Source organism: Kribbella sp. NPDC050820 (genome assembly GCF_040653975.1).
In the GTDB taxonomy this organism is placed as follows: domain Bacteria; phylum Actinomycetota; class Actinomycetes; order Propionibacteriales; family Kribbellaceae; genus Kribbella.
Genome location: NZ_JBFAHB010000001.1, coordinates 1 through 57,174, shown reverse-complemented (window position 1 = coordinate 57,174; position 57,174 = coordinate 1). Strand labels below are relative to the sequence as shown.

51 protein-coding genes (1 of these 51 only partly in view) are annotated in these 57,174 nt (G+C 69.5%); 27 read left to right on the top strand and 24 right to left on the bottom strand.

Annotated elements, in window-relative coordinates:
- The 4 genes from AB0H36_RS00255 to AB0H36_RS00240 all read left to right on the top strand — a co-directional run.
- Window positions 1–188, top strand: the final stretch of a protein-coding gene (locus tag AB0H36_RS00255) for a PadR family transcriptional regulator (RefSeq protein ID WP_360513881.1). It extends 397 nt beyond the left edge of the window; the window shows 188 of its 585 coding nt (coding positions 398–585); the start codon falls outside the window, past its left edge; it ends in the stop codon at window positions 186–188.
- The gene (locus AB0H36_RS00250) at window positions 185–1,264 is read left to right on the top strand and encodes an inositol-3-phosphate synthase (protein WP_360513878.1); all 1,080 of its coding nucleotides are present in this window, start codon (window positions 185–187) and stop codon (window positions 1,262–1,264) included. The genes AB0H36_RS00255 and AB0H36_RS00250 overlap by 4 nt, the downstream gene beginning before the upstream one ends.
- A gap of 20 nt (window positions 1,265–1,284) precedes the next feature.
- Window positions 1,285–2,115, top strand: a complete 831-nt coding sequence (locus AB0H36_RS00245) for a DUF72 domain-containing protein (RefSeq protein ID WP_360513875.1) — start codon at window positions 1,285–1,287, stop codon at window positions 2,113–2,115.
- 274 nt (window positions 2,116–2,389) lie between these two features.
- A complete protein-coding gene (locus AB0H36_RS00240) occupies window positions 2,390–3,493 on the top strand; it encodes a hypothetical protein (protein ID WP_360513872.1) in 1,104 nt (367 codons plus the stop codon).
- A 51-nt stretch (window positions 3,494–3,544) separates the two neighbouring features.
- On the opposite strand, the gene AB0H36_RS00235 is transcribed toward AB0H36_RS00240, so the two are convergent.
- Together AB0H36_RS00235 and AB0H36_RS00230 are read right to left on the bottom strand one after the other, a co-directional pair.
- Entirely contained in the window at window positions 3,545–9,442 is a 5,898-nt protein-coding gene (locus AB0H36_RS00235; RefSeq protein ID WP_360513869.1) for an AAA domain-containing protein, read from the bottom strand.
- Complete coding sequence (locus tag AB0H36_RS00230) at window positions 9,439–10,611, bottom strand: M48 family metalloprotease (RefSeq protein WP_360513866.1); 1,173 nt, start codon at window positions 10,609–10,611, stop codon at window positions 9,439–9,441. The genes AB0H36_RS00235 and AB0H36_RS00230 overlap by 4 nt, the downstream gene beginning before the upstream one ends.
- 89 nt (window positions 10,612–10,700) lie before the next feature.
- Here AB0H36_RS00230 and AB0H36_RS00225 point away from each other — a divergent pair, with 89 nt between their 5' ends.
- A complete protein-coding gene (locus AB0H36_RS00225; RefSeq protein ID WP_360513863.1) occupies window positions 10,701–11,885 on the top strand; it encodes a M20 family metallopeptidase in 1,185 nt (394 codons plus the stop codon).
- Between the two features lie 49 nt (window positions 11,886–11,934).
- Here AB0H36_RS00225 and AB0H36_RS00220 read toward each other — a convergent pair whose 3' ends face one another.
- Window positions 11,935–12,078 carry a hypothetical protein gene (locus tag AB0H36_RS00220; RefSeq protein ID WP_360513860.1) on the bottom strand — a complete coding sequence of 48 codons (144 nt, stop codon included), beginning with the start codon at window positions 12,076–12,078 and terminating at the stop codon, window positions 11,935–11,937.
- Window positions 12,079–12,162: 84 nt separating this feature from the next.
- Window positions 12,163–13,593 carry a zinc-dependent metalloprotease family protein gene (locus AB0H36_RS00215; RefSeq protein WP_360513858.1) on the bottom strand — a complete coding sequence of 477 codons (1,431 nt, stop codon included), beginning with the start codon at window positions 13,591–13,593 and terminating at the stop codon, window positions 12,163–12,165.
- 199 nt (window positions 13,594–13,792) lie between these two features.
- On the opposite strand from AB0H36_RS00215, the gene AB0H36_RS00210 reads away from it, so the two are divergent.
- A complete protein-coding gene (locus tag AB0H36_RS00210) occupies window positions 13,793–14,236 on the top strand; it encodes a YciI family protein (RefSeq protein ID WP_360513855.1) in 444 nt (147 codons plus the stop codon).
- On the opposite strand, the gene AB0H36_RS00205 is transcribed toward AB0H36_RS00210, so the two are convergent.
- Complete coding sequence (locus AB0H36_RS00205; protein ID WP_360513852.1) at window positions 14,215–15,324, bottom strand: zinc-dependent alcohol dehydrogenase family protein; 1,110 nt, start codon at window positions 15,322–15,324, stop codon at window positions 14,215–14,217. The two genes, AB0H36_RS00210 and AB0H36_RS00205, sit on opposite strands and share 22 nt — an antisense overlap.
- Entirely contained in the window at window positions 15,321–15,737 is a 417-nt protein-coding gene (locus AB0H36_RS00200) for a thioesterase family protein (protein ID WP_360513849.1), read from the bottom strand. The genes AB0H36_RS00205 and AB0H36_RS00200 overlap by 4 nt, the downstream gene beginning before the upstream one ends.
- Before the next feature lie 167 nt (window positions 15,738–15,904).
- Here AB0H36_RS00200 and AB0H36_RS00195 point away from each other — a divergent pair, with 167 nt between their 5' ends.
- Window positions 15,905–17,263 (top strand): MFS transporter, encoded by a 1,359-nt coding sequence (locus AB0H36_RS00195; protein ID WP_360513846.1) that lies wholly within the window; start codon window positions 15,905–15,907, stop codon window positions 17,261–17,263.
- Here the strand turns inward: AB0H36_RS00195 and AB0H36_RS00190 are convergent.
- The 4 genes from AB0H36_RS00190 to AB0H36_RS00175 all read right to left on the bottom strand — a co-directional run bounded on the left by AB0H36_RS00190 (window position 17,165) and on the right by AB0H36_RS00175 (window position 21,592).
- On the bottom strand, window positions 17,165–18,355 hold the full coding sequence (locus AB0H36_RS00190) for an ABC transporter permease (protein WP_360513843.1): 1,191 nt from the start codon (window positions 18,353–18,355) through the stop codon (window positions 17,165–17,167). The genes AB0H36_RS00195 and AB0H36_RS00190 overlap by 99 nt on opposite strands.
- Before the next feature lie 191 nt (window positions 18,356–18,546).
- Complete coding sequence (locus AB0H36_RS00185; RefSeq protein WP_360513840.1) at window positions 18,547–19,239, bottom strand: ABC transporter ATP-binding protein; 693 nt, start codon at window positions 19,237–19,239, stop codon at window positions 18,547–18,549.
- The gene (locus tag AB0H36_RS00180) at window positions 19,236–20,531 is read right to left on the bottom strand and encodes a peptidoglycan-binding protein (protein WP_360513837.1); all 1,296 of its coding nucleotides are present in this window, start codon (window positions 20,529–20,531) and stop codon (window positions 19,236–19,238) included. Before AB0H36_RS00180 ends, AB0H36_RS00185 begins: the two co-directional genes overlap by 4 nt.
- A complete protein-coding gene (locus tag AB0H36_RS00175; RefSeq protein ID WP_360513834.1) occupies window positions 20,528–21,592 on the bottom strand; it encodes a hypothetical protein in 1,065 nt (354 codons plus the stop codon). Before AB0H36_RS00175 ends, AB0H36_RS00180 begins: the two co-directional genes overlap by 4 nt.
- A gap of 113 nt (window positions 21,593–21,705) precedes the next feature.
- Here AB0H36_RS00175 and AB0H36_RS00170 point away from each other — a divergent pair, with 113 nt between their 5' ends.
- From AB0H36_RS00170 to AB0H36_RS00155, 4 genes are read left to right on the top strand one after another with little or no spacing between them, the layout of a single operon-like run.
- Window positions 21,706–22,419, top strand: a complete 714-nt coding sequence (locus AB0H36_RS00170) for a response regulator transcription factor (RefSeq protein ID WP_360513831.1) — start codon at window positions 21,706–21,708, stop codon at window positions 22,417–22,419.
- Window positions 22,409–24,271, top strand: coding sequence for an ATP-binding protein (locus AB0H36_RS00165; RefSeq protein WP_360513828.1), 1,863 nt, complete (start codon window positions 22,409–22,411; stop codon window positions 24,269–24,271). The genes AB0H36_RS00170 and AB0H36_RS00165 overlap by 11 nt, the downstream gene beginning before the upstream one ends.
- A 9-nt stretch (window positions 24,272–24,280) precedes the next feature.
- On the top strand, window positions 24,281–24,688 hold the full coding sequence (locus AB0H36_RS00160; protein ID WP_360513825.1) for an MmcQ/YjbR family DNA-binding protein: 408 nt from the start codon (window positions 24,281–24,283) through the stop codon (window positions 24,686–24,688).
- 20 nt (window positions 24,689–24,708) lie between these two features.
- The gene (locus tag AB0H36_RS00155; RefSeq protein WP_360513822.1) at window positions 24,709–25,308 is read left to right on the top strand and encodes a hypothetical protein; all 600 of its coding nucleotides are present in this window, start codon (window positions 24,709–24,711) and stop codon (window positions 25,306–25,308) included.
- Between the two features lie 428 nt (window positions 25,309–25,736).
- On the opposite strand, the gene AB0H36_RS00150 is transcribed toward AB0H36_RS00155, so the two are convergent.
- The 6 genes from AB0H36_RS00150 to AB0H36_RS00125 are packed head-to-tail and all read right to left on the bottom strand — an operon-like array spanning window position 25,737 to window position 31,175.
- Entirely contained in the window at window positions 25,737–26,684 is a 948-nt protein-coding gene (locus AB0H36_RS00150) for an LLM class F420-dependent oxidoreductase (protein ID WP_360513819.1), read from the bottom strand.
- The gene (locus AB0H36_RS00145; RefSeq protein WP_360513816.1) at window positions 26,684–27,427 is read right to left on the bottom strand and encodes an SDR family oxidoreductase; all 744 of its coding nucleotides are present in this window, start codon (window positions 27,425–27,427) and stop codon (window positions 26,684–26,686) included. The genes AB0H36_RS00150 and AB0H36_RS00145 overlap by 1 nt, the downstream gene beginning before the upstream one ends.
- A 7-nt stretch (window positions 27,428–27,434) precedes the next feature.
- Window positions 27,435–28,097, bottom strand: a complete 663-nt coding sequence (locus tag AB0H36_RS00140; RefSeq protein ID WP_360513813.1) for a histidine phosphatase family protein — start codon at window positions 28,095–28,097, stop codon at window positions 27,435–27,437.
- Window positions 28,098–29,144 (bottom strand): phosphotransferase family protein, encoded by a 1,047-nt coding sequence (locus AB0H36_RS00135; protein WP_360513810.1) that lies wholly within the window; start codon window positions 29,142–29,144, stop codon window positions 28,098–28,100.
- The gene (locus AB0H36_RS00130) at window positions 29,137–29,922 is read right to left on the bottom strand and encodes an SDR family NAD(P)-dependent oxidoreductase (RefSeq protein ID WP_360513807.1); all 786 of its coding nucleotides are present in this window, start codon (window positions 29,920–29,922) and stop codon (window positions 29,137–29,139) included. Before AB0H36_RS00130 ends, AB0H36_RS00135 begins: the two co-directional genes overlap by 8 nt.
- A complete protein-coding gene (locus AB0H36_RS00125; protein WP_360513804.1) occupies window positions 29,919–31,175 on the bottom strand; it encodes an acyl-CoA dehydrogenase family protein in 1,257 nt (418 codons plus the stop codon). Before AB0H36_RS00125 ends, AB0H36_RS00130 begins: the two co-directional genes overlap by 4 nt.
- Window positions 31,176–31,231: 56 nt before the next feature.
- Between AB0H36_RS00125 and AB0H36_RS00120 the strand changes: the two genes are divergently transcribed.
- Window positions 31,232–31,819 carry a TetR/AcrR family transcriptional regulator gene (locus AB0H36_RS00120; protein ID WP_360513801.1) on the top strand — a complete coding sequence of 196 codons (588 nt, stop codon included), beginning with the start codon at window positions 31,232–31,234 and terminating at the stop codon, window positions 31,817–31,819.
- A gap of 419 nt (window positions 31,820–32,238) precedes the next feature.
- Here the strand turns inward: AB0H36_RS00120 and AB0H36_RS00115 are convergent, their stop codons facing one another.
- The gene (locus AB0H36_RS00115) at window positions 32,239–33,237 is read right to left on the bottom strand and encodes a LacI family DNA-binding transcriptional regulator (protein WP_360513798.1); all 999 of its coding nucleotides are present in this window, start codon (window positions 33,235–33,237) and stop codon (window positions 32,239–32,241) included.
- Window positions 33,238–33,430: 193 nt separating this feature from the next.
- On the opposite strand from AB0H36_RS00115, the gene AB0H36_RS00110 reads away from it, so the two are divergent.
- Window positions 33,431–33,889, top strand: a complete 459-nt coding sequence (locus AB0H36_RS00110) for a GNAT family N-acetyltransferase (RefSeq protein WP_360513795.1) — start codon at window positions 33,431–33,433, stop codon at window positions 33,887–33,889.
- On the opposite strand, the gene AB0H36_RS00105 is transcribed toward AB0H36_RS00110, so the two are convergent.
- Window positions 33,886–34,506, bottom strand: coding sequence for a hypothetical protein (locus AB0H36_RS00105; protein WP_360513792.1), 621 nt, complete (start codon window positions 34,504–34,506; stop codon window positions 33,886–33,888). The two genes, AB0H36_RS00110 and AB0H36_RS00105, sit on opposite strands and share 4 nt — an antisense overlap.
- A gap of 19 nt (window positions 34,507–34,525) precedes the next feature.
- On the opposite strand from AB0H36_RS00105, the gene AB0H36_RS00100 reads away from it, so the two are divergent.
- Window positions 34,526–35,299, top strand: a complete 774-nt coding sequence (locus AB0H36_RS00100; RefSeq protein WP_360513789.1) for an aminotransferase class IV — start codon at window positions 34,526–34,528, stop codon at window positions 35,297–35,299.
- Here AB0H36_RS00100 and AB0H36_RS00095 read toward each other — a convergent pair.
- Window positions 35,296–36,717: a CCA tRNA nucleotidyltransferase gene (locus tag AB0H36_RS00095; RefSeq protein WP_360515096.1), complete on the bottom strand. Its 1,422-nt coding sequence runs from the start codon at window positions 36,715–36,717 to the stop codon at window positions 35,296–35,298. The genes AB0H36_RS00100 and AB0H36_RS00095 overlap by 4 nt on opposite strands.
- A 63-nt stretch (window positions 36,718–36,780) precedes the next feature.
- On the opposite strand from AB0H36_RS00095, the gene AB0H36_RS00090 reads away from it, so the two are divergent.
- From AB0H36_RS00090 to AB0H36_RS00055, 8 genes are all read left to right on the top strand, one after another.
- Window positions 36,781–39,093 (top strand): hypothetical protein, encoded by a 2,313-nt coding sequence (locus tag AB0H36_RS00090; RefSeq protein WP_360513786.1) that lies wholly within the window; start codon window positions 36,781–36,783, stop codon window positions 39,091–39,093.
- The gene (murJ, locus tag AB0H36_RS00085; RefSeq protein ID WP_360513783.1) at window positions 39,086–40,732 is read left to right on the top strand and encodes a murein biosynthesis integral membrane protein MurJ; all 1,647 of its coding nucleotides are present in this window, start codon (window positions 39,086–39,088) and stop codon (window positions 40,730–40,732) included. The genes AB0H36_RS00090 and murJ overlap by 8 nt, the downstream gene beginning before the upstream one ends.
- A gap of 103 nt (window positions 40,733–40,835) precedes the next feature.
- The gene (locus tag AB0H36_RS00080) at window positions 40,836–42,473 is read left to right on the top strand and encodes a protein kinase family protein (RefSeq protein ID WP_360513780.1); all 1,638 of its coding nucleotides are present in this window, start codon (window positions 40,836–40,838) and stop codon (window positions 42,471–42,473) included.
- Window positions 42,470–43,168: an RNA polymerase sigma factor SigM gene (sigM, locus tag AB0H36_RS00075; protein ID WP_360513777.1), complete on the top strand. Its 699-nt coding sequence runs from the start codon at window positions 42,470–42,472 to the stop codon at window positions 43,166–43,168. Before AB0H36_RS00080 ends, sigM begins: the two co-directional genes overlap by 4 nt.
- A 288-nt stretch (window positions 43,169–43,456) precedes the next feature.
- Window positions 43,457–44,212, top strand: coding sequence for a hypothetical protein (locus AB0H36_RS00070; RefSeq protein ID WP_360513774.1), 756 nt, complete (start codon window positions 43,457–43,459; stop codon window positions 44,210–44,212).
- Window positions 44,213–44,319: 107 nt separating this feature from the next.
- Window positions 44,320–45,303: a thioredoxin-disulfide reductase gene (gene trxB, locus AB0H36_RS00065; protein ID WP_360513771.1), complete on the top strand. Its 984-nt coding sequence runs from the start codon at window positions 44,320–44,322 to the stop codon at window positions 45,301–45,303.
- A 29-nt stretch (window positions 45,304–45,332) separates the two neighbouring features.
- A complete protein-coding gene (trxA, locus tag AB0H36_RS00060; RefSeq protein ID WP_360513768.1) occupies window positions 45,333–45,662 on the top strand; it encodes a thioredoxin in 330 nt (109 codons plus the stop codon).
- 42 nt (window positions 45,663–45,704) lie between these two features.
- A complete protein-coding gene (locus AB0H36_RS00055; RefSeq protein ID WP_360513765.1) occupies window positions 45,705–46,829 on the top strand; it encodes an N-acetylmuramoyl-L-alanine amidase in 1,125 nt (374 codons plus the stop codon).
- 3 nt (window positions 46,830–46,832) lie between these two features.
- On the opposite strand, the gene AB0H36_RS00050 is transcribed toward AB0H36_RS00055, so the two are convergent.
- Window positions 46,833–48,983: an MMPL family transporter gene (locus AB0H36_RS00050; protein WP_360513762.1), complete on the bottom strand. Its 2,151-nt coding sequence runs from the start codon at window positions 48,981–48,983 to the stop codon at window positions 46,833–46,835.
- A 78-nt stretch (window positions 48,984–49,061) separates the two neighbouring features.
- Here AB0H36_RS00050 and AB0H36_RS00045 point away from each other — a divergent pair, with 78 nt between their 5' ends.
- Entirely contained in the window at window positions 49,062–49,388 is a 327-nt protein-coding gene (locus tag AB0H36_RS00045) for a helix-turn-helix transcriptional regulator (protein ID WP_360513759.1), read from the top strand.
- Here AB0H36_RS00045 and AB0H36_RS00040 read toward each other — a convergent pair.
- The 4 genes from AB0H36_RS00040 to AB0H36_RS00025 all read right to left on the bottom strand — a co-directional run bounded on the left by AB0H36_RS00040 (window position 49,368) and on the right by AB0H36_RS00025 (window position 51,358).
- Window positions 49,368–50,012, bottom strand: coding sequence for a permease prefix domain 1-containing protein (locus tag AB0H36_RS00040; protein WP_360513756.1), 645 nt, complete (start codon window positions 50,010–50,012; stop codon window positions 49,368–49,370). The genes AB0H36_RS00045 and AB0H36_RS00040 overlap by 21 nt on opposite strands.
- A gap of 29 nt (window positions 50,013–50,041) precedes the next feature.
- Entirely contained in the window at window positions 50,042–50,449 is a 408-nt protein-coding gene (locus AB0H36_RS00035) for a DUF2784 domain-containing protein (RefSeq protein WP_360513753.1), read from the bottom strand.
- Window positions 50,446–51,099: a GNAT family N-acetyltransferase gene (locus AB0H36_RS00030; protein ID WP_360513750.1), complete on the bottom strand. Its 654-nt coding sequence runs from the start codon at window positions 51,097–51,099 to the stop codon at window positions 50,446–50,448. Before AB0H36_RS00030 ends, AB0H36_RS00035 begins: the two co-directional genes overlap by 4 nt.
- A 70-nt stretch (window positions 51,100–51,169) precedes the next feature.
- Entirely contained in the window at window positions 51,170–51,358 is a 189-nt protein-coding gene (locus AB0H36_RS00025; RefSeq protein WP_337000627.1) for a hypothetical protein, read from the bottom strand.
- Window positions 51,359–51,552: 194 nt separating this feature from the next.
- Here AB0H36_RS00025 and AB0H36_RS00020 point away from each other — a divergent pair, with 194 nt between their 5' ends.
- The 4 genes from AB0H36_RS00020 (at window position 51,553) to AB0H36_RS00005 (ending at window position 55,404) form a co-directional block, all read left to right on the top strand.
- Entirely contained in the window at window positions 51,553–52,863 is a 1,311-nt protein-coding gene (locus tag AB0H36_RS00020; protein WP_360513745.1) for a PLP-dependent aminotransferase family protein, read from the top strand.
- Window positions 52,864–52,996: 133 nt separating this feature from the next.
- Entirely contained in the window at window positions 52,997–53,944 is a 948-nt protein-coding gene (locus AB0H36_RS00015; protein WP_360513742.1) for a D-alanine--D-alanine ligase, read from the top strand.
- A 7-nt stretch (window positions 53,945–53,951) separates the two neighbouring features.
- On the top strand, window positions 53,952–54,788 hold the full coding sequence (locus tag AB0H36_RS00010; protein WP_360513739.1) for an SURF1 family protein: 837 nt from the start codon (window positions 53,952–53,954) through the stop codon (window positions 54,786–54,788).
- Between the two features lie 265 nt (window positions 54,789–55,053).
- The gene (locus AB0H36_RS00005; protein WP_360513736.1) at window positions 55,054–55,404 is read left to right on the top strand and encodes a DUF3817 domain-containing protein; all 351 of its coding nucleotides are present in this window, start codon (window positions 55,054–55,056) and stop codon (window positions 55,402–55,404) included.
- Window positions 55,405–57,174 lie beyond the last annotated feature (1,770 nt).

Sequence of the window (57,174 nt, the reverse complement as noted above, 5' to 3'; positions counted from 1 at the left end):
CCAACTTCCGGGCAGCGATGAGCCGGACCGCGGAGCGGATGGACGCCTACACCCTCGAGCTGCAACGGCACGGCCTGGAGTCGGCCGAGCGCGAGGTCCGCTGGCTGAACGAACTGATCGACGGCGAGCGGCGGCAACAGCGGCCCCCTGACCAGCATCACCCGCCTACCCAAGGAGATCCCAGATGACCTCGATCCGCGTAGCGATCGTCGGCGTCGGCAACTGCGCCAGCTCGCTCGTCCAGGGCGTGCACTACTACCGGGACGCGAAGCCCGCAGAGCGCGTCCCCGGTCTGATGCACGTCGTGTTCGGCGACTACCACGTCAAGGACGTGCAGTTCGTCGCCGCTTTCGACGTCGACGGCAAGAAGGTCGGCCTGGACCTCGCCGACGCCATCGGCGCCAGCGAGAACAACACGATCAAGATCTGCGACGTGCCGCCGACCGGCGTCACCGTCCAGCGCGGTCACACCCTCGACGGCCTCGGCAAGTACTACCGCGAGACCATCACCGAGTCCGACGCCTCGCCTGTCGACGTCGTCGCGGCGTTGCGGGAGGCGCAGGTCGACGTACTGGTCTGCTACCTCCCGGTCGGCTCGGAGCAGGCGGCGAAGTTCTACGCCCAGTGCGCGATCGACGCGGGTGTCGCGTTCGTGAACGCGCTGCCGGTGTTCATCGCCGGCACCAAGGAGTGGGCGGACAAGTTCACCGCGGCCGGCGTGCCGATCGTCGGCGACGACATCAAGTCGCAGATCGGCGCGACCATCACGCACCGGGTGCTGACCAAGCTGTTCGAGGACCGCGGCGTCACCGTCGACCGCACCTACCAGCTGAACGTCGGCGGCAACATGGACTTCAAGAACATGCTCGAGCGGGAGCGGCTGGAGTCCAAGAAGATCAGCAAGACCCAGTCCGTCACCTCGCAGCTTCGCGACGAGATCGACGACCGGAACGTGCACATCGGCCCGTCCGACTACGTGGCCTGGCTGGACGACCGCAAGTGGGCGTTCATCCGGCTCGAGGGCCGCAACTTCGGCGACGTCCCGCTGTCGCTGGAGTACAAGCTCGAGGTCTGGGACTCGCCGAACTCGGCCGGCATCATCATCGACGCCATCCGGGCCGCGAAGATCGCCAAGGACCGTGGCATCGGCGGGCCGATCCTGTCGGCGTCGTCGTACTTCATGAAGTCGCCGCCGGAGCAGTATGCCGACGACGTCTGCCGCGACCTGGTCGAGAAGTTCATCCGCGGCGAGGTCGAGCGCTGAGGTCTCGCTAGGTTGTGGGTATGCGGCTGCACGTGGGATGTGCCCAATGGACACATCCCGCGTGGCCGCAACCCCCGCGGGACAAGCTCCGCGCGTACGCGTCGTGGTGCAACGCGGTCGAGAGCAACACGACCTTCTACGCGACACCGTCCCGCTCGTCCGTCGCGTCCTGGGCCGAGCAGACGCCGGACGACTTCCGCTTCGTGGTGAAGCTGCCCCAGCTCATCACCCACGAACGCCGCCTGACCGGGGTCGAGGTCGAGCTGCGCGCCTTCCTCAACGCGATCGAGCCGCTCGGCCCCCGCAACCACTGCGTGTGGATCCAGCTCCCGGCGTCTTTCTCGCCCACTGACCTCGGAGCCCTCGCCGCGTTCCTGCACCAGGCACCCCGCGACCACCGGTACGCCGTCGAGGTCCGCCATCGCTCCTTCTTCGACGACTCCCGCGCGGCCGGCAACCTTGAACGGGTGCTGGCGCGTGCTGATGCCGAGTGGATCCCCTTCGACACCGGCACCTTGTTCGGCAAACGCCCCACCAGCTACGCCGAACGCGACGCCTGGATGAAGAAGCCCCGAGTCGCCCGCCGCACCCGAGCCCTCACCGCCTTCCCGACGGTCCGCTACATCGGCCGGGACTCGGTCGAGGAGACCATCGCCGGCTGGCAGTACCTCGTCGACCAGGTCACCACCTGGCTCACCGAAGGCCGCTCTCCCACGATCTTCCTCCACACCCCCGACAACGCCGAGTCCCTCAACCTGGCCCGCCACTTCCACGCGGCCGTGCGCACTCGCCTCCCGGACCTACCCGCCCTCCCCGACCCGGTGGAACTCGAGCCTCCGACGCTGTTCTGACACTTATCCACAACCGAAAACTTCGCGGCTGAAACTGGGCCGAATCTCCATATGTTCCCCGCCGAGATCACCCCTCGGGAGGAACCATGGAGCATTCACACCCCACCCCACCAACCAGCTCGCCCCGCTCGACACCGGCGGAGCGACGGGCCAGAGCAGACTGGCTGGTCACAGAACTGCGGCGGCTCGCGGCGGCCACCGACAACCCGCATGAGCGAGCGAACCTCCAGAGATCCGCGGACTCCCTGATCCGCCTCGCCACGGCCCACAAGCCGTGACCGCCACCCTGGTCGCCTCGCACGCGGCCACCTCGCCCGACGACCTGCTCGCCCGCAGCGCACCGGCGGCGGTCGCGATCTCCGGCGCCGACCAGTCCGCCTGGAACGGCGAGATCGTCCGGACCACCGACGGCGTACTCGGCCTCGCCCACTGGGACGGCACCCTGTACCTCGGCGACGGCATCCTCGACCCATTACGCCAGATGTACGAGCGTGCCGGCCAAACCCAACCGGCGACCGACCTCATCAGCTATCGCGAGGCCCTGGCCACCCTCCTCCACGAACACGCCCACTTCCTCGGCCCGGCCGGCGCAAGCCAGGAGGCGGCACGGGGCGCCTTCATCCAGCCCGGCTCCCGCCAACTCGAGGAAGGCATCGCCGAAGCCTGGGCCCAGGACCACCTGGACGAGTTCCTGATCCGCCTAGGAGTCGACGAAGTTGCCCCCGGCATCCACGACGTCGAGTCCACCGGCTACTACCCGGCCTTCGTCCCAGCCATCCGCATCCTCACCACCGACCTGGAAACTCGAGCCGGGCTCGCCCAAGGCGAGGTCCTCAACACCCTCAACCGCCAAACCGCCGAAGGCCAGTTCCCCCTCCTCGTCGGCCTCCTCTACAACTCAACCCGCCTACCCGACCTGGACACCCACACCCAAGCCACCACCACCCGCAACCGCCTCGAACACCTCCTCCGCGAAGGCCTGTCCCACCTGGACACCTACGAGCTCCACCCACCCGGCCACGCCGGCGCCCGCTCCCGCTCCACCACCGCCCTCCTCCTGACCCACCTCCAGTCCGAACTCACCTCCGCCGAGTCCGCCCACCACCCCCACCCCACCGCCTGCGCCCTCCCCGCCCCAACCCCCATCCCCACGTCCTCCACAGCCCCCGCACCAACTCCCACACCGGCATCCGCAGCCGCAGCCGGGAACCCTTCAGCCGTCCCTTCGCGCCTGATCCCAGGCGGCATATCGACCCAGCACGCCTTCTACACAGCCCTCGCCGGCCTGCCTCCCCCAACACTCACCCGAACCACCACCCCCACCTCAGCCTCTCCACCACCCCGCCCAACCCCAACCTCCCAAGCCCTGTCCCGCTAACCGTCCGCGCCACCTGCACAGCGAGAGTCCACCAACCTCCACCCACGCGTACTAGGTGTCGGTCGGGCGGTGGAGCGCGTCAACCAACTGATCCACGACGAGATCCGGCGATCGAATCCAATCGGTGGTGAGCACGTGGTGAACTCGCCAACCAGTAGCAGTCAGAGCTCTCGGATGCGTGGTCAGCCGCTCAAGCAACGAGTCGGCCTCAACGCGTTCCGGAGTATCAACAAGAACAGCAAGCCGATACCCAACAACACCAGGCAGCTTCAACGCCAAATCACACCGAAACACCGACTCCCCCACCCCCGTCTCCACCACAACCCCCCGCCCCTCCAACGCCGCCCCCAACTGCCCAACCACACCCCCGCCACCCCGACTTCCGACGCCCACCCCCGCAGCAGCATCCGACGCACCCGCCCCCGCATCGGCACCCGACGCACCGGCCGCCATACCGACTCCCGACGCACGCGCCCCCGCACCAGCATCCGACGCACCCGTCGCCGCATCGGCACCTGACGCACCGGCCCCCGAACCGGCATACGACGCACCTGCACCCACACCACGCCAGCCGTCGCCCGACACTGCAGACCCACCTGCACGGGTTCCTGCATCGGCACCGGCGCGGATTCCCGCACCGGAAGCAGCGCCCGACGCAGCACCCCGCTCGTCGGCCGCACCCGCCACACCGCCAACACCGTCGACCGCGCCGCTCTCCGCGGCACCCGGCGCGACGGCATCGGGCGCAGTAACAGCCGTAGTTTGCTCGCTGGCCTGGCCGCTGCCGACGCTGGTGCTTGTGGCAACGGTGCTGGATTTGCCCGGGGAGCTGGCGCGGGCGTGCGGGTAGGTGCCGAGGATGGCCTTGGCACCGGTGGAGTTGCCTTGGGAGATGGCGGTGGCGTACGTGAGGAAGCGGCGCAGGGTGTTGGCGCCGTCGTTGTAGGTGTTCGTGATGGCGTCGGGCTCGATGCTGCTGACAACGACCATGTGTTCGCGCGCACGACTGAAGATGACGTTGAGACGCTTCTCGCCACCGGAGGTGTTGATCGGGCCGAAGTTCATCAGCATCCGACCGTCCGGGCCGGCGGCGTAGCAGACGCTCATCAGGACGATGTCGCGTTCGTCGCCCTGGACGTTCTCCAGGTTCTTCACGAACAGGCTGATGTCTTGCTCGCCGAGCGTACGGGCCTGCTCGGCCTCGTACAGCGCGGCGAATACCGGGTCCGCCTCCGCCAGTTCGTCCAGCGCCCGTTCGATCTCACCCTGTTGAGCCTCGGAGAACGCGACGATGCCGATGCTCTTCCCAGTCCGGCGGCTGAGCAACTCGCGCACCAGCCCGGCGATCCATTGCGCCTCGGCAGGGTTGGTACGCCGTACGTAGACACCGTCGACGAGCCGCACAGCGGTGATGCTGCCGGCGAGCAGGCTGTCGCACACCTCAGCCACCGCGGGTGCATCCGACCGGAGCGTCCACGGTGGTGCCGTATGCGCGGGAAGCCGGTCCGGAACAGTCGCCAGACGCCCCTGGTAGAACGCCGAGTTGCTGAAGGAGATCAGTGCCTCCGAGCGACTCCGGTAGTGCCAGGTCAACATCGTCGACGCCAGCCGCAACGCACTGATCGACAAGAAACTGTCCTCAGTCAACGCAATCCCCACCTGCTCAGCAACCCCGTCATCCTCAAACTCATCCCCACCGTCAACTGCGGGATCTTGTCGGTTGAGCGTGGTGCCGGGGGCTTCAAGGGCGGGGGTGGTGGTGTCGGGGGTGGGCGTCAGAGGGGTGGGGCTTGGGCGGGTGTGGGCTGGGGTGGGAAGGGGGTGGGGGGTGGTGCGGGGTTGGAAGTATTGGGTTGGGGGGAGTTGCATCTGGTCGCCTACGACGATCAGCTGGGGGGCTCGGTGCAGGGCGGGGATGGCTTCTTCTACGGGGATTTGGCTCGCTTCGTCGTAGATGACCACGTCGAAGGACGTGGTGAGGGGCAGGGTGTCGGACACCGAGGAAGGGCTCATCAGCCAGACAGGGCGGAGGAGCGAGACGACGGTCCCGGGGGCGCCGGAGGCGAGGTCCCGGATGGAGCGGTAGCGCATGACCTTCCCGAACTCGTGCTCCAGTTCGCGGCGGCCGGTGGCGAACGTCTTCTTGCGTGCGCGGTCTTCGGGCGACATACCGCTGACGCTGAGTTCGGAGTGGGCGAGTTCGGTCAGGAAGCGACGCCGTACCTGGGCGACGACGATGTCAGCGTTGAGGGTGGTGAGCTCGTCGTAGAGGAGGCTCAGTTCGCCGACGATCGCGTTGACTTGTGCTGAGGAGAGTTGCAGTGGGGCGGCGGAGCGGATGCGGTCCCACTCGGCGGCGCAGACGGCGTACTCGAGTTGGTCTGGAGAGGCATCGACCTGTCGCACGGCGGTCTGCACGGACTCCGGGGTAGTCGCGAGGTCCTGCAGGGCTGGGCCTACGAATCGCAGGATTGGCTCGGCGGAGGCGAGTTTCTCGATCAGGTCGCGTACGGCGGGGATGGTGAGGTCCTCGTACTGCGGTGCCAGCAGGGCGGACGTGGATGCCTCGGCCAGGTCGAGGGTGTCGGCGACGCGAAGGAGGGCGGCGGGAGCGCCGGGTTGCAGAGCGAATCGCCAGTCGTCGAGGTGGGGATTGTTGCGGGTTGCGGTGAGGCGGGTGAGCAGTTGGCGGGGGTCGTCGGTGCCCCACTCGCGTTGGGTTTGCTCGGTGTGTTGCTGGACGGCGGCGGTTGCGTCGTGGGCGGCGATGAGGTCGGTGAGTAGTTCGACGATTGTTGGGCGGACGGCTCGGGTTGCGGTGTCGAAGCGGGTGTTGATCAGGGACTTCAGTCGTCGCCAGTCGCCGTTGAGGAAGGAGAAGAGGGTTCCTTCTTTGCTTTGGGCAAGCTTCAGGGCGGAGCGGGCGTCGGTGGGGGTCAGTGGTTCGTTCCAGCCGGATGCTTCTGCCCAGGCTGAGCGTTCCGTCGCGATGAGGTGTTCGCGGTCGGCGGCTGACGCGTTCAGGCGCTGTGCGGTGGCTGAGCGGGGGTCGATGGCGTCGACGAGGTTGCGGTCGGCGAGCGGGCTGATCACGCGGCCGAGTTCGGCGAGGGCCCTGACTTGCTTCACCGTCCACTCGCCCCGTTGACCGCCCGCCCGGCCACGGTCCTGCTCGTTGCTGCCGGACTGGGCCGGGCCGGGGTCGGGAGTGCCGGACTGCGTCGGGGTGCGGTCGGAACTGCCGGACCGGGACGGGGTGGGATCGGGGGTGCCGCCGCTGGCCGAGCTGGCGATGGGGTCCGGTGACGAGGTCGTCGGAGGTCCATCGGTGCCGGAGGAGGCGGGGGGCGGCTCGGGCGTGGGCGGGGAGGGGCGCGTGGGTTTGCGGGTGGTGGGGGTTTCGGGGAGGGCGGGGGAGGTTAGGGCGGTGGCTGTGGCTGTCCAGGTGGGTTGTAGGGCGCGGGCTTGGTCGGGGATGGCGGGGTCGGACCAGCGGGTGGGGGTGATGAAGGCGAGGGGGGTGCGGGCGAGTACACCGGCTGAGGCGGGGTCGGCGGAGGCCAGGTCTCGGGCGAGCTTGCGGACGATCGCCCGTGCGGGCCACCAGTCAGCCGGCGATGGGATCAGGTGCCGTTCACCATCGACCTGGAGGAACACGGCCGGCGCGCTTGACGGGGCGGGTGAGAGGTGGGGGTGGGGGTGGGGGCGGTGGTGGAGGAGGGTGGTTAGGAGGGTTCGGAGTGGGGGGTGGCCTGTTGTGAGGGTTTGTTCGTGGGTGGTGACTGTGGTTAGGAGGTGGTTGATGCGGGTGGTTAGTTCGGTGCGGCGGGTGGTGAGGGGAGTTAGGTCGTCGGTGGACGTCAGCCAGGACTCGTAGGTGTCGCGGAGGCTGTGGATGAAGGCCTTCTTGTCGGACTGGGAGTCGTGGATGAGGGTGCAGAGGTCGTCCAGACCGCGGCTGGCGAGGCGGGCGTGGACTACGTCCAGGGCGGCACGCTTCTGGCAGACGAACAGGACTCGCTGACCGCGGGCGACGAAGTCGGCGATCATGTTGGTGATCGTTTGGGACTTGCCGGTGCCGGGCGGGCCCTGGATGACGAAGCTCTCGCCGCGCTGGGCTCGCGCGATCGCGGCGACCTGGGAGCCGTCGGCGGGGACGACGAGCTGGCGCTCAGCAACCGGGAGCTCAGGGGGTGGGCTGCTGATCGGGCGCGGGCGGTCGGAGAACAGCTGGTCGAAGGAAGGGCACGACGTCCCGGTGGCGAGCAGTTCGTCGTAGTCCCGGACGAGGCCGAGCGTCCGGTAGTTGAAGTTCGCCAGGGCCACCGCGCACAGGTCCACATCCCACGAGTACGGGCCGCCGTCAGTGTCCAGCGTGTACGTGTCGGTCTCGATCGCAGCAGGTCGACGTGGCTCGCCGCCGAGGGTGACGCCGAGCGGGAGCTCCGGGGCGGCGAGCTGGGCGCGGAAGATCTGCACGCCGAGCGGCTGGTAGTCGGTCCGCCGGTACGAGTACGCGTACTGCCGCCCGCCGAACTCATGCGCCGCGTTGCCATGCTGCCGGCGGCGGTAGTTCCGCAGCTTGAGCATGGCGCGCTGCCGGACCAGATCGATCCGCGGCTTCTCCCGCAGGTGCAGCTGCAGCCCCGGCTCGGTCGACCGGATCTCCTGCGCGAGTTGCGCGTGCAGTGTCGCCAGGGCGCCCGGCTCGGCGAGGTCGACGTACTCCGGCAGGTTGATCCCGTACAGCTGGTGCAGGTGGTGCCGCAATGTCGGGTTGACCTCGGCGACCGGATCGGTGATGCGCAGCGTGTACGAGTCCCGGACGCCGCGCTTCTTCACCAGTTCGACCTTCGCCAGCACTAGCGGTGAGGCGAGCCGGGTCTGCGGATCGTTCTTCAGGTCGTGCCAGCGTAGGAAGGCCGGCACCAGACGCAGCTGGTCCTGGCCGTACTCGGCGCGATCCCGCCGCGCGGTCGCGATCAACTTGTCGAGCGACAGGGCGGCGTACGGCGCTTCGTCGTACCGGATCCAGCGCCCGAGCGGCTGGGGCTTGCCGAGCAGGGATGCGCCGAGGTCGTCGCGCCAGGTGAACAGCTGGTCGGGGCGGATCGTGCGCACATCGAGCATCAGCGGGACCGACACCTCGGTGAGGTTCAGCGTCTGCGCGGTCGGGCGGAAGTTGATCAGCCGATTGCGCCGGGACAGGTCGAACAGCCGGTCCCGCAAAGCCCGAAGCACCGCGGTACGGCGGTCTGCCACGCCCTGCGTGATCGCTGCTACGTCGAAGTCGAGCGGCTGATCCCGGTAGTTCTCCAGCTGCTCGATCAGGGAGTGAAGGTCCTGCGCGCGGCGATGGCGATCCGGCTCCGCCATCCGGGCGGCGACCGAGACGATCACCGGGTGCAGGGCCGGGTCGAGGGCATGGAGGTTGCCCCGCGCATCGATCAGCCGGGCCACGTCGTGAGTTCGGGACAGGTCGAGACCGCAACCGAGCCCGATCAGCAACTGGCCGAGGCTGAAGATGTCGGTGAGCTGGTCGTGGTGGCCGAGCACGTGCTCCCAGCTCTGCCAGCCGGCTACGTGCACCGGCGCGGTGATCGCGGCCGGGACCGGCTCGACCACCGTGGTCTGCGGCCGGCCGCCGCTCTCACCGAGGTCGACATCGGACTGCCGGTGCGCGACCACCTCGACCGCAGGTGCCCGCGGACCTTCCCGGGACGCCAAGGCCGACTCATTGAGCAATGGGCGGCCGGCCAAGGACGGGTCGAAGCCGAGCCTGCTCTGCTCGTCGACTGTGATCCGGTCGAGTCCGCGCAGCGGCGCGACCAGCCCGCGCTCGTGCACAGCGGCCGTCGCATGGAACAGCGGCAGCACCGCGGCCAGCAGCGCGTCGTTGCCGAGCCCGCCTCGCGAGACCGCGAGAGCGACCAGGTCCTCAGCGCTCATCCGACCACCTCGTCCGCGGCCTTGGCCAGCTTCGCCCGGCGCTTGTCGCTCCAGCCGAGCTCGTCGTCGGCCAAATCGTCGTACGCCGTCAGTCCCGCGCGCCGGGCGATCACCATCGAGGCGACCAACCCGTCGTCGCCGGTGTCCGGGTCGGCGGTCGCGAGGTCCAGCAGCAGGTAGCAGAGGTACCGCTTGGTGGCATCGACAAGCGGTCGTGGTCGCGGCAGCGGTGCGCCGTCGATCGGCCGGACCGCCAGCGGCTCGTCGAACCGAGGCGTCGTGGATGCCGGGACGCCGAGCGGCCCGGGCGGATCCGAGAAGCCGGCGGCGAAGGTGGCGACCGCGTCCGTCCGTAGACCCGACGTGTGTGCGATCGACGCCGCGAACTCCCGGCTCAGGTCGCGCAGCAGGACCGCGTCGAGGAGGTCCGGCGCGTCGATGTCGAGCGGACCGGTGATCAGCGACTCCATGTCGTCACCGGCGAGCCAGTTCTTCAGCGCCCACGCCCGCGCGACGCCCTCGGGATGCGAGGTGCCACGGCTCCCGGTGCTGAGATCGAGCTCGTCCGCCTGCCGCAGATACGCCTCCGGGTCAGCGGTGCTGAGGCCGGTCTGGAGTTTGAGGAGCGCACGGATCGTCACGCTGAGGTCGCCGCAGGCCGTGAGCGCGCCGCGGTCGGCGAACAGCTCGGTCGCCAGGCTCCACCGCCGATGGGTCTCCAGGTACTGCTGTGGTGTGCGCGCGTCACCGGCGGCCGCGTCCAGCAGCCGATCCACCGCGAGGTAGTCGCCGTCGTCGGCGTGCCACAGCACCCGATGCGCCAGCTCGTGGCCCATCACAGCGGTCAGGTCGTCGTGATCCAGCTTCTCCAGCAACGACCCCTCGAAGACGACAACCGCCGCACCCGCTTGGTGGACGTAGTGGGCGTTGGGCGCGGCCCCATCCACCTGGAAGAACGAGAGCTCCGTGTCCACGCCCAACGCTTCCGCCGCCCTACGGCCTGCCTGGTGGACCTCCGGGTGCACCGACTCTTCAAGCCGATAGGCGTTCCGCAGCAGTACGTCGTCCAGCCGGCCGACCGGCCCGCCTCGGAGGGCTGCCCAGGCACGCTCGTCCACGCGGCGTACGTACGCCAGCACGGCCCGGTGGTAGCCCAAAGGCGACAGCATTCCGCCACAGTAGCCACGCCCACCGACGAAAGCCGCCCGACGGCGGCGGGTACGGTGACGGGACGTCGCCCGTTCGAAGGAGTTGATCGATGAACCTGGTCGAGGAAGCCGCCGCCATCGGACCGGGACTGGTCGAGCTGCGGCGGGAGTTGCACCGGATCCCGGAGGTCGGACTCGATCTGCCCAAGACGCAGGCGATGGTGCTCGACGCGCTGGCCGGGCTGCCGCTGGAGATCAGCACCGGCAGCGAGCTGACGTCGGTGGTCGGCGTACTGCGCGGTGGCCGTCCAGGGCCCACGGTGTTGCTGCGCGGCGACATGGACGCGCTGCCCGTGGTCGAGGAGACGGACCTCGAGTACGCGTCCACCAACGGAAGCATGCACGCGTGCGGCCACGACCTGCACACGGCCGGCCTGGTCGGTGCGGCGCGTCTGCTCAGTGCGCGTCGCGAGGAGCTGGAGGGCAACGTGCTCTTCATGTTCCAGCCGGGCGAGGAGGGCCTGGGTGGTGCGGGCTACATGCTCAGGGAGGGCCTGCTGCAGGCGACCGGAGACAAGCCGATCGCGGCGTACGCGGTCCACGTCTGGTCGCAGGCTGCGAAGGGCCTGTTCCAGACGCGGCCGGGGACGATGATGGCCGGCTCGAACCAGTTGCACATCACCGTGCACGGCAAGGGTGGGCACGGCTCGTCGCCGTACACGACAGTGGATCCGGTGCCGGTGGTGGCCGAGCTCGTGCTGGCGTTGCAGACGTACGCGACGCGCAAGGTGAACGTGTTCGACCCGGTGGTGATCACAGTGACCCAGCTCGCGGCCGGGGTCGCGGTCAACGTCATCCCGAACACGGCCCGGCTCGGCGCCACCGTGCGAACGCTGTCGCACGAGACGTTCGACCAGTTGTCACGCGATCTGCCGGCGTTGGCTCAGGGCATCGCCGCGGCGCACGGCTGCACGGTCGAGGCCGACTTCGCCCTGCAGTACCCGGTGACGATCAACGATGCCGCGAGTACGGCGCACACCGTCGAGCAACTGACTCAGTTGTTCGGCGCCGACCGGGTGCCGGCGTTCGACAACCCGCTGATGGGGTCCGAGGACTTCTCCATGGTGCTCAATGAGGTGCCCGGGACGTTCGTGATGCTCGGCGCTCGCCCGGACGACGTCGGCGAGGACGGTCCGTCGAACCACTCCAGCGTGGTGCGCTTCGACGACGCAGTACTGGCCGACCAAGCTGCCGCACTCGCCCACTTGGCGACCACGCACCTCATCCCGGCTTAGAAGAACCTGATGGCTGGCCGACCCGCCAGAGGCCGGCCAGCCGCAGGGATCAGGACGGCGCGACCGTGAGGCTGTAGGCCCACGGCTGCCGTAGGTGGAGTAGCCGGTGCACCGGCCGTGGCGGTCCGTTGCTGGCGGCAACCTCGGCGCCGGCGACGGCGAGTGCACCGGTGCGGCCGGAGGTGCTGTGCAACGGAATCTCCTCACAGGCTTCCCCCACCAGGACCCGGGGCCGTCGATCTCGGTGGGAACGACGGCCCCGGGCAGTTCAGGTGTGTCAGCTGACGCGGACCGTGTAGCCGCCGCGGCTGCCGTACGTCGAGTAGCCGGTGTTCAGCGGGTTGCCGTAGCCGGTGTTCTCGATCCGGAGGTAGTACCGCCCGGCGGTGACCTGCCGGCTGAGGCTCGCGCTCAGGCCGGTCGGGGTCGACGCGTTGGTCTGGCCCGCAGCCGGGTCGGCGGTGGCCAGGACGGTGCCGGCGGAGTTCAGCAGTTGCAGCTTGATGTCCAGATCGGCGCCGGAGGCGGCCGCGTTCGCCGCGAAGGTGAAGGTGCCGGCGGACAGGTCGATCCGGAACGTGTCGACGTCCGAGTCGTTGGCGTACACACCGCTCACGCTGGTGCCGAGAGTCAGAGCGGTAGCATCACTCATGCCGTTGCCGTGGTCGTCGGCCCGCAGCGCCAGGCCGTTCTGGGCGGCCACCGCGAAGTCGTCTTCCTTGTTGTTGGCACCGGAGTACTCGCCTTTGCTCCACTGGCTGATCGCCTTGGAGTAGCCGACACCCATGATCGGGGCCCAGGCGCCGTGACCCTGGTAGTAGCCGACAGACGACGTACCGTCGTGGCTGAGGCCGATGTTGTGGCCAGCCTCGTGCGACGCCGCCTCGGCGATGTTCTTCGCGCCGGTGCCGACGCCCTTGGTGAAGACCAGAGCGGGCTGGTAGTACGAGTGGTTGCTGCTGTTGTCGTACACACCCACGTAGGCGACACCGCCGCAACCACAGCCGGACTGGTACCACGTGGTCGGGTCGATCAGGACCCGGGTGCCGTACTGCTGGTCGGAGCCGCCGGACCGGGTGATCGCCGACGCGGCCGGCTCCTGCGTGGTGACGTCCACGTCGAACGGCGCGTAGTCCTCGGCGACGCGGGCCCAGACATCGCGTACGACGTCCTGCTCGGCCGTGCTCCACGTGCTCGTGCTGCCGTTCGTGTCGTACGGCGTGACGTTGACGGTGGAAGGCTTGCCGTTGGTGTTCCACGCCGTACCGGTGATGGTGTGGCCGGTGAAGTCCAGGTAGATGACGCGGTTCGAGCCCGGCTTGCTGTGCAGCTCGAACGCCGGACCGGTCGCGGCGGCGACCGCCTTGGTGGCCCAGCGCGGGGACGCTGCCGACGCCTTCTGGGTGCCGGCGACGGGCTCGCGGTAGAACAGCGTGCCCTCCTGGTCCAGCCAGGCGGTCTTGTCGGTCGCCAGGATCTGCTGCAGCTTCGGAGCCGGGATGCCGTTGCGCTCGGACAGCTCGGCGAGCCGGGACTGGACCTTGCCGAGCGCGGCCTTGCCCTGCAGCTCCTGACCTAGAAGCTGGTCGATCGGGGTGGGGACTGGCTCTTGGGCGTCGGCCTGGTTGCCGGCGACTACGGCCAGCGCGCCGAAGACGACGGCTCCGGCGCCGACCAGGGCGCCGGTGCGGCGGAAACGGGTGTGCATTAGGGGGTCCTCCTCAGGGACTCCTACGCCTCACTTGTGACATGCCTCACGTGCGGTGGGCGGCTCCGCACTGTGCGTAGCCTGCCCGATGGCTGTCCGGGTGGCTATAGCTCTCCGCGGAATTAACCTTCGTCTGCCGAGCAGACCGCCGACCCGTCGCTGCGCCATGATGAGCCCGAAGGGACGAGGGGAGATTCCGATGCGGTTCATGATGATGTTCCGGGCCAGTGAGGGGTCCGAGGCTTGGGAGAACCCCAGCGAGAAGAGCCTGACCGAGATGGGTCTGGTGATGGCCGAGATGGCCGAGAAGGGGGTCCTGCTCGCCGGCGAGGGCCTGCTGCCCAGTTCGCGGGGCGTCCGGATGCAGCTCAGCGGCGGCAAGCAGCGGGTCGTCGACGGGCCGTTCGCGGAGACCAAGGAACTGATCGCCGGGTTCTGCCTGATCGAGGTCGCCTCCCGCGAGGAAGCACTCGAATGGGGCTGGCGCTGCCTGGCCGCCGACGACGGCAACTCCGGCGGGCTGGAGATCCGGCAGGTCGCCACCGAGGCCGACTTCGGCGCCGAGTTCACGCCTGAGGCACGGGCCCGGGAGGCGGCGACCGGGGTCAAGGTCGCGGAGAACTACCGGAGCAGCAGCACCTGACGGATCGACGTACCGGCCGCCAACCGGTCGAACGCCTCGTTCAGGCCGTCGAGCTCCACGGTCGAGGTGAGCAGCCGGTCGATCGGGAGCCGTCCGGCCTGGTAGAGCGCGATGTAGCGCGGGATGTCGCGGCTGGGGACGGACGAGCCCAGGTACGAGCCCTTCACCGTGCGCTCCTCGGCGACCAGGCTGACCGCCGGGACGCTGAAGGACTGCGACGGGTGCGGCAAGCCGACTGTGACGGTCGTGCCGCCGCGGCGGGTGGCGAAATACGCCTGCTCGAGCACCTTCGCGCTCCCGACCGTCTCGAAGGCGTAGTCGGCTCCCCCGGACGTTGCCTCCCGCACCTGGTCCACCGCGTCGTTGTCGCGGGCATCGACCGTGTGAGTGGCGCCGAGCGACCTGGCCAGCTCCAGCTTCTCGGGTACGACGTCCACCGCGACAACCGGATGCGCACCGACCAGGACCGCGCCGAGCAGCGCCGACAACCCGACCCCGCCGAGACCGAAGACGACTGCGCTCCGGCCGGCCCGGACCTGGGCGGTGTTCACCACCGCGCCGACGCCGGTCATCACCGCACAGCCGAACAGCGCCGCGATTTCCGGCGGCAGCGACGGGTCGATCCGCACCGCCGACCGCGCCGACACCACCGCGTGGTCGGCGAACCCAGACACTCCGAGGTGGTGGTGCACCCCGTCCAGGCGTCGCACGCCGTTCAGCAGGGTGCCCGCCGTGTTGGCAGCGGCGCCCGGCTCGCACAGCGCGGCCCGGCCCTCCGCGCAGGGCGCGCACTCGCCGCACGCCGGCACGAAGGCGAACGCCACCGTGTCACCGGCCGCGAACCCGGACGCCTCCGAGACCACGACCTCGCCGGTGGCCTCGTGGCCGAGCAGCATCGGCATCACCCGAGGCCGCGAGCCGTCGATCACCGACAGGTCCGAGTGACACAGCCCAGCCGCGCGGATCCGGACCAGCAGCTCCCCCGGTCCAGGCGGCGCCAGCTCGACCTCTTCCACCTGCAGCGGGCGTGAATCGGCGTACGGGCTGGGCAGGCCCATCTCCCGCAGTACGGCGCCGCGCACGATCATCCGGTGATCCCTTCGAGTGCCTGGCGGATGGTGTCCGGGACCGGAACCGGGCGGCGGTCCTCCCGGCCGACGAACACGTGCACGAACCGGCCGGTCGCAGCGGGCTGGTCCGAGCCAGCGCGGAACAGGCCGATGTCGTAGCGGACGCTCGAGGTGCCCAGCCGGCCGACCCGCAGTCCGGCGTCGACCGTGCCCGGGAACTCCAGCGACTCCTTGAACGTGCACTGCGAGTCGACGCACAGCCCGATCACCGCGCCGCCGTGGATGTCGAGCCCGCCGACCCGGATCAGGAAGTCGTTGATCACGGTGTCGAAGAAGCTGTAGTACTCCACGTTGTTCACGTGCCCGTAGACGTCGTTGTCCTTCCACCGCAACGTGATCCCCAGGAAGTGCGGAAAGGAGCTCCGGTCCATCGCCCCACCATAAGGTGATGGCCATGAGATTCGTCCTGCCGAGTATCTGACAAGGGGTGGCGCATGGGCGTGGTCGACGGGCGGCGGCGAACGACGGCGACCGCACGCGGCGACACCGCCGCCGACCGGTTGCACCGCCCGTCGGACGCCTGACCTAGGCTGCGGGCGTGCGGTTCATCCGGGATCTGGCGACGCTGCTGAAGCGCGGGGATTTCCGGCGGTTGTTCGCGGTCCGGTTGACGTCGCAGTTCGGCGACGGCGTGTTCCAGGTCGCGCTCGCGTCGTACGTGCTGTTCTCGCCGGAGCGGGCGCCGGACGCGGCCGCGATCGCTGGGCTGTTCGCGGTGGCGCTGCTGCCGTACTCGATCCTCGGCCCGTTCACCGGCGTGCTGCTGGACCGCTGGTCGCGGCGGCAGATCCTGTTCGGGGCGAACCTGACCCGGGCCGCGCTCGTGATCGGCGTCGGCGCGCTCGTCGCGATCGGCAACGCGGGGGTCCCGTTCTACGTCGCCGTACTGCTGACGCTCGGGGTCAACCGATTCCTGCTGTCCGGGCTGTCCGCCGGCCTGCCGCACGTGGTCGACCGGGACGAGCTGGTGATGGCGAACGCGGTCACCCCGACCTCCGGTACGGCGTCCTTCCTCATCGGCGGCGGGGTCGGGGCCGGCGTGAAGCTCGTGGTCGACTCCGATCTCGCCGTCCTCGGGCTCACCGTGCTGATCTACACCGCGGCCGCCCTGCTCGCCCTCCGGCTGCAGCGCAACCAGCTCGGCCCGGACCTGAACGGTGACGAGCCCGGCGTGGCCGAGGCGATCCGGACGATCGCCAAGGGTCTCGTCGACGGCGCCCGGCACCTGAAGGAACGCAAGCAGGCCGCACTCGGCCTGGCCGCGATCGGCTCGCTGCGGTTCTTCTTCGGCCTCACCACGGTTGCGATGATCCTGCTGTACCGGAACTACTTCTACGGCGCCGACCGGCTCGACGAGGCGTTCGGCGCCCTCGCCGTCGCGACCGCCGCGGTCGGCGCCGGGCTGTTCCTCGCCGCGCTGGTCACGCCCTGGGCGACCCGGGTGATGACGCTGCGGCAGTGGATCACGCTGCTGTTCGTAGCCGCAGCAGTAGTGACCGCGATACCGGGCGGGCTCTACACCCAGCCCGCGCTGATCTCGGCCGGCTTCCTCACCGGGTTCTGCGCGCAGGGCGTGAAGATCAGCGTCGACACCCTCGTCCAGACGGGTGTCGACGACGTCTACCGCGGCCGGGTGTTCTCGCTCTACGACATGATCTTCAACGTCGGGCAGGTCTCCGCGGCCGCGCTCGGCGCGCTGATCCTGCCCGACGACGGGAAGTCGTACGCCGTGCTCGCCTTCATCGTGGTCGGGTTCCTTGTGACCGCCTTCCTGTACGCGCGGCTCAGCCGGGACGACTCAGGTGCCGCGGAGCGCGGTGATGGGCTGGATGGCGGAGGCCTTCCACGCGGGGTAGGTGCCGGCGACCAGGCCGATGAACGCACCCAGCAGGGGTGACCCGAACGCCAGCCGGTTGTCCAGGATCGGGGTCCAGTCCCGCGCCCACGACACTCCCACAGTGAGCAGTACGCCGACCGCCGTACCGAGCAACCCGCCGAGGAAGCCGACGATCACGCTCTCCACGAGGAACTGGATCGCGACGTGTCTTCGGGCCGCGCCCAACGCTCGGCGCAGGCCGATCTCGGAGATGCGTTCGAGGACGGACAGCAGCGTGACGTTCGCGATGCCGAGGCCGCCGACCAGGAGCGCGACCGCGCCGAGCAGCAGGAACAGCGCGTTCAGGTCGGACTCGACTCCCTTGCGTACGGCGCCCTGCTTCGGCGGAGCGTCGACGTTGAGGGTGCTCGGGTCGTTCGGCTGGATCGCGACCGGGGCCTGGCCGGCGATCAGCTGAGCGGCGCCGACCTCGGTCCGGATCTCGAGCGCGTCCGGTGACTCGAGGTCGTACGCCGTCCGGGCGGCGCCGTTCGGCATGATCACGGCGTCGTTGAGCTCGGCCCGGCCGCTGACCGAGTCGAGGATGCCGACCACCGTGTAGGGCTCGTCGCCGATGAACACCGCCGGCTGGGAGTCGACCCGGTTGATGCCGAGCCGCTCGGCCGCGTTCTTGCCGAGGACAACCACCTTGTCACCGCGCTGGTCGTGCCCGGCGTCGAAGAACCGGCCGGTCCGCAGCACCGCGCGCACCGCGTCGAACAGCCCGGCCGAGCCCGCCATCACCTTCAGCGCGTGCCCGTCCTTCTGGCCGTCGAGACCCGCGACGCTGCGGACCAGGTCGTCGCCGACGTCCAGCGTGCTCACGGTGCCGGCGGCGTCGACGCCGTTCAGCCGCTGGACCCGGTCGGGGGCGTCCCACGGAAGCTGGGTCGCCGCCTCGCCTTCCTGCCCGCCCTTCTCCTCAGGCTGCACGACAACCCGCGTAGCCGCCGCCAGATCGAACCGCTGGGTGATCTGCCCCGAAGCCGTTTGCCCCAAGCCGACCGTGCCGACGAGGGCTGCGATGCCAAGCACCGTGCCGAGCGTCGTGAGGATCAGCCGGGTCGGCCGGGCAGCCACACCAGCCAGCGCCTCGTCCAGGAGATCCCGCACTGCGGGGGCGGGGCGGCGGAGGCCAGGCATCCGGCCCGGCCCGGCGCGCCGCCTGCTGCGCGGGCTCGCGGCACGGCGAACGAGCAAGGCGAGCGCGAGCCGCGGACGCAGCCGGCGGCGGGGTGGAGCGCCAGGGGGGACACCTGGTGAAGTGGACGGCCCGCCGGCGGGATCCGGGGGGCCTGCTTGGGTTACCACTGGAGGGTTCCGTCGACGATGCGGACCTGGCGCTGGGCCCGGCTGCTGACGTGGGTGTCGTGGGTGATGACGGCCAGCGTCATCCCCTCGTGGTGCAACTCGTCGAACACTTCGAGGATCGCCTCCGCATTGGCGCTGTCCAGGTTGCCGGTCGGCTCGTCCGCAAGCAGCAGGCTCGGCTCCGCGACCAGCGCCCGCGCGATCGCGACCCGCTGCCGCTCGCCGCCGGACAGCGTGGTGGGGGCGAAGTCCATCCGGTGCGCGAGCCCGACCCGCTCGAGCGCCACCCGCGCCCGCGCCATCCGCTCGCGCCGGGGCACCCCGACGTACACCATCGACAGCGCTACGTTCTCCAGCACGGTCCGGTGGTCGAGCAGGTGGAACGACTGGAATACGAACCCGATCCGCTCACCCCGCAGTACGGCGCGACGCCGCTCTCGCAGGCTCATCGTGTCCACCCCGTCCAGGCGGTAGACCCCACCGGTCGGGTTGTCGAGCAGTCCGAGCAGGTGCAGCAGCGTCGACTTCCCCGACCCGGACGGACCGACGATCGACAGGTACTCCCCTTGCCCGATCGTCAGGTCGACCTCACGGATCGCCCGGACCTCGGGCGGTCCGGGGAAGAACCGCCGTACGCCGATCATCTCGACGACCGGCGCCGGCAAGGCAACCGCAGTCGCGCTCATCGTCCGACCACCACCTGGTCGCCCTCGGCCAGCTTGGAGTCGCCGCCCGGCGTGACCTGTGCATACCCGTCGGCGGACAGCCCGACCGTGACCGGGATCAGCTCGACCTTGCCGTCCCGCAGCACCTCGACCCGCGACCCACCGTCCGGACCGGACGACAGCGCAGCCACCGGTACGGCGAGGACCTTGCCGGCCGTGCTCTTGACCGGGACCGTGACCCGGACGTTCGCGTCGCGGAACAGCGCGAGTTGCTTCGCGGTCAGCGTGTTCGGGGCGACCACGACGTCGTACTGGTCGCCGTTCTTCGTGACCCGGCGGACCTTGCCGGCGACCGCCGTACCCTCGCCGAGGTCGAGGGTCGCGGCCATCCCGGCCTTCAGGCGTTCCGCGGTCTGCGCGTCGACCTTGACCGTGACCACCAGGGCGGCGCCGCTGGCCGACATGACCACGCCGTTGACCGTGCCGCCGCGCTCGACCTTCACGTCGTCGACCCGGCGCGGCAGCGTCTTCACGTAGACGATCTCGGACACCGGCAGCGGTGTGCCGGCCTTGAACTCGGCCTCGTTCAGCGCCTCCTGCGCGTCGGCCAGGTTCTCCTCGGCGTCGTCGACCGCGCCCTGCTGCACCGAGGTGTCCTTGGCCTTGGCCTGCTGAGCCTGCTTCAGTGCGGCCTTCGCCTGCCGGAGCGCGTTCTTCATCGCGTCGACGTTCTTCTCCGCCGCGTCGACGGCCTGGCTCAACTGCTGCTCCGGCTCGGGGGCGTCGTACCCGGCGTCCTCGTAGAGCCGCTCGACGGCTGCCGAGGTGTCGGTGTCGTACTCGTCGTCGACGTCGCCAGGGTCGAGGCCGAGCCGGTCCAGCGTCTGCTCGAGCTGGAGCACGTCCGGTCCCTTGCTGCCCGGCGACAGGGTCCGGTACATCGGGAGCACGCCGGCCAGGCCGATCACCGGGCGGCCGGTGATCTCCAGCAGCGCCTTGCCCTCGGTGAGGGTCGAGCCGACCGCCGGCACCTTGCCGGTCACGATCGCCGGCGTGGTCAGACCGCTCGTCTCGACCCGGATGTTCACGGCGCCGTCGAACGAGGCGTCGCCGCGGCCGACGACCTTGCTGGAGAGCGCCTTCTTCTCCACCGGCACGGTGATCTGGGACGCCTTCGGCGCGGCGGTCTTGGCGGCCGCGTCCTCCGGCGAGGTGATCCGGCTGCCGGCGGCCACGCCCACTCCGAGCGAGACCGCCGCCACCGCGGACACCCCGACCAGCACCCGCCGGCGGGACCTGGGCGAAGCGGTCACCGGTTCGCCATTCCGTCGCGGTACGCCTCGAGCTCGGCCTTGTGCTGCTCGACGAACTCCTTCTCCTTCTCGTACTGCACCGTCTTGTACGGCTCGTCGTACACCTTGGCCCGGCACTTCTGGTCGGCCACCGCGAGGTCGATCTCGAACTTGCGCAGCTCGGCCAGCTTGGCCGCGTCCACCTTGTCCAGCGACGGCGCGCCGATCACGGTCTTGCCGGGGTTGTTGTTGCCGGCCGGGTTGTTGCCGGACAGCTCGTCGAGCTTCTGGCTGACCTTCGTCCGCGGCTCGTCGATCTTCTTGTAGCCGGCCTGGCCGGACTCGGCGAGGCAGTCGGCCCAGGCGGTGGTGGCGTCGACCACCCGCTGGTCGTCCTCGATCCGCTTCGCGAGCGCCTGGAGGTCTTTGAACAGGCTCTCGTACTTCTTGAACTCGGCCTCCCGGTCCTGGCCCTTGCCGTAGACCTCCTCGGCGGCCTTGCCGCGGCAGCCCAGGTTCAGCTGGCTGCTGTTCTTCGGTCCCTCGCCCTCCTTCGGCGCGATCACGACGCTGCCGTTGCCGGTCGAGTTCGGGCCGTTCAGCGCGGTGTCGTACGCCTTTTTGGCCTTCTCCGAGAGCGCGTTGCGGATCTTCGTGTTCGGGTTGCTGTCGTCGTCGGCCCCGGCCTTGGACCAGTCGATGGTGCTGATGCCGTAGCCGTACTGCTCGGCGAACTTGTCCGGCGGCAGGTTGAACGCGTCGTTGAACTTGCCCTTCGGCTGCGACTCCGGCGGCACCGGGACGTACTCGAACCCGGCCGCCTTCATGCAGGCCGCGGTCGCGTCCTCGACCTTGCGCTGCTTGGCGAGCTCCTCCTCGCTCGACCCGGCGCCGCCGCCGGCCCGGACCGCCATCCGCATCCCGCCGCTGCCCGAGCTGACGAAACCCTCACCCATGTACTCCGCGAGCGGGCTCTTGTCAGTTTTCTGATCACCGGTCGCCGCGCCCGGGTCAGTGGAGTTTCCACAGCCGGCCAGCGCCAGCACGGCGACGACCGCGAGTGCTTTTCGTGAGGTTCTCATGGCTGTGGAGCGTGCCTGCGGGGGCATGAAGAACCTGTGAAGGAGCCGTTTGCACCCGATGCTCTCAGCCGATCTTCATAGGTTTCTTATGAACGTCGGTCACATTGAGGAACATGCCAGCGCGGATTCTCGTCGCCGAAGACGACCTGAAGCAGGCGGAGCTGATCCGGCGGTACCTCGAGCGGGAGGGGCATCTCACCGTCGTCGTGCACGACGGGCGGGCCGCGATCGACGAGGCCCGCCGGCGCAGCCCCGACCTGCTCGTGCTCGACGTGATGATGCCGAAGGTGGACGGCCTGGACGTCTGCCGGGTGCTCCGGGCCGACGGCGCTGACGGGGTGCCGATCATCATGCTGACCGCCCGTTCCACCGAGGACGACCTGCTGCTCGGCCTCGACCTGGGCGCGGACGACTACCTGACCAAGCCGTACAACCCGCGCGAGCTGGTCGCCCGGGTCCGGACCGTACTGCGGCGGACCCGGAGCCGGGCCGAGGGTGAGGTGTACCGGGTCGGCGAGCTGGAGATCGACCCGATCCGGCACGAGGTCCGGCTGGCCGACCGCCTGGTCGAGCTGACCCCGGCCGAGTTCAAGATCCTGGCCTGCCTCGCGGCCTCACCGGGGCGGGCCTTCTCCCGGCAGCAGCTGCTCGAGCACGCGTTCGGCTTCGACCACTACGTCTTCGACCGGACCATCGACGTCCACGTGATGAACCTCCGGAAGAAGATCGAGCCGTCTCCGGGCCCGCCGGCGTACCTGAAGACGGTGTACGGCGTGGGCTACAAGCTGGCCGACGCAACCACAGGGGTGGTCCCCGATGCGTCGTAGCGTGCTCGTCCGGTTTCTCGGGCTGTCCCTCGCGGTGGCGCTCGGCGCGGTGATCGCGACCGCCGTGATCGCGACGTACAGCACGTCGGAGCAGTTGCAGGGTGAGATCGACGCGAACAACGGCCAACTGCAGGTGGACGGCCAGATCTACGAACGGCTGTCGCGGTACGCCTCCGACCACCCGACCTGGTCCGGCGTGGACAAGCTGGTGCACGAGCTGTCCGACGAGCTCGGCCGCCGGATCGCGCTGACGAAGCCGGACGGCACTGTGATCGCGGACTCGGCCCGGATGCTCGGTGCGGGTCCGGAGCTCCCGTCGGTGCCGGCAGCAACCGTCGACGTACGCACCCAGGGCAACGCCAAGCTCGCCGGAGCCGTGAGCGTCTACAGCGCGCGCAAGACCGCGGCGGGCAAGGCCGACACGATGGTGAGCGCCGCCGCGCTGCCCGGGCTGTACCCGGCCTATCCCGGCTGGGGACTGACCGACGAGGAGCTTGCCGAGCGCACTCGCCTGGCCCAGCAGGCCACCGAGTGCTACGCGGCGCAGGGTCGGTACGCCACCGTGTCCAGCGCCGGCGGCGCCAACATGCCGGTCGTGATGGTCGAGTCCGGCCAGACGGTCAACGGCACGAACCTGATGCAGGTCACCAAGCCGGGCGCGCCCGACGACAAGTGCCTCCCACCGGGCGTGAACGCTCCGAGCGCGAAGGCCAAGCTGGTCAACGACGACGAGGTGCGGCGCGCCACCGATTGCCTCGACGCGGCCGGGCTGGACTACTCGGTCACCGAGTTCGACGGCCTCCGGGCGGTCGAGCCGAAGGACAAGACTGCCTTCTCGGATCAGTTCGCCACGTGCACGACCGAGGCGCGCTCTCAGGCGCTGGCGCCGTACGTCGCTCCGTCGGCCAAGCTCTACCTGGGTGCGAAGAGCACGTTCAACGTGTTCTCCGGCGAGGGGCTGCTGCGGACAGCCGCGACCGCGCTCGGGGTGCTGCTGATCGCGGCGCTGGTGATGCTCTTCGCCGGGCGCCGGCTGGTTCGGCCGATCGTGGCGCTGACCGGGGCAGCGCAGCGGATGCGGAACGGCGACCACGCAGCCCGCGTACCGGTGACCGGCAAGGACGAGGTGGCCCGGCTCGGGCACGCGTTCAACGCGATGGCCGAGTCGATCCAGCGGCACGACTTCCAGCGCAAGGCGATGGTGAGCGATGTCGCGCATGAGCTGCGGACTCCGCTGGCCAACATCAAGGGGTATCTGGTCGCGTCGGAGGATGGCGTCGTACCGCTGGACAGTGAGTTGGTCACGTCGCTGCTCGAGGAGACCGGGCTGCTCGAGCACCTGGTGGCCGACCTGCAGGACCTGGCGCTCGCCGACGCCGGGATGCTGCGGTTGCACAAGGCCCCGCGCGACCTGACCGAGTTGGCGCAGCAAGTGGTGTCGGCGCACCGGCCTGCTGCGGAGTCGGCCGGCATCTCGCTGACGGCCGACGTACCGGGATCGGCGCCGGCGTCCGTCGACAGCGCCCGGATCCGCCAGGCACTGGGCAACCTGGTCTCGAACGCGATCCGCTTCACCCCGTCCGGCGGTCATGTCGTCGTCGGCGTACGGCGGGTGGACGACGGCTACCACCTCACCGTCACCGACAGCGGGACCGGCATCGCCGACGAACACCTCCCACACCTCTTCGATCGCTTCTACCGCGCAGAACAGTCCCGCAGCCGTACGACGGGTGGCAGCGGACTCGGCCTGGCCATCACCAAGCACCTGGCCGAAGCACACGACGGCCGCATCACCGTAACCAGCCGCGTCGGCTCCGGCTCAACCTTCACGATCCGCATCCCGGCTGGTTGACTCTGGACCATGGCGAAGGTCGCTGACGTGCACGAGGTGGCGCTCGGGATGCCGCACGTGACGGTCTGGCAGAAGGAGAAGACCAAGCGCCCGGTGTACCAGGTCGGCGGGAAGTCGTTCGTGTTCTTCCGCAACCCCCGCCCGGACGCGTTCGACCCGGACACCGGTGAGCGGTACGACGACGTGATCGTGATCTGGGTCGAGTCCGAGGAGGAGAAGCTCGCCCTGGTCTCCGACGGCTCCAACCCGTTCTTCACCACGCCGCACTTCAACGGTCACCCGTCGGTCCTGGTCCGCGCCAGCCAGCTGGGCAAGCTCACCAAACAAGAGCTCACCGAAGTCATCCAGGACGCTTGGCTCTGCCGAGCCTCGCCACGCCGCGCCAAAACCTGGCTCGAAGAACACCGCCTGAGCTGACCAAGCCGCACACTGGCGCTGTGAGCTACCAACCGCCCCACTTCGGCCCCGGCGGAATGGCGGCACCGCCGTACGGCCAGCCACCACGCAAGAACCGGGCCGTGCTGATCATCACCCTGCTGCTGGTGCTACTGATCGCGGTGCTGGGCGTCGGCGGTGTCCTCACCTACCGCTTGGTCGCCGACTGGCGCTCCTCCAACCCCGACCCCGGCCCGTCGGCCGCGGCTCCGATCACCTCGCCGACCCCACAGCGGCCGAACCCCGCCCCTACAAAGCCACCCACTCCCAAGCCGCCCGCCAGCAAACCGCCGACCACCAGGCCGGCTGCGACCGTCGGCGACCTGGCCCGCCGCTTCGTTGCTCAACTCAACGCCAACAACCCCACCGCCGCAGCAGCCCTAGCCTGCGAGGGCTCCAAACGCCTCATCCCCACCCTCATGCAGACCCAACTAGCTCCCCCGACCAACCTCACCCTCGGCACAGTCATCGGCCAGCAACCAACCTTCGTCTACCCCCTCTCCGGCACCACCGAACGCGCCACAGTCTCCGGCGTCCTCGTGATCCACAACCTAAGCACCGAACCCCTCTGCATCCGAGCCTTCACCCTCACCCCCCGCTAACCACCCCGCGCGCCCCTCGACCCCCTCCAACCGCCGACTTGTAGATCCCGGCTCACCTCGACCCCCAAACCCAACCAAGACCCACAACTCAACGAGGCGGTGCGTCGGGAGTGCGCAACCACGAGGTCGGGCCGTGTGCCCCTCGGCCAACATGCCCGGCATGAGGTGTCTCGGGGGCCGCAGGCCGCGCCGTTGTGGAGCGACTACCATCCGCCCAGCCTGCCACCCTCCCGGTCTATTCGCGCAAACCACGATCTCCCCCGCGGCGCAGTCCGCGCGCCGCCGAAGGCGCTGATAGGTCCTCCACCGCGAAGCGGTGTCCTTTCTGCGTTTCTCGTACTATCGCGCCGACCACGAGCTGGTCCGGAGGCAGTTCGCGCGCCCGCCGGAGGCGGGCGATGGGACAGCCGCCGCGAAGCGGTGTCCTTTTAGTTGGGAGCAAGGGCTTGGGCGGTTTTTAGGAGGTTGGTGCCGGTGGGGAGGGTGGCGATGATGGGGGTGTCGAGGCCGTTGGCGAGGTAGCGGTTGATGTGGGCGCGGCATTCTGCGGCTGAGCCGTGGACGATGAGGTCGTCGAGGACTTCCACGGGTACGGCGGCCATCGCGGCGTTGCGGTCGCCGGCGGTCCAGGCTTCGCGCATCTCCTTCATCGCGGCGCCGCGGCCGAGCCAGTCGTGGAAGGCGGCGTACCCGGGGACGGTCAGGTAGGTCGCGATCAGGAAGCGGCCGATGTTGCGCGCCATCTCCGCGTCCTCGGTGACGCAGACGAAGATCCGGGCCGCGAGTTCCTTGTCCGGACCGAGCTCGGCGCGCACCCGCCGTACGTCGTCCGCCGAGAGCCAGTTCGTGATCGCGCCGTCGGCCTCGCGGGCGGCGAGCCGAAGCATCTGCGGCCGCAGCGCGGCGAGCATGATCGACGGCGGCACGTCCGGCGCCTTCTCCAGCCGGAACCGGTTGATGGTGAAGCTATCGAACTCCCCGTCGACCTTCTCCCCGGCGAACGCCTGCCGCAGGAACCGCAGCACGTCCCGGGTCCGGGCCAGCGGCGGGTCGTACGCGATCCCGTTCCACCCGGTCACGATCGTCTCCGACGACGCACCGATCCCGAGCACGAACCGCCCCGGCGCGAGATCCGCCAGCGCCGCCGCACTCATCGCCAGCGCAGCCGGCCCCCGCGTGTGCACCGGTACGACGGCCGTCCCCAACCGCAGGCGATCGTCCCACTCGGACGCGAGCACCAACGGAGTGAACGCGTCCGCGCCGGCCACCTCGGCCGACCACAGATCCGTGTAACCCAGCGACGCCAGCTCGGCGATCAACGCCCGGTGGTCGCGCAGCGGCACCCCGGTCAGCGGAAGGGTCAGGCCCCAGCGCATCAGATCATCCTCTTCAGCAACGGCAGCGGCGCGTGCTTCATCACCCGCGCCAGCGGTATCCACGGCCACGGCGGTACGTACGCCTTCTCCTTCTCGGCCTCGATCGCGGCGACGATAGCCCGGACGCCGGGCACGGTGTCGACGATCAACGGCGTGTTCGCGACCCGGTCGTTCATCTCGGACCGGATGTACCCGGGGAAGATCGTGCTGACCTTGATCGGCTTGTTCAGCAACTCCAGCCGCAGCCCTTCGGCCATCGACGCCAGCCCGGCCTTGGTCGCGGCGTACGTCGTCACCGTCTTCGGCAGCCCGCGCAGCGCGGAGATGGACGAGATGAAGACGAGGTGTCCGGCGTTCCGGGCCCGAAACAGCTCCAGCGCGGCCTCGGCCTGGGCCAGCGCGCCGACGAAGTTCGTCATCGCGGTCTGCAAGTTCGCGTCGAACCGGCCGGTCCCGAGCGGCGCGCCCTTGCCGAGGCCTGCGTTCACCACGACCCGGTCGAGGGTCAGCTCGGCGTCGGCCTTGCGGAACACCTCGAACACCTGGTTGTGGTCGTTCACGTCGAGCCTGTGGACAACCACCGTCAGCCCCGGGTACCGCTCAGTCAGCTCGGCGCGCAATGCCTCCAGCCGTTCCGCCCGCCGCGCGGTCAGCACCAGATTGTGCCCCTTCGCCGCGAACTGCCGGGCCATCTCCTCCCCCAGGCCGGAGCTCGCGCCGGTGATCAGGATGTTGCGTCGCATCACTGTCCTATCTGTAGGAGAGCAACTCGCTGCCGTCGAGGTGTCCGTGCTCGTTGTAGCTGACCACGGTGAGCCCGCTGCGGCCGGACACGATCTTGGTGATCGCCGTGTTGATTGTGATCGCGTTCAGCTTGGACCACACGCCGTCGCCGCCGGACAGCAGCCGGCTCACCACGGCCGCGATCGGACCGCCGGACGTGAACACCACCGCCGTCTCACCCTTCCCGAGTCGCTCCGCGGTACGCCGTACCGCTGCCTCGGACCGGTCGCAGAAAGCGGTGAAGCTCTCGGTGTAACCGTCGCCGCCCAGCGTCCAGCGCTCGGTCGCCGCCGTGAACATCTCCTGGAAGGCACGACCGGGATGACCGGTCCGGGCGAGGTCGGCCAACATCACCGCACGCCGCCGGTAGGCCGGTTTGTGCGCCACGATGATCTCCTCGTGGTCGAACTCGTCGTAACCCTTGTCGACCTCCGGTGTGAACCCGGCCAGCGTCGCCGTCTGCGCGTGCCGGCGCATCGAACCCGACACCACGAGCTCCGGCTGCACGCCCCGAGCGACCAGCGCCTTGCCCAGCACGGCCGCCTGCTGCTCGCCGCTCGGAGAGAGCCGGTCGTAGTCACTCTTGCCGAACGACGCCTGCGCGTGCCGGATCAGGTAGATGGTCGGCATTCAGCCCCTCATGATCCGGCGACAGCGCCGCTCGAGCAGGTTGACCGGGACCCACAGGCCCTTGAACCGCGGGTTCCGGGTCTGCTTGTGGTGGTAGCGGTAGTAGATCTGCTGCGCGATCACCGCCAGCCGGAACAGGCCGAACACCTCGTAGAACGCCCAGTTCTCCGGCTTCAGCCCAGACTTGTCCGTGTAGTACTGCACGATCTCGTCCCGCGTCGGCATCCCAGGCACGTCGGACGGCTGCAACCGGAACCACCGGAAGGCCCAGTCGTCGTCGGCCTGCACCCAGTACGCGAGCGCGCTGCCGAGATCCATCAGCGGATCCCCGAGCGTCGCCAGCTCCCAGTCGAGTACGCCGACCACCTGCAGCGGATCGTCCGGCGCAAGTACGACGTTGTCGAGCCGGAAGTCGTTGTGGATGACGCAGGTCCCGACGTCGTTCGGCTGGTTCGCCGCCAGCCACGCCATCACCCGCTCGTAGCTCGGCACGTTCCACGTCTTCGCCTTGCGATAGCGCTCGGTCCAGCCGGTGACCTGGCGTTCGACGTACCCCTCGCCGCGGCCGAGGTCGGTGAGCCCGGCCTGGTCGGGGTCGACCTGGTGCAGGTCGACGAGGGTGTCGAAGACCGTGAAGCAGAGCTGCCGGGTCTGCTCCGGGGTGAGGTCGACGCCGAGCTCCTGCCGGCGCGGGATGGTGCCGGCGATCCGCTCCATCACGTAGAACTCAGAGCCGATCAGGCCGGTGTCGGTGCAGTGGGCAACCATCTCGGGCACGTACGGGAACACCGGCTTCAGGCCGGCCTGGATCCGGAACTCGCGGCCCATGTCGTGGGCGCTCTTCGCCTTAGTCCCGGCCGGCGGCCGGCGCAGGATCAGATCGTGGCCGTCGTACTGCAGGAGATAGGTCAGGTTGGAGGCGCCGCCGGAGAACTGCCTGACCTCCGGCAACCCGGGCGGCAGCTCGGTCCGTTGCCGGAGCCAACCGTCCACCACGGGTACGTCGAAGGCGTCCTCGGCGCGAACCGCGCGGGCGCCATCACCCATTACCGGACTCGGCACGCTCACGGGCCCGGGCGGCGAGCTTGCGCATCTGCCGGTCGTACAGCGGCCGGGCGAACCGCTTGGTCCGCCACGCCATCAGCGCCGGCCGGTCCGGGATGATCAGGAACTGCTTCTTCTTGATCCCGGCGACCACCCCGGCCGCGATGTCGTCGGCCGAGCGCGGTGACTTCTCGATCAGCTGCCGCGCGGTCGCGCCCATCGCGGTGTCCTGGCCCTGGATCGAGTCGCCCAGGTTGGTGCGGAAGAACGACGGGCAGACCACCGACACGCTGACGTCGTACGGATGAAGCTCGTGCGACAGCGTCTCGGAGAGCGCGACGACCCCGGCCTTGACCGTGTTGTACGAGCTCATCATCGGCGGGTGCACGAGGCCGGCCGCGGACGCGGTGTTGACGATGTGGCCGGACCGCTGCCGCTTGAACATCGGCGTGAACGCGCGGCAGCCGCGGACCACACCCATCAGGTTGATGTCGACGACCCGGTCCCACTCGTCCAGCGACTCGACGTCGATCCGGCCGCCGGTCGCGATCCCGGCGTTGTTGACCAGGATGTCGAGCCCGCCCCAGTTCTGCTCGCACCACTCGACCGCCTTGGCCCAGTCCTCCGGGACACGCACGTCGAGCTTCAGGTACGACGCCCCGTCGTCCGGACCGTCCACCGACATATCGGTGCTGAGCACCTGGTGGCCTTCGGCAATGAACCGGGCGACCAGCGCGGCCCCCAGGCCGCTGGCGCCACCGGTGACGAGGACACGGCTCACTTGGCCTCCTGGTACTGCGTCAGGTACGGAGCCAGCTCGAGCTTGGCCACCACGTTGCGATGCACCTCGTCCGGCCCGTCCGCCAGCCGCAGCGCCCGCGCACTCGTCCACGCCGCCGCGAGCGGGAAGTCGTCGGACAGTCCACCGCCGCCGTGCAACTGGATCGCCATGTCGATCACGTCCTGTGCCATCCGCGGCACCGCGACCTTGATCTGGCTCACCTCGCTCAGCGCCCCCGCGAGTCCCTTGGTGTCCAGCAGGTACGCCGTCTGCAGCACGAGCAACCGGGCTTGGTTGATCGCGATCCGGGCGTCCGCGATCCGCTCCCGGTTGCCGCCGAGGTTCACCAGCGGCTTGCCGAACGCGGTCCGGCTGGTGCCACGCTGCAGGGCGAGCTCGAGTGACTTCTCGGCCAGCCCGATCAGCCGCATGCAGTGGTGCACGCGTCCCGGACCGAGTCGGCCCTGCGCGATCTCGAAGGCACGACCGAGCCCGACCAGGATGTTGCTCGCCGGCACCCGGACGTCGGTGAACGACACCTCGCCGTGGCCGTGTGGTTCGTCGTACTGATGCATTGCGGGGAGCAGGCGCTCGACCTTCACGCCGGGGGTGTCACGCGGGACGAGCACCATGGTGTGGCGCGCGTACCGCTCCGCTTCGGGGTCGGTGCGGCCCATGAAGATGAGGAGCTCGCAGTCCGGGTGGCCGACGCCGGTGCTCCACCACTTGCGGCCGTTGATCACTACGTCGTCGCCGTCGAGAATCGCGGTCGCGGCCATGTTGGTCGCGTCGGAGGAGGCGACGCCCGGCTCGGTCATGCAGAACGCGGACCGGATCACGCCGTCGAGCAACGGCTCGAGCCACTGCTTCTTCTGCTCGGGGGTGCCGTAGCGGAGCAGGACCTCCATGTTGCCGGTGTCGGGTGCGTTGCAGTTGAAGACGTACGGCGCCAGGAACGACCGGCCGGTGAGCTCGGCGATCGGGGCGTAGTCCACGTTGGACAGGCCGTCGCCGTACTGCTCGTTGCCTGGTTCGGGGAGTGGGAGGAAGAGGTTCCAGAGGCCTTGTTTGCGGGCCTTTGCCTGCAGTTCCTTGACGACGGGCTGCGGCTGCCACGGATCGCCGGCGGCTCGGGAGTCGGCAGCTCGGGAGGCGGCGTGGAGCTCGGCCTCGACCGGCTCGATCTCGGTCCTGATGAACTCGCCGACCCGGGCGATGAGGTCGTTCGCACGGGCGGAATGTTCGAACTCCATCAGACTCCCCTCAGTTGCCTTGACCGTAGCGCAGCGTCTAAGCAATGCTCAATAGCGTGAGTCAGCGCTGGACTGCGGAAGATCGCCGCAAGCAACTGGTCCGGATCGGCCTGATGATGCTGCGGACCCAGCCGATCCACGAACTGTCGATCGACGCGGTCGCGGGCCAGGCCGGGATCTCGCGCGGACTGCTGTTCCACTACTTCCCGAGCAAGCGGGACTACTACGTCGCGGTCATCGAGGCCGCCGGTCGCCGGCTCCTCCGCGTCACCAAGCCGGACGAGTCGTTGCCGCCGCCGGAGCAGCTCCGGCAGATGCTGCTGTCCTTCGTCGCGTTCATCACCCGGCGGCGCGCGGCCTACATCTCCTTCGTCCGCGGCGCGGCCGGCGGTGACGACTACGTGGTCAAGGTGTACGCCGACACCCGCGCCGGACTCGCCACCCGCGTCCTCAACCTGATCGGCTCCCCCGACGTCGCAACCCAGCCGGCGTCCCCCGAACGCATGACGGTCCACGCCTGGTTCGCGTACGTCGAGGACCTGGCCATCGAGTGGTCCGGCCTCCCCGAAAAGGACCGCCCCACCACCGACGAAGAACTGGTCGACCACGCCCTCGCGGCGCTAGAAGCCCTCCGAAAGCTCTGAGGCTTCCCCCAAACCACATCTCACCCCTCCCCAAGCACCTCCCACCCGCGCTGCGCGCGGGTGGGAGGTGTTAGGTAAACGCCAGCCAGGCGTCGCCGGCCGAGCGAGCGCCCCCGGCCCACCTCCTGCGAGGGAGATGCCGTGAACTCCCGCTTTCCCAAGGGGTATCCCCTGAACATCCGCTTTCCCGAGGGATGTCCCTTGAACGCCCGCTGTCCCGAGGGGATGGCCCGTGAACTGTTGCCTTCGTCGTAGCTGAAGACGCAGGGCTCCTCGGACAACCTGCCCGTCGTGGAGGGCCGGACCGCCAGGCCATCACAATCGACTCACGTCGGCCGGTGGCGCGCTGGCGCCGGGATGCAGGTGGTGGTTGTGATGGCCTGGCGGTCCGCATCCGCATCCCGTTCGCCGGGGTCCGCTCAGGGAGCGCGGCCGGTGGTGCCTCGGATGACCAGGTCGGTGGCTAGTTCTATGTGGAGGGCTTCCAGTTGGTGGCGGTCCAGGAGGCGGGTCAACAAGCTGACGGCCATGCGGCCCATTTCCTGGAGGGGTTGGCGGACGGTGGTGAGTTGGGGGGTGGTGGCTCGGCTCAGGTCTATGTCGTCGAAGCCGGTGATCGACAGGTCGTGGGGGACGGAGAGGTCGCGGTCGGCGGCGGCGTGGAGGGCGCCTAGGGCTGTCTTGTCGTTGAAGGCGACCAGAGCGGTGGGGCGTGGAGTGAGGGACAGGAGCTCGGCGGCAGCGCGGCGACCTTGCTCGACTGTCGGCTCCACGTGACGGGTCAGAGCGGAGTCGGGCAGGATGCCGGCCTCGGCGAGGGCTGCTGAATGGCCGCTCAGCCGGGCGTCCGCCGCGAGCCACTCGCGTGGTCCCGCGATCACTCCGATGCGGGTGTGACCGAGTGACGTGAGGTGCGCGGTGACCTGCCGCGCCCCGGAGTGATGCGCCGCCGAGACCGACGCGACGTCCCGCGGCAACGTCGTCCGCGGATCGACCACCACGAACGGGAGCCGCCGCGCCCGCAACCGCACGACCTCCTCGGCCGGCTCCGGCGGCAGGATCAGGATCGCCCCACCGACCCCGCGCTGAGCGGGCAACCGCGACAAGACCGGCTCCTGCGCAGCGGCCTCACCCGCGTTCAGGATCACCTGCCGCCCATGCCGGTCGAGCGTCTCCGCGATCGACGAAACGATCAGCCCGAAGTAGTCGGTCAGCACGTACGGGCACCGCACGTAGACGGCCCCGTCGACGGGTTTCGCCGTACCTCCGCGCGGACTCGGCGCTCGCAGCCCCAGCTCCGAGACGGCCCGCTCGACCAGCTCCCGAGTCTCCGGCGCCACGCTGCCCTGCTGGTTGAGCACCCGGGAGACGGTCGCGATCGACACCCCGGTCGCCGCCGCCACCTCCCGGACGGTCACTCGACCCCTAGGCATTTGTTACATCGCCTTGTTTCACGCTCAGGGTCATGACGAAAATACTGAGCGGTAATGATGAATTGCGAAAGAGCTGAGCGCGACCAACTGGTTGCGGTGGGTTGCCTCACGGTCGTCGGCGTCCGTGGAGAGATTGGCGAAACAGGAGCGTCACGCCCGATTGCTACCGTCTGGACGCATGACGGTGGAGCTGATCGAGGGAATGGAACTGCGCGCGGTTCCCGGGACCGACCCCGCCCTGGTGGCGCTGACGACCGCCCAGCAGGCCGAACTGGCCGCGATGTACGGCGAGGACCAGCCGCTGGTCGCACTCCACCCGGACATCGCCTTCACCCTGCTCCTGCTCGACGGCACCCCGGTCGGCTGCGTCGGCCTGCAACCCGTCGCCCCGGGCATCGGCGAGATCAAGCGCATGTACGTCGACCCGACCGCCCGCGGCTGGGGTCTGTCCCGCGTCCTCCTGGACGCCGTGGAGTCCCACGCCCGCTCCACCGGACTGACCCGCCTCCGCCTTGAGACCGGCACCCACCAAACCGCGGCCATCGCCCTCTACACCAACCACGGCTACGCCTCGATCCCGCCGTACCCACCCTTCGAGAACGAGGTCGCCTCCCTCTGCTACGCCAAGGACCTTTAGGCCCGGGGCAGATCCAGGACCAGGTGCGGGCCGTCTCGGTGGAAGCCGAGTTTGGTGAGGTACGGCGTGGAGTCGCGCATGTCGGGTGGGGCCAGGACCTGGTGGAAGCCGTGGTCGGTGAAGACGTCGCTGCGCCGGTAGACGAACTCGCCGGGGGTGAAGTCGCGGTACTTCGGGACCACGTAGTCGAGGTCGATCTGGGCGCGGCCGTCGCCGGCGTCGTGGGCGAGGACGACGCCGACGGTGCGGTCGCCGTGCTGGACCAGGAAGGCGTACGGGCTGTCGCTCTGGGTGAACCCGGGGTTGAACTGGCTGATGTCCTTCTGGTGCTGGGCAAGGACGTGGCCGAGGTACGCGTCACCGGAGCCGACCTCGAGGACCTGGTACTCCGCCTCGTCGTGCCGGTGCCGGAGCAGCCGCCAGAGGTGGACCAGGTTGATCACGGCCAGGACCGCGTTCATGCCGACCATCGGCCAGACGCCGATCGCCGCGTTGAAACCGACCAGGATCACGCAGCCGACCAGGTTCAGCAGCCGTAACCGCAGGATCCGGGTCTGCAGCAGGGACCAGACGACGAGTGCGGAGCCGCCCCACCCGATGATGCTCAAGACGTCCACACCCGCACACTAGTGTCCTGTGAGCGATTCGCTGCTGCTCGACGGCACACCCCTGCGTACGGTCGATCCGATGGTGCTCCGCGCAACGAGCTTCGGGCATTTCACGTCGATGCAGGTCCGCGACGGCCGGGTCGACGGTCTCGACCGGCATTTCGACCGCCTGGATCGCAGTACCCGAGAGGTCTTCGGCCAACGACTCGCCGCCGATCGCGTCCGCGCGGACCTGCGCGCCGCCCTTGATCACGGCGGCGCCGGCGACCTCTCCCTCCGCGTCAACGTCTTCGCGACCACCGTGATTCACCTACTGATCCGGGTGAGTCCACCGATTGAACCCGGCGTACGACCCGTGCGACTGCGCGCGTTCCGGCACGAGCGCGCCGTCCCGCACCTCAAGCACACCGGCACCTTCGACCTGACGTACTACGCGAACCTCGCCAGCCGAGACGGGTACGACGACGCCGTCTTCCACACCGCCGCCGGCGAGATCTCCGAAGCGTCCATCTGGAACATCTGCTTCGCCCGCGGCACCGACATCGTCTTCCCGTCGGCCCCGGCCCTCCCCGGCATCCGCCAGCAGGTCCTGCAACGCGGCCTCGCCACGCACACGACGACCCGCGTCCCGCTGGACGAGCTCTCAACGTACGACGCCGCCTACCTGACGAACTCGATCGACCCGGCCCTACCGGTCGCCTCGATCACGACCGACCACGGCACCACCACGTACGGCGAGCACGCCGCCTCGGCAGCGGTGATCGCCAAGGCCTACGAGTCCGTCCCGGCGCAGGAGATCTAATCCCGCTCCGACCACCACTTGAGGAGCTCCGCCCGCGCGCGCTCCTCACCCACCGGCCCCTGGTCGAGGCGAAGGTCCATCAGGAACTTGTACGCCTGCCCGACCTCGCGCCCCGCCGGGATGCCGAGGATCTCCATGATCTGGTTGCCGTCGAGATCGGGGCGCAGGGCATCGAGCTCCTCCTGCTCCCGCAGCCGCTCGATCCGGGCCTCGAGGTCGTCGTACGCGGCCCGGAGCGCCTCGGCCTTGCGCCGGTTGCGGGTGGTGCAGTCGGCGCGGGTCAGGATGTGCAGGCGGTCGAGCACGTCGCCGGCGTCGCGGACGTAGCGCCGGACGGCGGAGTCGGTCCACTCACCGGTGCCGTAGCCGTGGAACCGCAGGTGCAGCTCGACCAGCTTGCCGACCTGGTCGATCTGGTCGTTGCTGAACCGGAGCGCCTTCATCCGCTTCCGGGCCAGCTTCGCGCCGACCACGTCATGGTGGTGGAACGTCACCTTGCCGCCGTCCTCGAACCGGCGGGTCTTCGGTTTTCCGATGTCGTGGATCAGCGCGGCGAACCGAACGATGAAATCGGGCGTCGGACCATCGAGACGTGATTCGAGGTCGATGGCCTGATCGAGGACGGTGAGTGAGTGCTGGTACACGTCCTTGTGCCGGTGGTGCTCGTCCCGCTCCAGCTTGAGCGCGGGCAGCTCGGGCAGCACGTGTTTGGCCAGGCCGGTCGCCACCAGCAGGTCAAGGCCGATCCGGGGGTGGTCGGAGATCACGAGCTTGATCAGCTCGTCGCGGACCCGCTCTGCCGACACGATCGTGATCCGCTCGGCCATCGCGGTCATCGCGGCCACCACCGCGGGGTCCGGGGTGAACCCGAGCTGCGCGGCGAACCGGGCCGCCCGCATCATCCGCAGCGGGTCGTCGGAGAACGAGTCCTCCGGGGTGCCCGGGGTGCGGATCCGGCGGGCGGCGACGTCCGCGATCCCGCCGTACGGGTCGACGAACGTGCGGGCCGGCAGCCGCACCGCCATCGCGTTCATCGCGAAGTCGCGCCGGGACAGGTCGCCCTCGAGGCTGTCGCCGTACGCGACCTCCGGCTTGCGCGAGGTGGGATCGTAGGACTCCGACCTGTACGTCGTGATCTCCAGCACCCAGTCGCCCTTGCGGCAACCGATCGTTCCGAAGGCCTTACCGATGTCCCAGATGTGGTCCGCCCAGCCGGACAGCAACCGCTCGATCACGTCGGGGTGCGCTGAGGTGGCGAAGTCGAGGTCCTTGCTCCCCCGGCCGAGGAGAATGTCCCGGACCGGGCCGCCGACCAGGGCGATCTCGTGGCCGGCGCCGGCGAAGCGGGCGCCGAGCTCGTCGACGACCGGCGCGATCTCCAGCAGGGTCCGGACGGCCCGTTGCTGGACGGCGGACAACGATCCGGCGGAGGCTGACTGGTCGGCGAATGGTGACACGGGAAACTAGGTTACGGTGACGGCGTGTTGAGACGGCGACTGAGGCTCTCCGCTGCGGCGGTTGCGGGCCTGCTGATCGCTGCGTCGGCAGCGGTTCTCGGGACAGCGCCCTCGTCGGCGGCGCCGGTCGAGGACCCCGTGGTCGACGTCACCATCGACTCGTTCGCCCCGGTCGCGCCGGCTCCCGGCCAGGAGGTCGTGATCAAGGGCCGGGTCACGAACACCAGCGAGATGACGTTCCGGGACCCGCAAGCGCTGGCCTGCATCGACCGCAAGCGGCTGGCCACAAACGCCGACATCGCCGCCGTCCCGACCGAGCAGGACGTGCCGACCAGCGAGCTGGACAGCTGTGAGCGGATGACTACGTTCGAGTCCGGCACGTTCCAGCAGTTCGGCGCTCCGCTGGCGCCCAAGGCATCGGTGCAGTTCACCCTGACCGTGCCGTGGAGCGAGTGGCAGATCAGCAAGCAGACCGGTGCCTACGTCGTCGGCGTCGTGTTCCGCGGGCAGCCGGACGAGGACAACAGCCAGCGGGTGACCGCGGGCCGGGCCCGGACGCTGATGCCGGTGATCGGCGCCGAGCCGCTGACCCGCAAGGTGAACACCGCCCTGGTGATCCCGTTGCGCCATCGCCCGACCCAACTGGGCGGGACCAGGTTCGCGAACGACACGCTGGCCCAGTCGATGGCGCCGAACGGCCCGCTCGGCCGACTGCTTGCCCTCGGCAAGACGCACAAGGTCACCTGGCTCGTCGACCCCTCGATGCTCGACGAGGCCCGCCGGATCGAGGACGGGTACGTCGTCGTCGGCGACGACAACCACACCACACCCGGCACCGGCCAGGCCGTCGTCGCCGCCTGGCTGAAGGAGCTCGACGCCAGCCGGGTCCGGGGCAACCAGGTCGTCCTGCTCCCGTACGGCGACCCGGACGTGGCCAGCCTGATCGACGCCAGCGACCCGGCGGACCCGGACGCGGTCAGCAAGATCGTCGGCGAAGCCCGGGCGGAGAGCGAGGAGTACAACCTCGCGCCCCCCGGCTCGACCGTCCCGGCGGCCTTCACCAACGGGTTGTGGCTGGAGAACGGCGCGGCCCGCAGCCGCTACCTGGCCGCGGCCTCGTCCGGCTTCCGCGGATCCCGGGACACCGACCTGAACCTGGTCGGCAGTTCGGCCTGGGTGACCGCCGAACGGCCGGCCCTGAACCCGTCCCCCGTCTACAACGTGCTCACCCCGGAGGGTCCGAAGAAAGAGGTTCGCACCGTCATCGCGAACTCGGCCCTCACCTTCGGCGGCCCCGACCTGAACACCGCCGAGAACCCGCTGCAGGTCCGGCAGCGGTTCGCCGCCGAGACCGCGCTGCTGGCCGCCGGCGGCACGACGCCGGTGTCGGTGGTCGCGCTGCCGCCACGCGGCTGGGATGCCGACGGCAACGCGACCGCGGCGATCGCCGGCAACCTCTCGCTGCCGTGGATTACCACCACCGACGTCAACCAGATCGTCGCCGCGACCACGAGGCCGCAGACCACCAGGGCGCCGAACGCACCCCGGTCGAACCCGTCGCTCACCAGCGGCCAGGTCGACGCCGTGAAGCGGCTCAACGACGACACCCTCACCCTGCGGAACCTCCTGACCGATCAGGACAACCTGGACGAGAACATCCAGCGCGCGCGGCTGCGCTCGGCGTCCAACGGCTGGCGCGGGTACGCCGAGGAGGCGCGGCAGTTCACCGCGATCGAGACCGGCTCGGTCAACCAGCAGCTGGCCAAGGTGGAGCTGGTCAACTCCAGCGAGCAGGACCAGCACAAGGTGATCAAGGTCAACCTGGCCGGCAGCAAGGGCACCTTCCCGCTGACCGTCTCGAACCAGCTGGACGAGTCGATCCGGGTCGGCATCCAGGTGACGCCGGCGAACCGGACCGACCTGCGGATCAAGCCGCTGCAGACGAAGGTGCTGCCGCCGCGCGGCAAGGCGACGTACCTGATCGAGGCGAGTGCGGAGCAGAACGGCGTGATCCGGGCGAACGCCCAGGTGGTCACCGCCTCCGGTCGCCCGGTCGGCCCGTCGCAGGAACTGGTGATCGAGGCCGCGCAGTACGGCAGTGTCGGCTGGATCCTGGTCGGCGCCGCCTGCGCGCTGCTGTTCGGTACGTCGTTCGTCCGCATCTACCGGCGGATCCGGACCGAGCGCCGCAACCCGGCGCCGGCCGCGGAGACCGCTGCCGACCCGCTGCACCCGGCGCCGATCGACCCCGAGCCCGAGCCTGGGGTGCCGGACACCGTCCCCGAGACCGCGGCGGACGCCTCCCTGAAAGAAGGAGTCGGTTCGAAGGATGGCTGACCGCACCCTGCGATCCGCGGCGGTGATGGCAGCCGGAACGGTGCTGTCCCGCCTGCTCGGATTCGTCCGGATCGCCCTGCTCGCGGCCGCCATCGGCTCCGCGCTCCGCAACGACATCTTCACCGCCGCGAACACCATCCCGAACAGCCTCTACATCCTGCTGGCCGGCGGGGTGTTCAACACCGTGCTGGTGCCGCAGCTGGTGCGGGCGATCAAGAACCACGACGACGGCGGCCAGGACTTCACCAACCGGATCCTGACCTTCGGCTTCGTCGTACTCGCCGTGGTGACGGTGGGGTGCGTGCTGCTGGCGCCGTTCATCGCCGAGCTGTACATGCCGAAGGAGCTGAACGACCCGTCGCGGGCGCCCGAGCGGGCGTCGATGATCATGTTCGTCCGGCTCTGCCTGCCACAGATCTTCTTCTACGGCGCGTTCGTGCTGGTCGGCCAGGTGCTGAACGCGCGGCGCCGGTTCGGCCCGATGATGTGGGCGCCGATCGCGAACAACATCGTCGCGTGCGCGTCGATCGTGGTGTTCCTGCTGGTCTACCGCACCGGCGACAACCCGCCCACCTACAGCCACGGCGAGGAGTTGCTGCTCGGGATCGGGCACACGGTCGGGATCGCCGTACAACTGCTGGTGCTGCTGCCTTACCTGTCGGCGAGCGGGCACCTGTACCGGCCGAAGTTCGGGCTGCGCGGGACCGGGCTGGGGCACACCGCCCGGCTCGGGATCTGGACCGTACTGTTCGTCGCGGTCAACCAGGTGACGCTGGTGATCGTCACGCAGCTCGCCATCGCGGGTAGTGCCTCGGACGACCCGGGAGCGAAGGCCGGCCTGTTCGCGTACAGCACGGCGATGCTGATCATCCTGGTGCCGCACGGCATCGTCACGGTGTCGCTGGCGACGGCCGCGCTGCCGCAGATGTCGGCGTACGCGGCCGACGGCGACGTCACGGAGGTGAGCCGGCTCGCGGCGCGGTCGACCCGGCAGACGCTGGCGATCGTGGTCCCGGCGGCCGCCGCGATGATCGCGTTCGCCTACCCGATCGTGACGGTGATCGCGGGGTACGGCTCCGGTAAGAACAACCTGACGCTGATGTCGTACACGCTGATGACGCTGGCGCTGGGCCTCGTGCCGTTCACCATCCAGTACTTCCAGCTGCGCACGTTCTACGCGTACGAGGACACCCGGACACCGTTCTTTCTGCAGTGCGTGATCGCGGCGACGAACATCGCGGCCGCCGTGATCGGGGTGCGGGTGCTGCTGGACCCGACGCACCTCCGGTTCAGCGGTGTGGTGCTCGGCGGGGCGTACGCGCTGGCTTACCTGGTCGCCGTACTGATCTCCCGTCCGGTGCTGCGCCGCAAGGTCCCCCGCGTGCACGGCGCCGGGATCGGGCTGCCGCTGCTCGCAATGGTGATCGCTGCGGTACTCGCGGTAGGCGTCGGCCGGGGCGCGCTCTGGCTGCTGAACACGGCGGTCGACTGGTCCGGACCGGTGGGCGCACTCCTCCAGCTCGCGGTTGCGGCGCTCGTGATGCTCCCGGTGTACGCCGGGATCGCCCGGGTACTGCGCATCCACGAGGTCAACGACGTGGTGTCACTGGTCACATCGAAACTCCCCGGTCGACGCTGAACCGATCCGCTTGTGCACTCGTGCACACGTCAGTAGCTGACGGGGGCACTAGCATGGGGGCTGCGATCAGGCTGCCGGGCACTTAGGAGAGGGCGAGAGACACGTGTCGAACCAGACAGTCAGTCCTGGTGCCCTGCTGGCCGGCCGCTACCGGATCGCCGAGTTGCTCGCGGAGATCGACGGTGCGCGGGTGTGGCGAGCGGTGGACGAGGTGCTCAGCCGGGCCGTCGTAGTCGATGTCCTGCCGGTCGGCGACCCCCGGACCAACCTGCTCTTCGACGCCGCCCGGCGCGCCGCCGCGGCAGCCGACCCGCGCTTCCTGCGGGTGCTCGACTGCGACATGCACGATGGCGTCACGTACTGCGTCCGCGAGTGGGCCGGTGGCCGCCCGCTCGAGCGGATGCTCAGCAGTGGACCGCTGACCGGCCAGCAGGCCGGCTGGCTGGCCCGCGAGGTGTCCGAAGCGCTGGAGAACCTGCACCGCACCGGTCTCGCCCATGGATCGATCAGTCCCGCGACCGTCGTCGTCACCGACGCCGGAGCGATCAAGGTCGTCGGTCTCGCCACCGAGGCGGCGCTGCGCTCGACCGGTCCGGGTTCGCCCGAGCAGGACGTCCGCGCCCTCGGTGAGCTGCTCTATGCCTCTCTTACTGGCCGCTGGCCAGGTCCTGCGCCCGCCTGGGGCCTGCAGCCCGCTCCGGTGGAGCACGGCCGGCTCCTGAGCCCGCGCCAGGTGCGCGCCGGCGTGCCGCGGTCGCTCGACGACATCAGCGACCGGCTGCTCAGTGACCCGCCGCGGCATCACGCGCCGCCGATCACCAGCGCGGCCGGCCTGTCCGCGGCCCTGTCCGGTGTCGTCGGCAGCTCGCACGAGCCGCCGAGCCAGATGGACGAGACCGTCGCGATCGCCCGGCAGAACGGCAGCATCGACGACGCAACCCAGGTCGTCCCGCCGACGCCGCCCGCGCTGAACCCGACGCCCTCGGCGTACCAGTCCAACGGTCAACAGTCGCACTCGGCGTACCAGCCTGCGACCGAGACCCGACCGGTCCGCCGGCAGCCGCCACCGCCGTCGAACGGCAACGGCCACCGGCGCCGCGACGAGCCGAAGCCGAAGGGCTCCTGGGGCGGCCGGATCCTGATCCTGCTCGCCGTGCTGGCGCTGCTGTCGGTGATCGCGATGGCCCAGTTCCTGCTCAAGGGCGGCCTGAACGACGGGTCCGGCGGGTCGGACGACGCCGGGAAGACCACCGCTCCGCAGAGCAGCGCGCCTCCGCCGGCCGCCGCCGGACCGGTCAAGATCGTCGGCGGCAAGGACTTCGACCCGCAGGGCGACAAAGAGGAGCACCCGGAGGACGTGCGCAACACGTTCGACGGCAAGGCGGACACGACCTGGGACACCATGACGTACCGGAACAAGCCGAACCTCGGTGGCCTCAAGGACGGCGTCGGCATCATCTACGACCTGGGCGCGCCGACGAGCGTGTCCAAGGTGGCGGTCGCACTCAAGGGTGACGGGACCGACCTGGAGATCATGGTGCCGAAGGACCCGACCAAGTCGCCGACTGCCCTGAGCGGTTGGACGTCCGTCGCGAGCGAGGAGGACCAGCCCGCGGGCAGCTCGGTGCTGACGCTGTCGAAGGCGACCGAGACGCAGTACGTGCTGGTCTGGCTGACCAAGCTGCCGAAGGCCGGAAACGGCTATCGCGGTGAGATCTCGGAGGTCACAATCCAGAAATGACCTCGCCTGATGTCACCCGGATCGGCGCGGCAGAGCCGGTCGCCCAGCAGGAAGGGCATGCTGGGCCGGTGAGCTACGACCAGATGGACGACCACGAGCTGCTCCGGCTGCACGTGGCCGGCAACCCGGACACGTTCGGGCACCTGGTCCGGCGGCACCGGGACCGGATGTGGGCGGTCGCAATCCGGACCCTGGGCGAGCCCGAGGAGGCCGCGGACGCGCTGCAGGAGGCGTTCATCTCGGCGTTCCGCCGGGCCGACTCGTTCCGCGGGGACGCCAAGGTGACCACCTGGCTGCACCGGATCGTGGTGAACGCCTGCCTGGACCGGATCCGCCGCCGTCAGGTCCGCGCCGCCGACCCGCTGCCGGAGGACGAGGACCGTGCCGCCGAGCTGGCCGGCCCGGCCGAGGAGGACCCGGCCGAGGTTCGTGAGCGCCGGCTGGACGTGCTCAACGCCCTCAAGCAGATCAACGAGGACCAGCGCAGTGCCCTCGTCCTGGTCGACATGGAGGGCTACTCGATCGAGGAGGCCGCCGCCATCCTGGGCTGCGCACCCGGTACGGTGAAGAGCCGCTGCGCCCGCGGCCGCGCTCGGCTGCTGCCGTTACTCCGGCACTGGCAGACCACCAGGGCCGGCGCCGACGAGTCCGACGTACCGCAGAAAACTGCCACCGAAGCGGTGGGAACCGAATGACTGGGTACTCCGTCGAAGCGGAGTCGCCGAGGACTCGCCTCATGCTCCGGTGCAGTCGCGAGCAGGTGCTCGGTGGAGTGCCTCGGTGTGCTGAAGTGAAGGCTTCGATGCGGAGCATCGTGACCTTTGCTTCAGTGCAGCGAGGTGCCCGCCGAGTGCCGCGCAGCACGCACCGGAGCATGAGGGGAGTCCTGGGCTGCGACCTAGCCTTCATGCCTCGACCCGGAGTATTCCGATGATCACTCTGCGCCCGATCCTGGGCATCTCCCGCGAGGGGGCGAGTTCCCGATGACCGATCCCGGTCTGCCGACCAGTGAGCACCTCGAGCACCTGGACACGGATACCGTCGCCGACCTGATCGAGAACCTGTTGCCCGCGCCCGAGGCGCATCGAGCTCGTGAGCATGTGAAGGCATGTCCGGAGTGTCAGCAGACATTCGACGCGCTGACGCAGTTGTCCGAGGATCTCGCCGAGGAGGGCCGCGCGGACATCCCGATGCCGGCCGACGTCGCCGAGCACCTCGACCAGGTGATCGTCTCGGAGTCTGTACTGCGATCGTCCACCGTCGGCGTGCACTCGCTGGTCCAGATCCGCGAGGAGCCGCGCCGGCACATCCCCAAGCTGCTGACCGTGGCCGCCGGTGTCGTGGTCGTGGCGGCGATCGGCGTCGGTGTGGTCTTCGCCACGAAGGACCAGGGCAGCGACGCCACCAACCCGACGGCCGCGCTGCCGACCGGTGTGCCGACGATGACCACCAAGGACGTCGGTCCGGAAGCCCAGCAGTGGCTGGAGAAGACCAACGGAGCGCTGCTGAACGGCACCGCCACCGAGATCGCCTGCGCCCGCACCTTCGCCTCCGGCCGGCCGAACCCGAACGTCCAGCTGGTCCAGCCCGTCAAGGTCGACGGCCGCCGGTCGATCCTGATCGGCCTGCAAGGCGGCTCGCCCCGTGACATCCAGCTGTTCGTGGTCACCGGCTGTAGCGATCCGGGCGGGGCAGCCAGCCCGTTCTACGACACCACGGTGACCCTTCGCAATCGCTGAGACGCCGCTGGACTCACCCGGCCCCGCCATGGGTACCGTGGGAATGGTCGGCCTCTAGGATCCGTTGAGTACGACGTACCAGTCTCGACGACACGAGGAACGCCTGCATGAGCGACTCAGTCCGCAACGTCATCATCGTCGGCTCCGGACCGGCCGGCTACACGGCCGCCGTGTACGCCGCACGCGCCCGGCTCGAGCCGCTCGTCTTCGAGGGCTCGGTCACCGCGGGCGGTGCGCTGATGACCACCACCGAGGTGGAGAACTTCCCCGGCTTCAGCGAGGGCATCATGGGCCCGGCGCTGATGGACGAGATGCGGACCCAGGCCGAGCGCTTCGGCGCCGAGCTGGTGCCGGACGACATCGTCTCGATGGACCTGACGGGCGAGATCAAGTCCGTCACCGACTCGGCCGGCACCGAGCACCGGGCCAAGACCGTGATCCTGGCGATGGGCTCGGGCTACCGCAAGCTCGGTCTGCCGGACGAGGAGCGGATGTCCGGGCACGGCGTGTCCTGGTGTGCGACCTGTGACGGCTTCTTCTTCCGCGAGCAGGAGATCGCGGTGGTCGGCGGCGGCGACTCGGCCGTCGAGGAGGCCACCTTCCTGACCCGGTTCGGGAAGAAGGTCACCCTGATCCACCGCCGCGACGAGCTGCGCGCGTCCAAGATCATGGCCGACCGGGCGTTCGCGAACGACAAGATCGACTTCGCCTGGAACTCCGAGGTCGCCGAGATCCACGGCGACGACAAGCTGACCGGCCTCACCCTGCGGGACACCGTGACCGGTGAGACCCGGGAGCTGCCGGTGACCGGCCTGTTCATCGCCATCGGGCACGACCCGCGCTCGGAGCTGGTCAAGGGCCAGGTGCGCCTGGACGAGGAGGGCTACGTCCTGGTCCGCGAGGGCAGCACCGAGACCAACCTGCCCGGCGTCTTCGCCGCCGGCGACCTGGTGGACCACACCTACCGGCAGGCGATCACCGCCGCCGGCACCGGCTGTGCGGCCGCCCTGGACGCCGAGCGCTTCCTGGCCACCCTCGAGCACGAGGCCACCGCGGCCGCCGCCGCGGCCACCGAGCCTGTCACCGTCTGACCCTGACAATCACTGAAGGAGATACGCCCGTGGGCGAGAAGATGAAGGCCGTCACCGACGCCGAGTTCGACCAGACCGTGCTGAAGAGCGACAAGCCGGTGCTGGTGGACTTCTGGGCCGAGTGGTGCGGGCCGTGCCGCCAGGTCTCCCCGATCCTGGAGGAGCTGAACCAGGACCACGGCGACAAGATCACCTTCCTGAAGATGAACGTGGACGAGAACCCGGTCACCCCGAGCAACTACCGCGTCACCGGTATCCCTACCATCAACGTCTACGTGAACGGTGAGCTGGCCAAGTCCATCGTCGGCGCCAAGCCGAAGGCGGCGCTGCTCAAGGAGCTGGCCGACTTCACCTCCTGAGGTCCGGACAACCCCCGTCCGCCACACGGCAAGGAGCAGTTGATGGAAGGCCCCCACGGCGTGTACCGGATCGGCGACAGCGGTGAGGCCGTCGCCGAGATCATCGGCAAGCTCCAGCGGCTCGGCTTGCTGGAAGGCGGTCACGCCGTCTACGACGAGGCGACCGCGGACGCTGTGCGGGGCTTCCAGCAGCAACGCGGGCTGATGATCGACGGGATCGTCGGTCCGCAGACCTACCGGGCGATCGACGACGCGCGCTGGCGGCTGGGTGACCGGCTGCTGACGTACGTCGTCTCGCACCCGCTGACCGGTGACGACGTGCTGGCGCTGCAGGCGAAGCTGCAGGAGCTCGGCTTCGCGGTGGCCCGGATCGACGGCATCTTCGGTGCGGACACCCAGCGCGCGGTGACCGAGTTCCAGCGCAACATGGGCCTGCCGGCCGACGGCACGTGCGGTCCGTCGACGTTCAAGGCGCTGCAGCGGATCAGGCCGATGGCGACCGGCGGCCGGCCGGACGCGCTGCGTGCCTCCGAGGCGGTCCGGGCCGCGGGTCCGCGGCTGTCCGGCAAGACCGTCGTGATCGACCCCGGCCACGGCGGTTTCGACTACGGCTGGGAGGGCTTCGGCCTGCGCGAGTCCGACGTCGCGTACGACCTGGCCTCCCGGATCGAGGGTCGACTCGGCGCGACCGGCGTGCGCGCGTATCTGTCGCGGGGGCGGGACCAGGGGCCGGACGAGCTGGCCCGGGCCGCGTTCGCGAACGAGACGGACGCGAACCTCTGTGTGTCGCTGCACACCGACGGGTCGATGAACCCGGAGGCGCAGGGCGTCGCGACGTACTACTACGGCAACGACCTGCACGGTGCCTCGTCCAGCGTCGGCGAGCAGTTCGCCGGACTGGTGCAGCGCGAGATCGTGGCGCGCACCGACCTGCTGAACTGCCGGACGCACGCCAAGACGTGGGACCTGCTGCGCCGGACCAAGATGCCTGCGGTCCGGCTCGAGATCGGGTACGTCACCAACCCGCACGACTCGGCCCGGCTGGCCGACCCCGCCTTCCGCGACGTGGTGGCCGAAGCGATCGTGGTCGCGATCCAGCGGGTCTACCTGCCGCCGGAGCAGGACGCGGCCACCGGAATGCTTCGCTTCGGCCAACTCACGGTCTGACCGCTACTCCTTCTCCAACGCGATCTTCGGCAGCGCGCGGTCGAGGCCGCGCGGCAGCCACCAGGCGCGGTTGCCGAACAGGCGCATCACGGCCGGCACGATCACGCACCGGATCAGCACGGCGTCCAGCAGTACGGCGGTCGCCAGGCCGAGCCCGAACTGCTTCAGCATCCGGTCCGGGCTGAGCAGGAACGCGCCGAATACCACGATCATGATCGCGGCCGCCGCGGTGATCACGCTGCCGGTGTTCGCCAGCCCTTCGCGGACCGCTTCCCGAGCGTCCTTGGTACGCCGCCACTCCTCATGGATCCGGGAGACCAGGAAGACCTCGTAGTCCATCGACAACCCGAAGACGATCGCGAAGATCATCACCGGGACGAACGCCTCGATCGGACCGGGCTGCGCACCGAACCAGCCCTGCTGGAAGACCAGCGTGATGACGCCGAGCGAGGCGCCGATGCTGAGCAGGTTGAGCACCGCTGCCTTCAGCGGGATCAGGATCGACCGGAACACCGCCATCAGCAGCAGGGCCGACAACCCAACCACGACCAGCACGAAGATCGGCAGCCGGTTGCTGACCGCGGACGCGAAGTCGTCGGCCGCTGCAGTCGCACCACCGACCAGGTACGTCGCGTTCGTCTGCGACTCGAGGGCCGGCAGTGTGTCGTCGCGCAGCCGTTCGACGAGCTCGCTGGTCGCCGCGTCCTGAGGAGCTGACTTCGGGAACGCCAGTACGGTCGCGACCTTGCCGTCGGGTGTCAGCTGCGGCGGAGTCACGGCTGCGATGTTCGGATCCTTCTGCAGCGTCTGGCCGAGCGCCTGCGCTGCAGCCGCATCGCCTTCGGTCACCACCACGAGCGGCCCGTTGAACCCTGGCCCGAAGCCCTGGGCCAGCAGGTCGTACGCCTTGCGGCTCGTCTTGGCCGGGTCGTCCGTGCCCGCGTCCGCGAACCCGAGCCGCATGTCCAACGCCGGCAGCGACAGCGCGATCAGCGCGGCCGTCCCGAGCACCAGCGGCACCCACGGCCCCCGCTGGACGACTGCCGCCAGCTTCCGCCAGCCATCACCGGGCGTACGGCGCTTCTTCGCAGCATGCTTGCGGACACTCTTCTCGATCCGCTTGCCGAACAGCGTGAGTAGCGCGGGCAGCAGGCTCACCGCCGCCAGCATCGTCATCAACACGGTCAGGGTGACACCGAGCGCGACGCCTTGCAGTGCACCGAGGCCGAGCGCCAGCAGACCGAGCAGCGCTATCACCACCGTGCATCCCGCGAACATCACCGAGCGGCCGGCAGTGTCCAGGGCAACCATCGCGGCGCTCGCCCGATCGGTCCCGTCCTTCAAAAGCTCGTGGCGGTAGCGCGAGAAGATCAGCAACGCGTAGTCGATACCGACCCCGAGACCCACCAGCATCATCACCGGCGCGGTGTAGTCGGGCACCGTGAACAGGTGCGACGCCAGCACCAGCAGGCCGAGCGTGCCGCCGACGGCGAACACTGCGGTCAGCAGCGGAAGCGTTGCCGCAAGCAACGACCCGAACAGGAACACCAGGATCACCAGCGCGGCCAGGATGCCGGCTCCCTCGGCCGCACCACCCTCACTCTCAGCCGCCGAGCGGGCCAGGTCCCCACCGACCTCAACCTGCAGGCCGGGCTGTGCGAAGTCCTGGGACCGCTCGATGATCGTCCGCACGTCCTCGATCGGCATCTCCTCGACCGTCGTGTCCAGTCCGACGGTGGAGTACGCCGTACGTCCGTCCTGGGACAGTGATCCCGGAGCCGTGAACGGGTCGGCCACCGAAGCCACGTGCGGGAGGTCGCCGACGACCGCGAGCATCGACGCGATCCGCTGCTTCTCTGCCGCCAGGCCGTTGTCGGCGTGGAGGACGATCTGCACTGACGCGGTGTCGCCCTGCGGTTGGTGCTCACGGAAGATGTCGGTCACCCGCTGGGAGTCGGTCCCCGGCAGCGAGTTGTCGTTGCGGTAGTTGTCGCCGATCAGGCTCGAGGCGGCCGTCACGGCGACCAGGGCCACCACCCAGAGCAGTACGGCGATGCCGGCGTGCCGCATCGACCAGCCGGACACCCGGTGCAGCAGCCCAGGGCGTCCACCCTCCTTCCCGGGCTGTCGCCGTACTGGAGTGTCCACGGTCATGGCTTGCGCCTCCCTTAATAAGTAGATTCGCTACATGTTGCCGCTCGACAGTAACAGACATATGAGTAGACTGGCTACATGAAGGCGGATGCGCTGCGTGGACACCTCGACCCGATGATCCTGGCCGTCGTCGAGGACCAGCCGCTGCACGGCTACGCGATCATGGAGGCGCTGCTGGAGCGCAGCGGCGGAGAGCTCGACCTGCCGACCGGGACGCTGTACCCGGCACTGCGGCGGCTCGAGCGGGCCGGCTACCTGGCCAGTGAGTGGAGTACGGTCGGCGGGCGGAAGCGCCGGACCTACCAGCTCACCTCGGCCGGCCAGAAGATGCTTGCCTCAGGCAAGCAGGAGTGGCTGACCTTCCGCACTGTCGTGGAAGGCGTGCTACGCCCGGGCCAGGCGTAAGGTCCGCCCGGCCTGCAGCCCGACGAACAGCAGCGGCAGTACGACGAAACTCGACACGACCGCGTAGTCGAGCAAGGTGCCCGGACGCGTACTCGTCGACGCCATCCCCACCCCGATCCCGCTGATCACCACCGAGCTGGCGATCGCGAACTGCGCCGTCACCCGGCTGATCCGGTCGCGGACGATCGGGTAGCGCATCCCGACGCCGGCCCCGATCACCGCGAGGACGGCGCCGGCGATCGACACCGTCCCGATGCTCCGGACCAGCGTCTGGAGGAAGTCGTTGAGCGCAGTCTCCTGGACCGGGTCCTGGTTCCAGCTCCAGGCGTTCTCCTGCCAGACGATCGGCTGCAGGATCAGCACGAGGAACAGCAGCATGGCGGTCCGCCGGCTCTGGCTGACCGCCAGCTCGGCGCGATAGCCGGGCACGACCTCGTCGAGCGCACCGAAGTCGGCGACGGCCTCGCGCTCAGCGCTGCGCCGGTCGAGACCGTCGGCCTCGAAGGCCTCGGTCGCGTCGGTCAGGTGGTCCCGCGCCTCGGCCAGCAGGTCGTCCTTGCGCCGGCGCGGGCCGGGCAGTGCGCGGCTCAGTCCGGTCAGGTACTCGTCGACAGTGCTGGACACGCCTCCAGTATGGAGACGGACCGTCCGGATCACGTCCGGGGTCCCACTGAGTCTCCCCTGACATCGGGCTGCGCGGCGGCCTTGCGACGGCGGTGCCGCAGTACGAAGAAGCCGACGTACCCGATCACGACGAGAGCGAAGCCGATCTTCTCCGCGGTCGGGGTCGCGCCCTCGGGCCAGATCGTGCCGTCCAGGTAGTGGTTGATGTACCCGGCCTCGTAGACGCTCTCGCCACCCCTGCGCAGGAAGTACTTCTCGACTCCGGTGAACGGGCAGTCGTAGTCGATGACCACGATCGCCAGGCTCCAGACCACGATGCCGAGATGCACCCAGATCAGCTTGGGCCACTTCCAGGCGAAGAAGGCGCCGAGCACGAAGAACAGCAGGAAGGCAGCGTGCAGGACGAACATCACGTCCGCCAGCAGACGCCAGATCATGAGGGTGTGCGGCTCAAGGCGTCCCGGACCGTGACCGGTGCCGGGGGCGTGTGTTCGGGCCGGATCGCTCCCATCAGTCGCTCCACCGCCGCCTCCATCTCGCTGCGCCACGTGACCGCGGACCGCAGGTCCAGTCGCAGCCGTGGGTTCCGCGGGTGCTCGCGCACGACGCCGAAGCCGACGGCCCGCAGGAACTCGGTCGGCCAGACACATCCCGGACCGTCCCACCGCGAGTCTCCGAACGCCTCGACCGCCCGGAACCCCCGTTTCAGCACGTCCTTCGCGACCGCCTGCACCAGGATCTTCCCCAGCCCGAGCCCCAGGTACCGCGGCAGGACCCGCCCGGTCGCCAGTACGACGGCGTCCGGGCTGACCGGCGCGGTCGGGAACGCCTGGATCCGGGGCAGGTACGCCGCGGGGGCGTATATCGCGAAACCGGCGGGCTCGTCGTCGACGTACAGCACGACGCCGGCGCTACCCCAGTCGAGCAGCAACTGGGACAACCAGGCCTCCTTCTCGAGGCCGGTGTCACCGGTCCGGGCCGCCTGCTTGGCGGCTACCGGGTCCAGCTCCCAGAACACGCAGTCACGGCACGGCACCGGGAGCTCGCCGAGATTGGCGAGCGTCAGCGGTTCGAGCCGTCGGGCCATCAGCGGGCTCTGGTCCTACAGCTTGTGCTTTTGGTCACGGTGAGTATCGCCTCGCGTATCGTCGAGTCGCTCATCGTGCCGCCGGGGCGGGAGCCGGTGCCGGCTTCCGCGCGTCCGGGGTCTCCGCCGCCTCCGGAGCGACGTACCGCTGCTGCACCTTCGCGGCCGGTTGCCGCCGGAACAGCTCGCCCGCGAACCCGGCCAGCACGCCCAGCAACAGTCCGCCGAGCGTCCATCCGGCTGCCTTGCCCACGCTCATCCGATCCGCCTTCCGCATCCACCTCTCAGGCCGCACCCGCCGTCCGGCCGTCTCAGCAGCCAGATCACGGCATGGTCGAACCTGCCCCTATAAGGCATGGTAGTGAGAGGTCACGCAGATCCACAGCCCAGGCGCGCTTGGGTGGGTCGGCGTAACCTGGTGACTTCCCCTCGATCACCTGTTGGAGTGGCTTCGTGAGTGCTGACCTGCCCGATGTCCGGCAGACGCGTCTCGACAACTACGTCGATCGGTACGCAGCACGCACCAAGGGCATGACGGCATCGGAGATCCGCGCCCTGTTCGCCGTCGCCAGCCGCCCCGAGGTGGTGTCGCTGGCCGGCGGGATGCCGAACATCGGCGGCCTGCCGCTGGACGTGGTCGGCGGCGCGGTCCGCGACCTGGTGATCGACAGCGGCGCGACCGCGATGCAGTACGGCTCCGGCCAGGGCGACCCGACGCTGCGGGACCAGATCTGCGACGTGATGCGGCTGGAGGGGATCGACGCCCACCCGGACGACGTCGTGGTCACGGTCGGCAGCCAGCAGGCAGTGGACCTAGTGACCCGGGTGTTCTGCGATCCGGGCGACGTGGTGATCTGCGAGGCTCCGTCGTACGTCGGGGCCCTCGGCGTGTTCCGCGCGTACCAGTGCGAGGTCGTGCACGTCACGATGGACGACGACGGCGTGGTGCCGGAGGCGCTGGAGCAGGCGATCGCGTCGGTGCGGGCCGCAGGCAAGCGGATCAAGTTCTTCTACACGATCCCGAACTTCCACAACCCGGCCGGTGTCTCGCTCTCGGTCGAGCGGCGTGCCCGGGTGCTGGAGATCTGCCAGCGGGCCAACCTGCTGGTGCTCGAGGACAATCCGTACGGCCTGCTCGGCTTCGACGGTGACCCGTACCGCGCCTTGCGGGCCGACGATCGCGAAGGCGTGATCTACCTCGGCTCGTTCTCGAAGACGTTCGCACCGGGGTTCCGGGTCGGCTGGGCGGTCGCGCCGCACGCGGTCCGCGAGAAGCTCGTGCTGGCACAGGAGTCGGCGACCCTGTGTCCCCCGGTGTTCAGTCAGCTCGCCATCTCGTCGTACCTGAGCCGGCATGACTGGCTCGGGCAGGTGAAGCAGTTCCGGGAGATGTACCGGGAGCGCCGCGACGCGATGCTGGGGGCGCTGACCGAGAAGATGCCTGCGGCAACGACCTGGACCAGGCCGGGCGGCGGGTTCTACGTCTGGCTCACCCTGCCGGACGGACTGGACGCGAAGGCGATGCTGCCGCGGGCGGTCACCGCCCGGGTGGCCTACGTCCCCGGAACCGCCTTTTTCGCCGACGGTTTCGGGTCGCAGTGCATGCGGCTGTCGTACTGCCATCCGACCCCGGCACGGATCGTCGAAGGGGTCGGACGGCTGGCTGCGGTGGTCAACGAGGAGCTCGAGCTCCGGCAGACCTTCGGGCCGATGACGCCCGGGCCGAGGCGCGACTACGACGCTCCCGGGCCGGAGCTGAGCTAGCGACATTGCGCAAAGGTTGCGCAATGGATCCGCGGGCGGCCGGGGGTCCCTGACACGGTAGGGGTACCGTTCCAGTGGGCCTCGGGACCGGCGACCGAGCCGGAGTCGTCCACGAGTGATCGGGATATTTGTGATGAGTGATCTGGGTCGAGTGCTGGTACTGGCAGGCGGACTGTCACACGAGCGGGACGTCTCGCTCCGGTCCGGCCGGCGGGTCGCCGACGCCCTGCGCAGCGTCGGCGTGGAAGTCGAGCAGCGCGACGTCGACGCCAACCTGGTCGAACGGCTCCGCGACGATCCGCCGGACGCGGTCTTCCCCGTCCTGCACGGCGTCACCGGCGAGGACGGCGCCCTCCGCCAGGTCCTCGACCTGTACGGCGTTCCGTACGTCGGCGCCGCCGCGGCAGCCTGCCGGACCGCCTTCGACAAGCCCGTCGCGTCGACGATGGTGTCCGCAGCCGGACTCTGCACGCCCGCTTCCGTGGTGCTCGGACACGACACCTTCCGCGAGCTCGGCGCCATTCTGCTGATGGAGGCCGTGATCAAGCAGATCGGGCTGCCGCTGGTCGTGAAGCCTGCGCGTGGTGGATCCGCGCTCGGCGCCTCGATCGTGCGGTCGACGGACGAGCTGCCGTCGGCGATGGTGAACTGCTACGCCTACGGGCCGGTCGCGTTGATCGAGCAGTACATCGACGGGACCGAGGTTGCGGTGACCGTCGTCGACACCGGCGGCGGACCGCGGGCGCTGCCGGCGGTGGAGATCCGGCCGGACTCGGGGTTCTACGACTACGAGGCCCGGTATACGGCCGGCGCCACGCAGTTCGTCGTACCGGCTCGGTTGGATGCGGGCGTGGCTGCGGCGTGTGCCGCCGCGGCTGTAACGGCACATGAGGCGCTGGGCCTGCGGGACCTGTCGCGGTCGGACCTGGTCGTCGACTCGTCCGGAATTCCGTGGTTCCTGGAGGTCAACGTGGCGCCGGGGATGACGGAGACGTCCTTGGTCCCGCTCGCCGCGGAGGCCGCCGGGATCGAGCTCGGTGTGCTGTGCCGCGACCTGCTGGCTGCTGCCGCGGCTCGTTGAGGTCCTGATGCCTGAGCAGTCCTTCTGGCGGACAGCGTTCACGCCGCGGTGGTTCGGGCTGCTCCTGCTGGCACTGACGCTCGCCACGGTGATGTCGGTGATGGGCGTGTGGCAGCTGCAGGTCTACCAGTCGAAGACCGCAGCCGCGACCGCCAAGCGCGCCGAGGGGGCGCCGGTCGCGCTCCAGTCGCTCTTCTCCATCGACGAGGGCCTCCCCTCCAAAGCCGTCGGCCGCCGCGTCACCGTGAGCGGCACCTGGGGCCCGGCCGCCGACCAACTCTTCATCACCGACCGCCGCAACGGCACCCAAGACGGCCTCTGGGTTGTCACCCCCGTAATGCTGGACAACTCTCCCGCTGGGCAAGGGGCGGTGATGGTGGTCCGTGGGTGGGTCTCCTCCCCCTCAGATCCAGCCGCCAAGGCGCCGACCGGCCCGGTCTCCCTGACCGGCGCGGTAGCCGCCTCCGAAGCCCAGGACGCCTCCGCTGACGCCGCCAGTCGAGTCCTCCCCTCCCTCCGGATCCCGACCATCGTCCACATGGTCGACTACCGGATCTACGACGCCTTCGTCGTACAAACCTCCCTCGACTCCGGTACGACGCCGCAGCCGGCGCCGGCCGTCGTACCGCCCCCCGCTCCCCCCACCGACCACGCCGGCCTCCGCAACGTGGCCTACGCCTTCCAGTGGTGGATCTTCGCCGCCTTCACCCTCTGGATGTGGACCCGCATGGTCCAAGACGCCCGCCGCTCCGAAGACCCCGCCGAAGCCGACCCCGACCAAGACCCCACCCCACCCACCGAAACCCCAACCGAAACCCCCGGCTCCGTCAGCGCAGGCCTGTAAGCACACCCTGCAGCTGCTCGGCCTGTAAGCACCAACTCTGTGAGCACCAGCTCCATCAGCACCGGGCCTGCAAGTGCCGCGTCTGTAAGCACTCGCTCCGTCAGCACCCGCTCCGTCAGAACCGGGCCTGCGAGCACCGGGCCTGCACGTGCGGGGACTGTGGGCACTGGGCCGGGAAGGACTGGGTCGGGAAGTCTGGGTCTGTAGATGCTGGCACCGCCAACCAGCCTGAGAAGCCTGTGGAGTCAAGCGGTACCGTTTCAGCGTGACTTCACCAGCCGACCCCGCCACCTCCGCCACCCCGCAGCCGCTCACCCCGGCCGTCCGCGGAGCACTCACCCGCTACCGCGTGATCGCGTACATCGTCGGCGTGATGCTCCTCCTCCTGCTCTTCGTGGCGATGCCCCTGAAGTACCTGGCCGACAACCCCAGCGCCATGAACGTCATCGGCCCGATGCACGGCTTCCTCTACGTGGTCTACCTCCTGGCCACCTTCGACCTCTTCCGCCGCGTCCGCTGGTCCTTCCTCCGCCTGGTCCTAGTCGCCCTGGCCGGCACCATCCCCTTCCTCTCCTTCTACGCCGAGCGCAAGACCACCCACGAACTAACCGCCTGACCCCGATGTTTCACATGAAACATCCACCGCAAATCCCCAAGTAAATTTGTCGACAAATCCCGCTCCCCGGGCTGCGCCCGCCAACGGATCACCTGCCGCGCGCCCCAGCCCCCGGCGACGCCCCCCCCCCCCGAAATTCCTCTGTGAGCACGATCCTGAGCAAGGATCGCCCTCCGCACCCCGCGCCGCTTTCCCCGCCACCCACCAGCAACCCGCCTCCTGAACCACCTCTCCTCACCAACCCACCCAAATCCACCCCACGACCGCCACACCACCTCGCCCAGAATCCCGCTGACGGAGGAATTCCGCCCCTCAACCCCAATCCACTCGGGCGCGAAGGTCCAGGGCTGAAGGTGCCCGAGCTGACCCCGGTGCCACCCCATCACGCACCGAGACCCCTAGCCCCCAGTCCCCACCCCGCCACACCGAAGCTCCAACCAGAGCAGCATGGCCGAACACGTCGTGCACGGTGGGACACCCAGCAGGCCCAGCACCCGACCGCCTGGCTCACCCCTGCCACCTCGTCGCCGGACCACACCACAAGTCCCGACACCAGTCCCACCCAGCCGGCACCACGTGCCACCCGAGACGACAGATTCACCCCGCCGCCACCTCCCGGCCCCGGCCGACGCGCACCCCTCGAGTGCCCTTGACCGGCGTCCCTGAGCAGGCCTCTGAGCGAGGCGCCGCGGGTGGTGCTGCGGAATCAGTCACCCACCACCTGAGCTCGACCACCTGACTGGAACCACCTGACCGAGCCGACGGGACCGCGGCCACCCCGCGGAGCAGCCGCGATCACCCCGAGCCGGTCAATTGAACGGTCGGACTCGATCACCTCCCACCGCGGGCGGCCCGCACCCCGGAACGGTGACCAGTGCGGCCGGACACCGAAATCCGGAACCCGGAAGCCGGGGCGGACTCGGAGCTGGAACCCGAAGACAGGAACGCTGCGACGAAGATCGTCGTACGGCCGACTCCCGCGGTGGCGCAGACGACCCGAAGACGGCGCCTCGAAGGCGGGCGTCTCCAAGGCGGGGCCTCGAGGGCGAGGGCTCAAGGGCGAGGGCTCGAAGGCGATGGGCTCGAAACGGGAACTCGAAGACGGGAGCTCGAATCCCTGGAGCGGAAGCCCGGGCCCCAGGACCGGTGCTGGAACCGGAGCCGGAAGGGCGGACCGTAGGCCGGAGTCGGGGTCGGAGGCGGGGTCGGAGGCGGAGTCGGAGCAAGCCCAGCGCATCCTCCTCGGCCGCACCTGTAGGCAAGAGCCTGACGCTTCCACGGCGACCCCGACGGAGCTGTCCGCGCCGCGTCGCCGCTGGGGACCGCGCCGCGTCGCCGCCGCTGGGATCCGCGCCGCTCCACGCCCCGGGCGTCACCACCGACAGGCGCCGCGGTCCTCACGACCCACCAGCAGCGCGATCCTCACCAGCAGCGCGATCGTCACCACAACGAGCACCGCGGTCCGCGCACGCAGACCGACACCACGGGCCGCGCCCCGAGCAACACCGCCGAACTCCCCAACTGTTCTTCGCGCTCTGTGTGGAGGTGCGCGAGGCCGCACGCCGCGCGCGCTCGGTCCAGGCCACTCGCGGCCGGCACCGCGTCGTTCGGCATGTCGTCCGCCGGGCTATGCGTCGGCGATGGTGGCGATGTGGGGTGCGCGCCAGCTCACCGTTGTCAACGGCAGCCGAAAACTGACCAGCTTGCGGCAACTGAATGTTGACCATCTTCTGGTTCATGGTTCGTCGGTCGGGGCGGTGGGGACGCGGC

What these genes read in the sequence shown, in the direction of transcription:
- AB0H36_RS00030 (WP_360513750.1), bottom strand. Translation starts at nt 51,099, where the DNA reads ATGGCCCGACGGCTCGAACCGCTGACGCTCGCCAATCTCGGCGAGCTC.
- AB0H36_RS00235 (WP_360513869.1), bottom strand. Translation starts at nt 9,442, where the DNA reads ATGAGCGCTGAGGACCTGGTCGCTCTCGCGGTCTCGCGAGGCGGGCTC.
- trxB (WP_360513771.1), top strand. Translation starts at nt 44,320, where the DNA reads ATGAGCGACTCAGTCCGCAACGTCATCATCGTCGGCTCCGGACCGGCC.
- AB0H36_RS00050 (WP_360513762.1), bottom strand. Translation starts at nt 48,983, where the DNA reads ATGACCGTGGACACTCCAGTACGGCGACAGCCCGGGAAGGAGGGTGGA.
- AB0H36_RS00045 (WP_360513759.1), top strand. Translation starts at nt 49,062, where the DNA reads ATGAAGGCGGATGCGCTGCGTGGACACCTCGACCCGATGATCCTGGCC.
- AB0H36_RS00210 (WP_360513855.1), top strand. Translation starts at nt 13,793, where the DNA reads ATGCGGTTCATGATGATGTTCCGGGCCAGTGAGGGGTCCGAGGCTTGG.
- AB0H36_RS00055 (WP_360513765.1), top strand. Translation starts at nt 45,705, where the DNA reads ATGGAAGGCCCCCACGGCGTGTACCGGATCGGCGACAGCGGTGAGGCC.
- AB0H36_RS00125 (WP_360513804.1), bottom strand. Translation starts at nt 31,175, where the DNA reads ATGGAGTTCGAACATTCCGCCCGTGCGAACGACCTCATCGCCCGGGTC.
- murJ (WP_360513783.1), top strand. Translation starts at nt 39,086, where the DNA reads ATGGCTGACCGCACCCTGCGATCCGCGGCGGTGATGGCAGCCGGAACG.
- AB0H36_RS00230 (WP_360513866.1), bottom strand. Translation starts at nt 10,611, where the DNA reads ATGCTGTCGCCTTTGGGCTACCACCGGGCCGTGCTGGCGTACGTACGC.
- AB0H36_RS00250 (WP_360513878.1), top strand. Translation starts at nt 185, where the DNA reads ATGACCTCGATCCGCGTAGCGATCGTCGGCGTCGGCAACTGCGCCAGC.
- AB0H36_RS00185 (WP_360513840.1), bottom strand. Translation starts at nt 19,239, where the DNA reads ATGAGCGCGACTGCGGTTGCCTTGCCGGCGCCGGTCGTCGAGATGATC.
- AB0H36_RS00015 (WP_360513742.1), top strand. Translation starts at nt 52,997, where the DNA reads ATGAGTGATCTGGGTCGAGTGCTGGTACTGGCAGGCGGACTGTCACAC.
- AB0H36_RS00010 (WP_360513739.1), top strand. Translation starts at nt 53,952, where the DNA reads ATGCCTGAGCAGTCCTTCTGGCGGACAGCGTTCACGCCGCGGTGGTTC.
- sigM (WP_360513777.1), top strand. Translation starts at nt 42,470, where the DNA reads ATGACCTCGCCTGATGTCACCCGGATCGGCGCGGCAGAGCCGGTCGCC.
- AB0H36_RS00225 (WP_360513863.1), top strand. Translation starts at nt 10,701, where the DNA reads ATGAACCTGGTCGAGGAAGCCGCCGCCATCGGACCGGGACTGGTCGAG.
- AB0H36_RS00035 (WP_360513753.1), bottom strand. Translation starts at nt 50,449, where the DNA reads ATGATCTGGCGTCTGCTGGCGGACGTGATGTTCGTCCTGCACGCTGCC.
- AB0H36_RS00150 (WP_360513819.1), bottom strand. Translation starts at nt 26,684, where the DNA reads ATGCGCTGGGGCCTGACCCTTCCGCTGACCGGGGTGCCGCTGCGCGAC.
- AB0H36_RS00025 (WP_337000627.1), bottom strand. Translation starts at nt 51,358, where the DNA reads ATGAGCGTGGGCAAGGCAGCCGGATGGACGCTCGGCGGACTGTTGCTG.
- AB0H36_RS00215 (WP_360513858.1), bottom strand. Translation starts at nt 13,593, where the DNA reads ATGCACACCCGTTTCCGCCGCACCGGCGCCCTGGTCGGCGCCGGAGCC.
- AB0H36_RS00160 (WP_360513825.1), top strand. Translation starts at nt 24,281, where the DNA reads ATGGCGAAGGTCGCTGACGTGCACGAGGTGGCGCTCGGGATGCCGCAC.
- AB0H36_RS00165 (WP_360513828.1), top strand. Translation starts at nt 22,409, where the DNA reads ATGCGTCGTAGCGTGCTCGTCCGGTTTCTCGGGCTGTCCCTCGCGGTG.
- AB0H36_RS00135 (WP_360513810.1), bottom strand. Translation starts at nt 29,144, where the DNA reads ATGGGTGATGGCGCCCGCGCGGTTCGCGCCGAGGACGCCTTCGACGTA.
- AB0H36_RS00070 (WP_360513774.1), top strand. Translation starts at nt 43,457, where the DNA reads ATGACCGATCCCGGTCTGCCGACCAGTGAGCACCTCGAGCACCTGGAC.
- AB0H36_RS00170 (WP_360513831.1), top strand. Translation starts at nt 21,706, where the DNA reads ATGCCAGCGCGGATTCTCGTCGCCGAAGACGACCTGAAGCAGGCGGAG.
- AB0H36_RS00110 (WP_360513795.1), top strand. Translation starts at nt 33,431, where the DNA reads ATGACGGTGGAGCTGATCGAGGGAATGGAACTGCGCGCGGTTCCCGGG.
- AB0H36_RS00205 (WP_360513852.1), bottom strand. Translation starts at nt 15,324, where the DNA reads ATGATCGTGCGCGGCGCCGTACTGCGGGAGATGGGCCTGCCCAGCCCG.
- AB0H36_RS00140 (WP_360513813.1), bottom strand. Translation starts at nt 28,097, where the DNA reads ATGCCGACCATCTACCTGATCCGGCACGCGCAGGCGTCGTTCGGCAAG.
- AB0H36_RS00145 (WP_360513816.1), bottom strand. Translation starts at nt 27,427, where the DNA reads ATGCGACGCAACATCCTGATCACCGGCGCGAGCTCCGGCCTGGGGGAG.
- AB0H36_RS00245 (WP_360513875.1), top strand. Translation starts at nt 1,285, where the DNA reads ATGCGGCTGCACGTGGGATGTGCCCAATGGACACATCCCGCGTGGCCG.
- AB0H36_RS00175 (WP_360513834.1), bottom strand. Translation starts at nt 21,592, where the DNA reads ATGAGAACCTCACGAAAAGCACTCGCGGTCGTCGCCGTGCTGGCGCTG.
- AB0H36_RS00200 (WP_360513849.1), bottom strand. Translation starts at nt 15,737, where the DNA reads ATGGACCGGAGCTCCTTTCCGCACTTCCTGGGGATCACGTTGCGGTGG.